The organism is Winogradskyella epiphytica, assembly GCF_003217215.1.
GTDB lineage: Bacteria > Bacteroidota > Bacteroidia > Flavobacteriales > Flavobacteriaceae > Winogradskyella > Winogradskyella epiphytica.
The window spans coordinates 1-57,671 of record NZ_QJTD01000004.1 but is presented as its reverse complement, the minus strand read 5'-3'; the positions used below and the strand labels follow the sequence as shown (position 1 = coordinate 57,671).

At 33.5% G+C, this 57,671-nt stretch carries 52 protein-coding genes and 2 tRNA genes (1 of these 54 running past the window's edge); 29 read left to right on the top strand and 25 right to left on the bottom strand.

Annotation, left to right across the window (positions count from 1 at the left end; all coding sequences use genetic code 11):
• Positions 1-1,746, top strand: partial view of a sodium-translocating pyrophosphatase gene (locus tag DFQ11_RS10400; RefSeq protein WP_110475826.1) — the 3' portion only. 675 nt of this gene lie to the left of the window's left edge; only the last 1,746 of its 2,421 coding nucleotides appear in the window; the start codon falls outside the window, past its left edge; it ends in the stop codon at positions 1,744-1,746.
• A gap of 133 nt (positions 1,747-1,879) precedes the next feature.
• Here DFQ11_RS10400 and DFQ11_RS10395 read toward each other — a convergent pair whose 3' ends face one another.
• The 4 genes from DFQ11_RS10395 to DFQ11_RS10380 form a co-directional block, all read right to left on the bottom strand.
• Positions 1,880-4,630, bottom strand: a complete 2,751-nt coding sequence (locus DFQ11_RS10395) for a TonB-dependent receptor (RefSeq protein ID WP_110475825.1) — start codon at positions 4,628-4,630, stop codon at positions 1,880-1,882.
• A 31-nt stretch (positions 4,631-4,661) separates the two neighbouring features.
• On the bottom strand, positions 4,662-5,564 hold the full coding sequence (locus DFQ11_RS10390) for a GLPGLI family protein (RefSeq protein WP_110475824.1): 903 nt from the start codon (positions 5,562-5,564) through the stop codon (positions 4,662-4,664).
• Positions 5,565-5,674: 110 nt separating this feature from the next.
• Positions 5,675-6,520, bottom strand: a complete 846-nt coding sequence (locus DFQ11_RS10385; protein ID WP_110475823.1) for a GLPGLI family protein — start codon at positions 6,518-6,520, stop codon at positions 5,675-5,677.
• Positions 6,520-6,885: a hypothetical protein gene (locus tag DFQ11_RS10380; RefSeq protein WP_110475822.1), complete on the bottom strand. Its 366-nt coding sequence runs from the start codon at positions 6,883-6,885 to the stop codon at positions 6,520-6,522. The genes DFQ11_RS10385 and DFQ11_RS10380 overlap by 1 nt, the downstream gene beginning before the upstream one ends.
• Positions 6,886-7,009: 124 nt before the next feature.
• Between DFQ11_RS10380 and DFQ11_RS10375 the strand changes: the two genes are divergently transcribed.
• The 5 genes from DFQ11_RS10375 (at position 7,010) to DFQ11_RS10355 (ending at position 11,170) form a co-directional block, all read left to right on the top strand.
• On the top strand, positions 7,010-8,527 hold the full coding sequence (locus DFQ11_RS10375; RefSeq protein ID WP_110475821.1) for a sensor histidine kinase: 1,518 nt from the start codon (positions 7,010-7,012) through the stop codon (positions 8,525-8,527).
• Positions 8,517-9,200: a response regulator transcription factor gene (locus DFQ11_RS10370; protein WP_110475820.1), complete on the top strand. Its 684-nt coding sequence runs from the start codon at positions 8,517-8,519 to the stop codon at positions 9,198-9,200. The genes DFQ11_RS10375 and DFQ11_RS10370 overlap by 11 nt, the downstream gene beginning before the upstream one ends.
• 107 nt (positions 9,201-9,307) lie before the next feature.
• Complete coding sequence (locus tag DFQ11_RS10365) at positions 9,308-10,090, top strand: hypothetical protein (RefSeq protein ID WP_110475819.1); 783 nt, start codon at positions 9,308-9,310, stop codon at positions 10,088-10,090.
• Positions 10,091-10,093: 3 nt separating this feature from the next.
• Entirely contained in the window at positions 10,094-10,708 is a 615-nt protein-coding gene (locus DFQ11_RS10360; protein ID WP_110475818.1) for a deoxynucleoside kinase, read from the top strand.
• Positions 10,709-11,170, top strand: a complete 462-nt coding sequence (locus DFQ11_RS10355) for a glycosyl-4,4'-diaponeurosporenoate acyltransferase CrtO family protein (RefSeq protein WP_110475817.1) — start codon at positions 10,709-10,711, stop codon at positions 11,168-11,170. It abuts the gene before it with no gap.
• On the opposite strand, the gene DFQ11_RS10350 is transcribed toward DFQ11_RS10355, so the two are convergent.
• Positions 11,160-12,158, bottom strand: coding sequence for an App1 family protein (locus DFQ11_RS10350; protein WP_110475816.1), 999 nt, complete (start codon positions 12,156-12,158; stop codon positions 11,160-11,162). The genes DFQ11_RS10355 and DFQ11_RS10350 overlap by 11 nt on opposite strands.
• 9 nt (positions 12,159-12,167) lie before the next feature.
• Positions 12,168-13,436 (bottom strand): MgtC/SapB family protein, encoded by a 1,269-nt coding sequence (locus DFQ11_RS10345; RefSeq protein ID WP_110475815.1) that lies wholly within the window; start codon positions 13,434-13,436, stop codon positions 12,168-12,170.
• Between the two features lie 172 nt (positions 13,437-13,608).
• On the opposite strand from DFQ11_RS10345, the gene DFQ11_RS10340 reads away from it, so the two are divergent.
• The 4 genes from DFQ11_RS10340 to lspA all read left to right on the top strand — a co-directional run bounded on the left by DFQ11_RS10340 (position 13,609) and on the right by lspA (position 19,290).
• The gene (locus tag DFQ11_RS10340) at positions 13,609-16,149 is read left to right on the top strand and encodes a S9 family peptidase (RefSeq protein ID WP_110475814.1); all 2,541 of its coding nucleotides are present in this window, start codon (positions 13,609-13,611) and stop codon (positions 16,147-16,149) included.
• A gap of 88 nt (positions 16,150-16,237) precedes the next feature.
• Positions 16,238-17,791, top strand: a complete 1,554-nt coding sequence (locus tag DFQ11_RS10335; RefSeq protein ID WP_110475813.1) for an NAD(P)/FAD-dependent oxidoreductase — start codon at positions 16,238-16,240, stop codon at positions 17,789-17,791.
• 99 nt (positions 17,792-17,890) lie between these two features.
• Entirely contained in the window at positions 17,891-18,784 is an 894-nt protein-coding gene (fabD, locus tag DFQ11_RS10330; protein WP_110475812.1) for an ACP S-malonyltransferase, read from the top strand.
• Between the two features lie 11 nt (positions 18,785-18,795).
• Positions 18,796-19,290 carry a signal peptidase II gene (lspA, locus tag DFQ11_RS10325; RefSeq protein WP_110475811.1) on the top strand — a complete coding sequence of 165 codons (495 nt, stop codon included), beginning with the start codon at positions 18,796-18,798 and terminating at the stop codon, positions 19,288-19,290.
• Here the strand turns inward: lspA and DFQ11_RS10320 are convergent.
• From DFQ11_RS10320 to DFQ11_RS10310, 3 genes are all read right to left on the bottom strand, one after another.
• Entirely contained in the window at positions 19,287-19,478 is a 192-nt protein-coding gene (locus DFQ11_RS10320; RefSeq protein WP_110475810.1) for a hypothetical protein, read from the bottom strand. The genes lspA and DFQ11_RS10320 overlap by 4 nt on opposite strands.
• A gap of 330 nt (positions 19,479-19,808) precedes the next feature.
• Positions 19,809-20,828: a UDP-glucose 4-epimerase GalE gene (gene galE / locus DFQ11_RS10315; protein ID WP_110475809.1), complete on the bottom strand. Its 1,020-nt coding sequence runs from the start codon at positions 20,826-20,828 to the stop codon at positions 19,809-19,811.
• A gap of 85 nt (positions 20,829-20,913) precedes the next feature.
• On the bottom strand, positions 20,914-22,059 hold the full coding sequence (locus DFQ11_RS10310) for a DegT/DnrJ/EryC1/StrS family aminotransferase (protein WP_110475808.1): 1,146 nt from the start codon (positions 22,057-22,059) through the stop codon (positions 20,914-20,916).
• Positions 22,060-22,184: 125 nt separating this feature from the next.
• Here DFQ11_RS10310 and DFQ11_RS10305 point away from each other — a divergent pair, with 125 nt between their 5' ends.
• The 3 genes from DFQ11_RS10305 to DFQ11_RS10295 all read left to right on the top strand — a co-directional run bounded on the left by DFQ11_RS10305 (position 22,185) and on the right by DFQ11_RS10295 (position 24,298).
• Entirely contained in the window at positions 22,185-23,429 is a 1,245-nt protein-coding gene (locus tag DFQ11_RS10305; protein WP_189343014.1) for a 3-deoxy-D-manno-octulosonic acid transferase, read from the top strand.
• Positions 23,430-23,586: 157 nt separating this feature from the next.
• Positions 23,587-23,811, top strand: coding sequence for a hypothetical protein (locus DFQ11_RS10300; protein WP_110475806.1), 225 nt, complete (start codon positions 23,587-23,589; stop codon positions 23,809-23,811).
• Positions 23,812-23,872: 61 nt separating this feature from the next.
• Positions 23,873-24,298 carry a hypothetical protein gene (locus DFQ11_RS10295; protein WP_110475805.1) on the top strand — a complete coding sequence of 142 codons (426 nt, stop codon included), beginning with the start codon at positions 23,873-23,875 and terminating at the stop codon, positions 24,296-24,298.
• A 133-nt stretch (positions 24,299-24,431) separates the two neighbouring features.
• Here the strand turns inward: DFQ11_RS10295 and DFQ11_RS10290 are convergent.
• The 3 genes from DFQ11_RS10290 to mutS all read right to left on the bottom strand — a co-directional run bounded on the left by DFQ11_RS10290 (position 24,432) and on the right by mutS (position 27,343).
• Positions 24,432-24,515, bottom strand: a tRNA-Leu gene (locus tag DFQ11_RS10290).
• A 49-nt stretch (positions 24,516-24,564) separates the two neighbouring features.
• Positions 24,565-24,636: transfer RNA gene (locus DFQ11_RS10285), tRNA-Gly, on the bottom strand.
• Between the two features lie 94 nt (positions 24,637-24,730).
• On the bottom strand, positions 24,731-27,343 hold the full coding sequence (gene mutS / locus DFQ11_RS10280) for a DNA mismatch repair protein MutS (RefSeq protein WP_110475804.1): 2,613 nt from the start codon (positions 27,341-27,343) through the stop codon (positions 24,731-24,733).
• Positions 27,344-27,582: 239 nt separating this feature from the next.
• Between mutS and DFQ11_RS10275 the strand changes: the two genes are divergently transcribed.
• Positions 27,583-28,119, top strand: a complete 537-nt coding sequence (locus DFQ11_RS10275; RefSeq protein WP_110475803.1) for an RNA methyltransferase — start codon at positions 27,583-27,585, stop codon at positions 28,117-28,119.
• 206 nt (positions 28,120-28,325) lie between these two features.
• Positions 28,326-28,970 (top strand): class I SAM-dependent methyltransferase, encoded by a 645-nt coding sequence (locus DFQ11_RS10270; protein ID WP_229791280.1) that lies wholly within the window; start codon positions 28,326-28,328, stop codon positions 28,968-28,970.
• Positions 28,971-28,989: 19 nt separating this feature from the next.
• Here the strand turns inward: DFQ11_RS10270 and folK are convergent, their stop codons facing one another.
• On the bottom strand, positions 28,990-30,138 hold the full coding sequence (gene folK / locus DFQ11_RS10265) for a 2-amino-4-hydroxy-6-hydroxymethyldihydropteridine diphosphokinase (RefSeq protein ID WP_110475802.1): 1,149 nt from the start codon (positions 30,136-30,138) through the stop codon (positions 28,990-28,992).
• Between the two features lie 71 nt (positions 30,139-30,209).
• Between folK and DFQ11_RS10260 the strand changes: the two genes are divergently transcribed.
• The 4 genes from DFQ11_RS10260 (at position 30,210) to rpsU (ending at position 35,125) form a co-directional block, all read left to right on the top strand.
• Complete coding sequence (locus DFQ11_RS10260) at positions 30,210-30,914, top strand: queuosine precursor transporter (protein ID WP_110475801.1); 705 nt, start codon at positions 30,210-30,212, stop codon at positions 30,912-30,914.
• 113 nt (positions 30,915-31,027) lie between these two features.
• Positions 31,028-33,733 carry an AsmA family protein gene (locus DFQ11_RS10255; RefSeq protein ID WP_110475800.1) on the top strand — a complete coding sequence of 902 codons (2,706 nt, stop codon included), beginning with the start codon at positions 31,028-31,030 and terminating at the stop codon, positions 33,731-33,733.
• A gap of 114 nt (positions 33,734-33,847) precedes the next feature.
• On the top strand, positions 33,848-34,711 hold the full coding sequence (locus DFQ11_RS10250; RefSeq protein WP_110475799.1) for a sigma-70 family RNA polymerase sigma factor: 864 nt from the start codon (positions 33,848-33,850) through the stop codon (positions 34,709-34,711).
• Positions 34,712-34,930: 219 nt separating this feature from the next.
• Positions 34,931-35,125: a 30S ribosomal protein S21 gene (gene rpsU / locus DFQ11_RS10245; RefSeq protein WP_110475798.1), complete on the top strand. Its 195-nt coding sequence runs from the start codon at positions 34,931-34,933 to the stop codon at positions 35,123-35,125.
• Between the two features lie 93 nt (positions 35,126-35,218).
• Here the strand turns inward: rpsU and DFQ11_RS10240 are convergent, their stop codons facing one another.
• Together DFQ11_RS10240 and DFQ11_RS10235 are read right to left on the bottom strand one after the other, a co-directional pair.
• Positions 35,219-35,446 (bottom strand): hypothetical protein, encoded by a 228-nt coding sequence (locus DFQ11_RS10240; RefSeq protein WP_110475797.1) that lies wholly within the window; start codon positions 35,444-35,446, stop codon positions 35,219-35,221.
• 72 nt (positions 35,447-35,518) lie between these two features.
• Positions 35,519-36,310: a DUF2797 domain-containing protein gene (locus DFQ11_RS10235; RefSeq protein WP_110475796.1), complete on the bottom strand. Its 792-nt coding sequence runs from the start codon at positions 36,308-36,310 to the stop codon at positions 35,519-35,521.
• Between the two features lie 53 nt (positions 36,311-36,363).
• Between DFQ11_RS10235 and DFQ11_RS10230 the strand changes: the two genes are divergently transcribed.
• Positions 36,364-37,881 carry a GH3 auxin-responsive promoter family protein gene (locus DFQ11_RS10230; RefSeq protein ID WP_110475795.1) on the top strand — a complete coding sequence of 506 codons (1,518 nt, stop codon included), beginning with the start codon at positions 36,364-36,366 and terminating at the stop codon, positions 37,879-37,881.
• Between the two features lie 293 nt (positions 37,882-38,174).
• Here the strand turns inward: DFQ11_RS10230 and clpX are convergent, their stop codons facing one another.
• The 6 genes from clpX to DFQ11_RS10200 all read right to left on the bottom strand — a co-directional run bounded on the left by clpX (position 38,175) and on the right by DFQ11_RS10200 (position 43,611).
• Positions 38,175-39,404: an ATP-dependent Clp protease ATP-binding subunit ClpX gene (clpX, locus tag DFQ11_RS10225; protein ID WP_110475794.1), complete on the bottom strand. Its 1,230-nt coding sequence runs from the start codon at positions 39,402-39,404 to the stop codon at positions 38,175-38,177.
• Between the two features lie 95 nt (positions 39,405-39,499).
• A complete protein-coding gene (gene clpP, locus DFQ11_RS10220) occupies positions 39,500-40,174 on the bottom strand; it encodes an ATP-dependent Clp endopeptidase proteolytic subunit ClpP (protein ID WP_110475793.1) in 675 nt (224 codons plus the stop codon).
• Positions 40,175-40,327: 153 nt separating this feature from the next.
• A complete protein-coding gene (tig, locus tag DFQ11_RS10215; RefSeq protein ID WP_110475792.1) occupies positions 40,328-41,650 on the bottom strand; it encodes a trigger factor in 1,323 nt (440 codons plus the stop codon).
• A gap of 82 nt (positions 41,651-41,732) precedes the next feature.
• Entirely contained in the window at positions 41,733-42,077 is a 345-nt protein-coding gene (locus tag DFQ11_RS10210; protein WP_110475791.1) for a phage holin family protein, read from the bottom strand.
• Between the two features lie 23 nt (positions 42,078-42,100).
• Positions 42,101-42,865 (bottom strand): alpha/beta fold hydrolase, encoded by a 765-nt coding sequence (locus DFQ11_RS10205; RefSeq protein WP_110475790.1) that lies wholly within the window; start codon positions 42,863-42,865, stop codon positions 42,101-42,103.
• Between the two features lie 32 nt (positions 42,866-42,897).
• A complete protein-coding gene (locus DFQ11_RS10200; protein WP_110475789.1) occupies positions 42,898-43,611 on the bottom strand; it encodes a pyridoxine 5'-phosphate synthase in 714 nt (237 codons plus the stop codon).
• A gap of 188 nt (positions 43,612-43,799) precedes the next feature.
• On the opposite strand from DFQ11_RS10200, the gene DFQ11_RS10195 reads away from it, so the two are divergent.
• The 9 genes from DFQ11_RS10195 to DFQ11_RS10155 all read left to right on the top strand — a co-directional run bounded on the left by DFQ11_RS10195 (position 43,800) and on the right by DFQ11_RS10155 (position 52,461).
• Entirely contained in the window at positions 43,800-44,456 is a 657-nt protein-coding gene (locus DFQ11_RS10195; RefSeq protein ID WP_110475788.1) for a CBS domain-containing protein, read from the top strand.
• Positions 44,456-45,337 (top strand): NAD kinase, encoded by an 882-nt coding sequence (locus DFQ11_RS10190; protein WP_110475787.1) that lies wholly within the window; start codon positions 44,456-44,458, stop codon positions 45,335-45,337. Before DFQ11_RS10195 ends, DFQ11_RS10190 begins: the two co-directional genes overlap by 1 nt.
• A 110-nt stretch (positions 45,338-45,447) precedes the next feature.
• The gene (porG, locus tag DFQ11_RS10185; RefSeq protein ID WP_110475786.1) at positions 45,448-46,137 is read left to right on the top strand and encodes a type IX secretion system protein PorG; all 690 of its coding nucleotides are present in this window, start codon (positions 45,448-45,450) and stop codon (positions 46,135-46,137) included.
• Entirely contained in the window at positions 46,138-46,878 is a 741-nt protein-coding gene (locus DFQ11_RS10180) for an isoprenyl transferase (RefSeq protein WP_110475785.1), read from the top strand. It abuts the gene before it with no gap.
• Positions 46,850-49,429: an outer membrane protein assembly factor BamA gene (bamA, locus tag DFQ11_RS10175; RefSeq protein ID WP_110475784.1), complete on the top strand. Its 2,580-nt coding sequence runs from the start codon at positions 46,850-46,852 to the stop codon at positions 49,427-49,429. The genes DFQ11_RS10180 and bamA overlap by 29 nt, the downstream gene beginning before the upstream one ends.
• Before the next feature lie 156 nt (positions 49,430-49,585).
• Positions 49,586-50,713: an OmpH family outer membrane protein gene (locus tag DFQ11_RS10170; protein WP_110475783.1), complete on the top strand. Its 1,128-nt coding sequence runs from the start codon at positions 49,586-49,588 to the stop codon at positions 50,711-50,713.
• A gap of 32 nt (positions 50,714-50,745) precedes the next feature.
• Positions 50,746-51,246 carry an OmpH family outer membrane protein gene (locus DFQ11_RS10165; RefSeq protein WP_110475782.1) on the top strand — a complete coding sequence of 167 codons (501 nt, stop codon included), beginning with the start codon at positions 50,746-50,748 and terminating at the stop codon, positions 51,244-51,246.
• A 67-nt stretch (positions 51,247-51,313) separates the two neighbouring features.
• Positions 51,314-52,093 carry a glutamate racemase gene (gene murI, locus DFQ11_RS10160; RefSeq protein WP_110475781.1) on the top strand — a complete coding sequence of 260 codons (780 nt, stop codon included), beginning with the start codon at positions 51,314-51,316 and terminating at the stop codon, positions 52,091-52,093.
• A gap of 20 nt (positions 52,094-52,113) precedes the next feature.
• Positions 52,114-52,461: a GTPase gene (locus DFQ11_RS10155; RefSeq protein ID WP_110475780.1), complete on the top strand. Its 348-nt coding sequence runs from the start codon at positions 52,114-52,116 to the stop codon at positions 52,459-52,461.
• Between the two features lie 6 nt (positions 52,462-52,467).
• Here the strand turns inward: DFQ11_RS10155 and DFQ11_RS10150 are convergent, their stop codons facing one another.
• The 4 genes from DFQ11_RS10150 to DFQ11_RS10135 form a co-directional block, all read right to left on the bottom strand.
• The gene (locus tag DFQ11_RS10150; protein WP_110475779.1) at positions 52,468-52,983 is read right to left on the bottom strand and encodes a gamma carbonic anhydrase family protein; all 516 of its coding nucleotides are present in this window, start codon (positions 52,981-52,983) and stop codon (positions 52,468-52,470) included.
• A 40-nt stretch (positions 52,984-53,023) separates the two neighbouring features.
• The gene (locus DFQ11_RS10145) at positions 53,024-53,758 is read right to left on the bottom strand and encodes a LytR/AlgR family response regulator transcription factor (RefSeq protein ID WP_110475778.1); all 735 of its coding nucleotides are present in this window, start codon (positions 53,756-53,758) and stop codon (positions 53,024-53,026) included.
• 226 nt (positions 53,759-53,984) lie between these two features.
• On the bottom strand, positions 53,985-56,027 hold the full coding sequence (locus DFQ11_RS10140; RefSeq protein ID WP_229791279.1) for a tetratricopeptide repeat-containing sensor histidine kinase: 2,043 nt from the start codon (positions 56,025-56,027) through the stop codon (positions 53,985-53,987).
• A gap of 531 nt (positions 56,028-56,558) precedes the next feature.
• On the bottom strand, positions 56,559-57,569 hold the full coding sequence (locus tag DFQ11_RS10135) for a PorP/SprF family type IX secretion system membrane protein (RefSeq protein ID WP_110475776.1): 1,011 nt from the start codon (positions 57,567-57,569) through the stop codon (positions 56,559-56,561).
• Positions 57,570-57,671 lie beyond the last annotated feature (102 nt).

Genomic DNA, 57,671 nt, shown 5'->3' with positions numbered 1-57,671 from the left:
ATTGCGGATAACGTTGGTGATAATGTTGGAGATGTTGCCGGAATGGGAGCGGATTTATTTGGCTCTTATGTCGCAACTGTCTTAGCTGCAATGGTTCTAGGAAACTATGTCATTAGAGACATGGGTGGATCGATTGACGATGTATTTGGAGGTATTGGCCCAATCTTATTACCTATAGCAATTGCAGGTGCAGGTATTATTATATCTGTAATAGGAACCATGCTTGTAAAAATAAAAAGCAACGATGCTAAAGAAGCTCAGGTTATGGGCGCTTTAAACGTAGGTAATTGGGTATCTATCGCTTTAGTAGCGCTTTCTTGTTTTGGCCTGGTGACTTGGATGTTACCAGAAACTATGCAAATGAACTTCTTTGGTGAAGGTCTGCAGGACATCTCTTCATTGCGCGTATTCTATGCGACATTGGTAGGCTTAGTTGTTGGAGCAGTGATTTCTTCAGTGACCGAATATTATACAGGATTGGGAAAAAAACCTATTTTAAAAATTGTCCAACAATCAAGTACAGGAGCAGGAACCAACATCATTGCTGGTTTAGCGACGGGTATGATTTCAACTTTCCCTTCAGTATTGTTATTTGCTGGTGCCATTTGGGCTTCTTATGCCTTTGCAGGATTCTATGGCGTAGCTTTAGCAGCATCTGCTATGATGGCTACAACAGCTATGCAATTAGCTATTGACGCATTCGGACCTATCGCTGATAATGCTGGTGGTATTGCTGAAATGAGTGAGCAAGACCCAATTGTTAGAGAACGTACAGACATTTTAGATTCCGTAGGAAACACAACAGCCGCCACAGGAAAAGGATTCGCTATTGCATCTGCAGCTTTAACTTCGTTGGCTTTATTTGCCGCTTACGTCACCTTCACCGGAATTGATGGAATTAACATTTTTAAAGCACCTGTGTTAGCCATGCTTTTTGTTGGTGGAATGGTGCCAGTGGTCTTTTCCGCTTTAGCAATGAATGCTGTAGGAAAAGCAGCTATGGAAATGGTACAAGAGGTACGTCGTCAGTTTAGAGATATTCCTGGAATCATGGAAGGAACAGGAAAACCAGAATACGATAAGTGTGTCGCCATTTCAACAGAAGCTTCTTTAAGAGAAATGATGTTACCAGGTTTATTAACTATTGGTTTCCCATTAGTGATTGCCTTTGTTCCTATGATTTTTGGAATGGATTATCTAGCTATTGCTGAAATGTTAGGTGGTTATATGGCCGGTGTTACCGTTTCTGGTGTCCTTTGGGCCATCTTTCAAAACAACGCTGGTGGCGCATGGGACAATGCGAAGAAGTCTTTTGAAGCTGGTGTGATGATTAATGGCGAAATGACCTATAAAGGTTCTGATGCTCATAAAGCAGCAGTAACTGGTGATACCGTTGGAGATCCTTTTAAAGATACTTCTGGCCCTTCAATGAACATCTTAATTAAATTAACCTGTTTAATTGGGTTGGTTATTGCTCCTATTTTAGGTGGTCATACTGTTGAAACAGCTTTAGTAAGTAGCGAAGAAGAAGTTTCTATTGAAATGACGGTAGATTCTCAAGATTTAGCTAAAGCAACGGTTGATTTTTATACCATAGAAGACGGTAAAAAAGTTTTTAAATCTTTAGTCTTTAAAGGCTCAAAAACGGAAGTTGAAAGAGAAATAAAGGCTTTTGAAGCTTCTCTAACAAATAATTCCGGAGAAGCCACTATGGTGATTGAAAATATAGATATTAAAAAGGGATAGCCTTTTATTATACATTAAAAAACCCTCAACACTTTGAAACATGTTGAGGGTTTTCTTTTGATAAAATTTAAAACAAAAAAAGCCTCGCATTCATGTTTTGAATATGAGGCTTTTCAATTTATAAAAATCTTTACTAAAGTGTATATGTTAATCTAAATGTTATGAATCTTGGTAGAACAAACGTTTCTGAGCTATAAACCGAAATGTTATTAGAACCATTATTCAAATTAGAATCTATATTCAATAAGTTAGAAGCTCTAAGCTCATATTCCCATTTCGCATCTTTATCTTTTCTATAGGATAAATTAGCATTCCAGGTTTGATAAGAATCTGAAGGTCCAACATTAGAGCTTTGCTTAGTGTACGAATAATCCGTTCTAAAGGTTAAGGCATCCCATATATAAGCATCAAATTCAATAGAAGGTGCATTAGTAATAAACTGTGTATCGTTAGCCCCTTGATTGGTATTAGATACTCTATACTGATACTTCAAACTTACGTTTGGCGCTTCTCTAAAGTTAGTTCTCAATTCTGGCGTATAGCTTTGTGAGAAACTTTCATTTACCGATCTTATATCTTGAATAAATTGATTGTTCTTACTGTAGTTATAGTTTACTCCAAGACTGGCTCTTAATTTCCCATAAGTACGTTGAACGCGTCCAAAGAAGTTGACACTTTCATCTGCGAAATTCGAGTTAAAATAAGTATTGGTTCTAATCACATTGTCAAAATTAGTCACCGATCTTATTTGGTCAATATTCTTGTTATAATTTAACATCGCAAACACGTTTGTATAATTAAACAAGTTGAAACTAAAATAACGTAAACTTAAATTATGTGATAGTGCATTTTGAAGTTCTGGTTCACCATATTGGATACTGTTATAATTATTCATCACTAAACCTTCAGCCAGACTCGTTACATCTGTAAACGAATTTTGCATATTATATCGGAAGGTTAGACTCTCACTCTTTTTGAATTGGATTTGAGTTTCAAAATCTGGTAGTATCTTGAAGAAATTATCTTCATAGGTTTCACCAAATTGCGTGTTCTTATTCCCATAAGCATGGACAGAGAATCCAGGTGTTATAGTGAATTTCCCAGTTTTCAATCTATAATGAACACCTAAATAAACATCACTAAAATTGTATTCAATATCATTTTCATTTCTCAATAGGTCTCCATCGGCATTAGTAAGATTTGCTGTAGGATCGTAGAACGTTCCATCATCTAAAAATTGAAAGATATTTGAATTAAATTTTTGAGTACTTAAAATAGTACCTAAAGTAAGATTGATGTTACTCTTCGAATTCAAAATATTGTAGTAATCTAATTTAGCATCAAGTTGATTCGACTTAATTCGTCTATCTTGATTTAAATCATAACCAAACTGAGTTCTATCTAAACCTAATCCTTCTGCGGTGTTGTCAAAAGCATCTCTATCAGCATCATCATTGTTTGTTGGGTCGTTTACTAGTAGTGCATTATAAAAAGGGTCTTCATCCTTAAATAAATGCTGCGCTTCAAAAGCAAAAATATTATTGTCGTTTAAAGTATAATAATAATTCACATTCTGATTAATACTAAACGGTTTTGCTTCATTTAGTTGATTTGTATTACCAATGACAGAAGAGTATTCATTATTGACTTCAGAATCATCGGAAATACGCCCTAAAATATCGTAATCTAATTGGTTATTGGCATTAGGTTTATAACGTGCGCTAAATTTTGCCAAACCTTGATTAGTTGCTTCTTTTCCTGTTTGTACCGTTTCTTCATCTGGAATACCCAATTCAGGATTTGTATATCGAACAAAACTTTCCTGTCTTGTATTTAAACGATTGCTATTATAAATTACAAATCCACTAAGATCTAGTGCTTTATTAGGTGAATAACTAAAGTTAAGTGCTCCTAATTTCGACTGGATACTTTGAGCGTCACTTAGACTTGTTAAACCTCGTAGGCCGTTATCTCCAAGATTAATACTTGTTCCACTGCTATTGCTAGGTCGTCTAAAACCACCACCGAAATTTCGGATATCACGACCTGTTAAAGCCACTTCTCCTGTATTATTTAGATCTCCAATCACATTGATACTATAGTCAGGACTATAATAAAACAATTTAGGTTGAACCAAGTACAATTCGTCATTTGGTGATGGTGCTACGCCTCCACCAGCCGTAACGTTTCCAAACCAAAAATTCTCTTTACCTTCTTTTAACCTAATGTTAATCGCTACATTATCCTGATTGTTTTGAACACCACTTAATTGTCCAACCTCAGCATAATTACGTAAAACCTGTACTTTATCTACTGCATTTGAAGGAATATTTTTTGTAGCTAATTTTGAATCACCATCAAAAAAATCCTTACCGTTAACCATTAACTTGTTAACTACCTTTCCTTCTACTTCAATTTGCCCATCGGCATTAATTTCTACTCCTGGTAATTTTTTTAGAACATCTTCTAATTTTCGTTCCGTGCCATTTTTAAAAGAATCCGCATTATAAATTAAGGTATCTCCTTTTATTGTTACCGGCATTTCATAAGTCAACTCAACAGCATCTAAGGAGTTATCTGATAGCAAACTGAAGTTTTTTGTAATATCCTCCTCTTTGGTTTCAATCGTTTCATCTACTGATTTCAATCCGATATAACTCACTTGAACATTATAGGTCCCATTTTTTCCTAACGACAGCATATATTTTCCATTAGCATCAGAAATAGCATAGGATTCTAAAGTGTTAGACTCTTTATTAATAGCAATAATATTTGCAAGTTCTAAAGGCGCGCCAATACTGTCTTTTACAATACCGTGCATTTTAATTTGGGCAAAAGAACTGCTTGCTATTATTAGACATAATAGTGTTAAAATATTTTTCATAAAATTTGGTTGTAGTTGTAGTTATTAGAATTTAGTGACCACGTCGTCCTCTGTTACGTCCACCATACATTTCACGCATTTCCTGCATTTTCTTTGTGATAATTTCAGTGTATTCGGCTTGAGTTACGACTTCTCCTTTTTTAGGTTGTTCTATAGTTTCCTTATCTGAAGGATTCAAAACTATCTTAGTGCAAAGAATGGTGGTACGATCTGCATTAACTTCTAAAATTAAACCTGGTAATCCCCAATAATTATCTGGACCTTGATTCACAGGAATTTGTGGTGTGTACCATGCGACAACATCAATTGTCTTTGGCACTTCTATTTCACTTAATGGATCATCAGATTTCGTGATGTCTGTATTAGTCGACTTCACACTATCTTTATCTGCTTTCTTTTTTTCCTTTTTTTCATCGTCAGAATTACTTCTTCTCATGCTTCTCCAATCGAATCGATCCACAGGAACGGTTGCAGTTGCCTTAAACGCTGTATACTGACCAATTAATTTGGTTTCCGTGCCCATTTTCCATTCAATCGTTTTTAGCTCATCCTTAATTAAAAATTGTTTTCCAAAAAACTCTTGATCTTGTATAACTTCTTTTGTCTTAACATTTTTATATTTTGGACCGCCAGTCATACTTCCACCCATTCTAAAACCTCTTCCTGCACCAGGCGCTTCTAACTTTTCATCTTCTTTGTAAATAGATTCAACTTGAGAAAAAGTTAAAACATACTCCTTTTCTAAAAAGCTTTTCATACGCTCCATCATCTGTTTTTTTCTCTCCGGACTCATGTCACGTCCTCCCCATTCATCCATATCCATAGTTGTTTTGGATACATAATAGGCTTTTCCTTGAAAATCCTGAGCAAACAGATTTGAACTGGCGAAAAGCACAGTAAACAGTAATACAATCTTAAGTGGTAATTTCTTCATTTTTAATAGTCTAGTTAATATCAGTAACGAATTTGATTCATCTTTCTTCTCATAAGACTACACAATCGAAGAAATGTAAACTCAAGTCTTGTTAAAGTTGTGTTAAGAAATTAGCCGCCCACATTTATTTCTATCGAATATCCATTTTTACTTCCTTTTCTTGGCGCATATCGCTCCATCATTTCTTTCGATTTTTTCTCCATGATATCATCATATTCCCCCTGACTCACTTCTGTACCTTTACGCGGAGCTTCAATGACCACTTTATCATGAGGATTAATAACAATCTTACTACAAATAATAGTTAGTTTTCCGTCATTAACTTCTAAAATTAAACCGGGTAAACCTTGATATTTCGCCGGACCATTGCTTACAGGAATTTGAGGTGTATACCAAGCTGAAACCACACGCTCTATCATTTCTGGCTCTTCATTTGAATCCTCATCTTTATCCGAATCATTTATGCCAAAGTTCCTTTTTGGAATCTGTTTAGTGTAAGTTGCTTTAAAACAAAGGTATTCACCTATATATTTAGTTTCGTTCACCAACTCCCATTTAATTGGCGATATAGAATCTTTAATTAGAAACCTTTTACCCAGAGTTTCTTTTTGGTCTATATAGTTTTGATCTCGTATGTTTTTATAAAGTACGTCGGAACCAGCATTGCCGCCAAATGAAACCTGAAAATCCCCTCCTCCAACTTGTGGTTTATCTAACTCTACTTCTTGCTGATACAATGAGGAAAACTTATCAAAGTTGAGATGATAGGTTTTCTGAAATTGCTTTTTCATCATTTCTATAATCTTCTTTTGCATATCATCATTCATCTTGGTGCTATCCAATTTAACATCAAACTTCTGATGCGTTCTATAGGTCGCAACACCTTGAAATTCTTGAGCGTTTGAAGTGGTCGTAAATATTGATAATACAATAAGAATTACTTTTAATACTTTCATTAGTCTTTGTTTTTCGAATTATAAAATTTTAATGCTGAAGACTTAGCTTTTTCTAAGTTTTTGATAAACTGCTCTTTATCATTCGTATTACCTGAAACGGTATAAGTCATGTTACTCTTAATTTTGTCGTGATTTTCAGATATTTTACATTGTAGTCTGAAAATAATCTCTTCATTAGGTTCTGTACTAGAAAATAAAAAATCGATGTCCTTTGTTGTAATTGCTTTCTCTATTTCTTCAGCTGAATCTACATTTATTTCAATTTCGTAAATTACAACTTTAGAGTCTTGTTCTTTCTGTACGGATTGACTATAACTATGAATTGATAGCAATACCATAATTATAAAAATTAACGGTTTAAACATTTCATTCTGGTTTTAACATTAATACTCTACAAATATCTATTCCTTATTTCACTTTATTAGTTAACGAGCGTTAACGAGTGTTAACCGATTAGTTTTAAATCAATTTTACCTCTACTTTTGAAATATGAATAGCACAAAATACAAATGGATTTTATACACCATCGTTGCTGTAATTATAGCTACGATAGGCATACAGGTATTTTGGAATTACAAGAACTATCAAAGCAATAAACGTCAACTCATCAATGAAGTACAAATTAGCTTAGACAAAGCGGTTGATGATTACTATGCTGACCTAGCCGAAAAAACAACCCTAAATATATTTTTTGAAGATGACAACGACTTTAGCTCTTTAAAAGACAACGATAAGTTTACTAATATCCTGAAAAATATTAACGAAACAGATAAGCAGTTTTCTAACCTTGATTCTATAGAAGCTAATTCTGTTGAAGGCGTTACCATTATTAGAGGTCTTAATGCCGACTCAATAATGGACCAACGGAAATTGAAAAAGAACACCGCTTCAATCTCATATTCTGAGAGAACTGATAGTATTATAACAGATTCAGATCTTAAGGTTTTAACCACAAAAGTGATGTTTTCTATAAGCAACGATAGTTTAGATTTAAAACAGGTTAATCAAAGACTAAGCGATGAATTGAATAGAAAACAATTAACTGTAGATTTTAATTTACTTTATGATAATGGGAAAACTAACGACCAACCTTCTAAAATAGAAAATGCCACAGTCAAAGATTCATTGATTTCTAAAAAAGAATTTTTAAGCACCACATCGAAATCTACTTTTCTACCAAAAGGAAGCACACTCGAGGTTCAATTCTCTAACGAGACTAAAGTAATTTTAAAACGTATTCTGGGCGGTATTTTAATTTCTTCACTATTAATCTTAGCGGTTATAAGTAGCTTGTTTTATTTACTGAAAATTATAAAACACCAGAAGCAATTAGCCGAAGTAAAAAACGACCTCATCAGCAATATTACACACGAGTTTAAAACACCAATTGCAACAATTAGTGCGGCATTAGAAAGCATTAGCAACTTTAACGCAATAGATGATAAAGCCAAGACGAAAAATTATATCGCAATGTCTTCACAGCAACTTGGTAAATTAAACACCATGGTTGAAAAACTATTAGAAACAGCCACTTTAGATAGTGATAGCTTAGAATTGAACAAAGAGGAATTCGACATAATTGCTTTACTTAAAGACTTAATTAATCGTTCTGAAATTCAGTTTCCGAATAAAGCTTTTCAGGTCAATTTTCAGTCTGAAAATCTAATTATTAATGCGGATGTTTTTCATATTGAAAATGCCTTAAACAACATTTTAGAGAATGCTGTAAAATATGGAGGAGATACCATTTCTGTTGAATTAATTTCAAAGAATTTCAATTTCGAAATTTTCATTTCAGATACTGGAAATCATTTAACTAAAGCCAATAAAGAGCGTATTTTTGAAAAATTCTATCGCGTACCAAAAGGCAACACTCACGACGTTAAAGGCTTTGGCATTGGTTTGTATTATACAAAAACCATAATTGCAAAACATCAAGGTTCAATAACTTTAGAATTAAGTAAAGGTTTAACTACTTTCAAAATATCACTTCCACATGGCAAATAAAATCAAACTTTTATTAGCTGAAGACGAAGCCGCTTTAGGACAAATTGTAAAAGAAAGCTTAGAAACTAGAGACTTTAACGTCATCCTTTGTGAAAATGGCGAAATAGCATTTCATAAATACCTATCTGAATCACCAGAAGTTTTAGTCCTTGATGTTATGATGCCACAAAAGGATGGTTTCACATTAGCCAAGGAAATCAGAGCTGTAGACGACAGCATTCCAATCATATTTTTAACCGCTAAATCCCAAACCGCTGATGTTGTTGAAGGGTTTTCAATAGGTGGAAATGATTACTTAAAAAAGCCCTTTAGTATTGAGGAGTTAATAGTTAGAGTTCACAACTTAATAGACCGAAGTAAAACACAAAAAACCTCTACAACCCTAGAAATAGGTGATTACAGTTTCGATTTTCCTAAACAACTTCTAAAGTTTAAAAATGAAGAAGCTATTCAACTCACACATAGAGAAGCGCATTTATTATTTCATCTTATAAAGAACAAGAATCAAGTTTTAGATCGTTCGTTAATTCTGAATAAACTTTGGGGAACTGAAGATTTTTTCACCGCAAGAAGTATGGATGTTTTTATCAGTAAGCTTCGGAAAAAATTAAAAAACGATGAGCGAATTCAAATTATAAACGTGCGTGGTTATGGCTATAAACTTACTGTGTAATATTGTGAAAAATACAATTAAAGCTTATACCTACCTTTAAATACTAAAATTTCCATTTAAATTTTCTAATACAATTTTCGTATTTTACCGAATCATTCTCCAATTCTATGCAAAAGCTCATGCCTTTGTTCTTTTTCTTCAGTTTAATTTGCTTTTCTCAAGAGCAAATCACTGCTACTTTAAAAGATTCAACTAAGGTTGAAGCTAAAACCATTTCTGGAGTTGATAGTTTTGGAACCCTTTACTACACAACCGAAAACAATTCGTTTCAAAAAAAAACTAAGGATACTATTATCACGTATTCCAACTTTCAACTTGGAGAAATTACTTCGGCCAACACATTTAATCCTTTAAGAATAAATCTTTTTTATCGCGATTTTAACACGGTAGTTATTTTAGATAATCGATTGGCTGAAATTTCCAAAATTGACTTTAATACTATTCAACCTTATAAAAATGTATCTTTTGTTTCATCAGGATATGATAATACACTTTGGGTATTTAATGAGGATTTTCAATATTTAGAATTATACAATTATAAAGCCAATAAAGTAAAATTAAAAACGGTTTCTGTTCAGTCTAAAGTATTAGATTTAAAAAGTGATTACAATTATTGCTACTTACTTACTGAAAACTACCTCTATGTTTATAGTTACTTTGGAAGCTTAATTCAAAAAATTAAAAACACAGGTTTTGATGCTTTGGCTTTCAGTAAAGCTCATTTGATTTTAAAAAAGGACGAATCGCTTTTCGCTCTAATGAAAAATAGCACTGAAATACAAGCTATTAAACACCCGAAGTTGTTAATAAAACAGTTTTTGGTAACCAACGAAACCTTGTATATTTACCACGAAAATTTACTACGTCATTACCAATTAAAAATAGAATAGATTATGCATGTTGCTGTTGCTGGAAATATAGGAGCTGGAAAAACAACGCTCACAAAATTACTCGCTAAACATTTTAAGTGGGAAGCTCAATTAGAAGACGTAGTTGACAATCCGTATTTAGACGATTTTTACAATCAGATGGAACGTTGGAGCTTTAATCTTCAAGTATATTTCTTAAATAGTAGATTTCGCCAAGTGAATCAAATTCATGATAGCGGAAAAGATATTATCCAGGACAGAACAATTTATGAAGATGCTCATATTTTCGCTCCGAACTTACATGCCATGGGTCTAATGACCAATCGTGATTTTGAAAACTATTCGTCTTTATTTGAATTGATGGAATCTTTTGTAAAAGGTCCCGATTTATTAATTTATCTACGCAGTTCTATTCCCAATTTAGTGTCACAAATTCATAAACGTGGGCGCGATTACGAGAACTCTATTAGTATTGATTATTTAAGCCGATTAAACGAACGTTACGAGGCTTGGATTTCAAAATACGATAAGGGTAACTTATTGATTATTGATGTAGACGATATTGATTTTGTGGCTAATCCTGAAGATTTAGGAGACATTATTAATAAAATTGATGCGCAAATAAATGGATTATTTTAGGTGAGTATTGTACTCTATTTCCTAAATGCCACTATTTACGTTTTTGTGTCTTGGATCATTGGATTAATTCTTAATAATCTGATAAAGAACCGCAGTTTCTATTCCAAAATTTCAAACCTCGAATTCATTAAAAATGATACGATTAGAAAATCACTTGCCTTAAATGGTTTTGGTTGGATGATAAAAAATACTGTCTTTAAAGTTTTTAATCAGAATCTTCAACTCAAAAAAGGAACAACTAATAAAAAAGATTTAAAGCTTATAAGAAACGAAATGACTTATGCGGAAATAGGTCATATTATAGGCTTTCTATTTATTCTGATCTTGATTGGTTATCAAACTTTGAATGGCCAATTTTTGTCTGCGATTATTCTATTGGTATTTAATATAATATTTAACCTCTACCCTACCTTATTACAGCAGCATAATAAAAAACGAATAGATCGAATACTTAAGCAATAAAACCATGTTTTCGGGCATGATCAATAGCCTCTTCACTCCTTTCTACCAATAAAATTTGAGTTGTTTTATAATCCTTAATAAGATTAGAAACACGCAACATCCGCTTTTTATGTTTGACGCTTCTCAAGTATATAGCTAAGATGCGATCTGGAAATTTCTCCGCAATTTCTATGTAAATATCAGGATCATGCTCTCCACTATCACCAATCAATATAAACGGTAGATTAGGATAAGTTTTAAGAAGGTTCAATATTTCTTTTTGCTTTTGAGGTTTTTCATCTAATGACTTTTTCTTCATTAAATCACCTAAAGTCCGAAGCAAAATAGGCCCTTTTGGAAAATTGTTTTGTTTTAAAAAGAATTCCAAATACCGATATAAATTCCATGGACTATGACTCACATAAAATATAGGATTGGCATTTTCTCCTGAAGCACCGCGATGTAATTTATGATAAAGTTCAGCTGCACCTTCAAGCGGTAATCTGCTTTTTGCGCTTTTAAAAATTGAATTGTAAATCAAGCGCCATTTTAATAAAGAAACTACGCCTGTGTGCAAAATGGTATCATCAATATCACTAGCCACTCCAAATTGAGCTGTTTGTGATGGAATTAATAATTCCCCTGGAAATCTATTTTGATTTTGAATATTGCGTTTTATATTAACGTCGTTATAAGACAATTCAAAAGACAACCAACCTTCATCATTGGCCATAGATTCAAGGTTTTCTAAAGTTTCTGCAACCTTATAATATCCGTGACCATCAGTTGTAGCCTTAAGAATTTTATTATTTGGCAATTTTATGTCTAAACCCACATGCTTTATTTCATCAGTTTCAAATCGCTTCCACGAATTGACGATAAGTTGCCAAATATTTTTCTTTTCTAGGTCGATTGATTCATCTTCCAAAGCTCTTCCTCTGGCATAAAAATGGGAATCTGTACCATAACTTTGGAAAGCAATTATCTGTAAAGGATCTTTTTTAAACATAGTCCAAGTTTAGAAATGCCATGATTCTGGCCACAGCCACATGATTAATAAACCCGAAATTATAATAATTCCAAAAGAAACAATGATCCATTTGGTAAGTTGTTTAGCTCCTAAGACTATAGCCATAATGCCTTTAAACATCATATTTGACAAGCCAGCAAGAAGTATAAGTTTCCAACCAAAATTAGCTTGTAAGGAGCCTTCCTTTATTAATTGTGATAAGGATAAGGTAATAGCATCGACATCTGTTAAACCACTTATAATAGCCACGATATATAAAGCATCATTACCAAAAGTTTTTTTCGTGAAAGCAACAGCCAATAAAATAAGTCCATAAAGCAAGCCAAAAATTAAAGCACTTTTAAACTGAGCAGGATTCTCTGGCTCTGGCATTTCTTCCCCTTGGGAATCGTCTTTATTAATTAAATAAAATAATACCAAACAGGTCAAAGCCATAATTAATATAACCGCACCGATAGGCACCGCAATAACATTTAAATGTTGTGGAATTACAATTCCAACTTCAAACAAAACTCTAATAAAAGAAACGGTTGAAGCCGTTGTGATTACAAAAACAGCCAACTTGCTAATATCGGCAGCATCAGCAGTTTTTCGAGCGTAACTCACTGTAGTTGCTGTACTACTAATTAAGCCACCTAAAATTCCATTTGATATAACCCCTACTTTCTTTCCGAATAATTTGTAAATAAAATAGCCAAAGACACTGATACCAACAATTAAAGTAATCATCAGCCAAATGTTTCTGGGATTAATGACCTCCAAGGAGCCAAAGTTTTTATCGGGAAGAATAGGAAGAATGACTAAAGCAATACCTGCCAATGTCATTATTGCCGATAAATCCTTCGGTTTTAGTTTTTCTATAAAACTATGAAGATGTTCTTTTATATAAAGTAATATAGCAATTGAAGCTCCAACAATCACCCCAATAATTTGATCTCCTTCAACAAGGTAAGCTCCAACAGCAAACATTAATAAGGCAGCAACTTCAGTTGTTTGACCAACATCTGGATTTGGACTTATTTTACTTTTAATCACATTAGCCATCATTAATAGAGCGGCAATTGATAATCCTAAAATGGGAAGTATGTATGGGTTATCATAAACTCTACTTAAGAAACCAGCCATTACACCCAAAATTGTGATAAGGGTAAATGTTCGAACACCTGCCATATCATTTTTTGGAGTTTCACGCTGCAGGCCTACGAGCAAGCCCAATCCAAAAGCTAATCCTAAAGTTGTTAAATCATCGTAATTCATAAGATTAAATATACTTAAATCTTTAAAACCATCAGATTTTAAAACCTCAAATAATCCTTAAAACGTTAAAATTTTGTTTAAATACTTAGCACATCATCTTAATACAAGTTGAGCTTCTAAAAGATTTACTAATTTAGGCGTTTGACCTAATTATTCTAACGCACACATCAACATGAAGAATTTATTATTTCTACTCATTTTTGGGTTAACTTTTAATTTCAGTTTCTCCCAAGATGACTCTAAGAAATCAACACCAACCCCAAACTACAGAGCGGCTGCGAAATATTCACCTACCAACTTAGCTAAGCTAGTGCACTCTACCTCTGTAAGACCTCATTGGCTAAAAAATGGCAATCGTTTTTGGTACCAGTACAAAACAACAGACGGTTCTAAATACTATATTGTAGACGCAGATAACCGTACAAAAAAAGAACTTTTTGATAATGAAAAAATGGCGAAGTGGTTAACTGAAATCACTAAAGATCCTTATGACGCGCAACACTTACCGAAATTCGATTTTGAATTTGTAAAAAATGAAACCGCGATTCGTTTTTATGTTACATCTACAGAAAAAGTAGATGAAGAGAATGATGAAGAGGATAATGTAGATGGTGAGAACATTAAGGAAAATGATTCTATAAAAACCGATACAAAGAAAAAGAAAAAAGCAAAAAAGGTTAATAAAGTTTACCACTTTGAATATCGCCTCGGAAGTAATGGCTTAACAGTTATTGATAACAAAAAGAAAGGCAAAGAAAAATGGAAAAAGTGGGCTAATATTGCTCCTGACAGCTCTGTAGTTTTATTTTCAAAAAACTACAATCTATATTGGATGGATAAAGAGAATTTCCTGAAGGCTGTAAAGAATGAAAAAGACACTACCATTGTAGAAAATAAATGGACCGAAGATGGTGAATTGTACTATTCTTATGGTGGAAGTAGCGGAAGAGGCGAAACCAATGAAACCATGAAGAAAAACAAGGACAAACGTCAATCCGTTCGTGGTATTTGGTCTCATGATTCTAAAAAATTTGTATTCCAAAGAACTGACTCAAGACATATTGATGAGCTATGGGTTATTAATACGACTTCAGGAAAACGCCCAACATTAGAGACCTATAAATACCATATGCCTGGTGAAGATGAATATTATAAAACCGAACTACATGTCTTTGACATCCCTTCAAAAACAAATATTCAAGTTCAGCTAGATACCGTAAAACAACAAAGTATTCAAGTTTATCGTGCACCGAGAAAAAAATCGACATACGATGATGACTTCTCGCCTTCACTACTTCTATCTAAACAGGGAAAAATCTATTTCAACACCATTAGTAGAGACCGTAAAAAATTAGATATCTGCGTCGCTGATATAAATACTGGCGAAGTAAAAGTATTAATTGAAGAACGCTTCAACACCTATATAGAATCACGTCCTTTAGTTTTATTTAATAACGAAACGGAGATGCTTCATTGGGCTGAACGTTCAGGATGGGCTCATTATTATTTATATGATACAGAAGGAAATTTAAAAAATCAAGTGACCTCTGGTTCATACCATGTAGAAGAAGCTATTGGAGTTGATGAAAAAACTAGAACGCTATACTTTACAGCTCATGGAGTGAATAAAGACATAGATCCTTATTACGAACAACTTCATAAGATAAATTTAAATGGTTCTGGTTTAAAAACATTAAACCCTGGTGATTACAATACTAGTACAAGTATGGCCGATTCTAATTCATATTTTGTGAGTAATTATTCTAGAGTGAATACAGTTCCTAAATCTGAATTAAGATCAAGTACAGGAAAATTGGTTATGGATTTAGAGGAAGCCGATTTGTCTCAATTAATGGCCACTGGTTATAAATTTCCTGAGCCATTTAAAATGAAAGCTGACGACGGTATCACAGATATCTATGGAGTTATGTATAAACCATTTGATTTTGATGAAAACAAATCATATCCTTTATTAGAATATGTATATCCTGGTCCACAAACAGAAGCAGTAAATAAATCATTTTCGGTTCGTATGGATCGCTTAGACCGAATGGCTCAAGTTGGATTTATAGTAGTCACTATGGGTAATAGAGGTGGACATCCAGATCGTTCTAAATGGTACCACAACTATGGTTACGGAAATCTTAGAGATTATGGTTTAGCAGACAAAAGACATGTAGCAGAACAACTTGCCGACCAATACGATTTTATTGATATTGAAAAAGTGGGAATCTATGGTCATTCTGGAGGTGGATTTATGTCAACTGCAGCTATGCTAGTTTATCCTGATTTCTTTAAAGCAGCTGTATCTTCTGCAGGAAATCATGATAATAATATTTACAATAGTTGGTGGAGTGAAACGCATCATGGTGTTGAAGAAGAAATGGACGATGATGGCAATGTCAAATACAAATACATGATTGACACCAACCAGGCCTTAGCAAACAACCTCAAAGGAAATCTAATGCTTATTACTGGTGATGTAGACAATAACGTTCATCCAGGCGGAACTATTAGAATGGCAAATGCCTTAATTAAAGCCAACAAACGTTTCGACTTTATGCTTATGCCAGGACAACGTCATAGTTTTGGAAACATGACTGAATATTCGTTCTGGTTAAGAGCAGATCATTTTAGTAAACATTTACTTGGTGTTGAAGCCACTGAAGTTGATATTACTGAAATCAATAGAGATCAGCCAAAAACGAAATAAATCTCACACCTATTAAAGAAACCACGTTATGAACGTGGTTTTTTTATGCTCAAGTAAATCTATTCATAATTATAACTAATTTTGCAGCATGATAAGAGCCTTACAAACACGCATTAATTTACAACAAGAGAAACAACCAGATAGCCTGCTAAACAAAGTGGCGTCTGATTTAGGTATGAAACCTTCTGAAATATCAGGAATTAAAGTACTGAGAAAGTCAATTGATGCACGTAAGCGAAATATCATGTTTAACTACAAGGTTGAAGTTTATATCAACGAACCCCTACCGGAGTCTTCAGATTATACCTTTAATTATAAAGATGTTTCTAACGCCAAACCTATTCATATTATTGGCTTTGGTCCTGCTGGAATGTGGGCAGCCTTACGTTGTATTGAGCTTGGTTTTAAACCTATTGTTTTAGAACGCGGTAAAAACGTTCAGGATCGTCGTAGAGATTTAAAAGCCATTAATCAAGACCACTATGTGAATGAAGATTCAAACTATTGCTTTGGAGAAGGTGGCGCTGGAACTTATAGTGATGGAAAACTTTATACTAGAAGTTTGAAACGTGGCGATGTTCGAAGAATCTTTGAAAACTTAGTGTATCACGGTGCAACCGATCAAATTTTAATTGACGCTCATCCTCATATTGGCACCAATAAATTGCCTAAAGTAGTTAAAAATGTTAGAGAGAATATCATCAAATACGGTGGTGAAGTTCATTTTGAAGCAAGAGTTACAGACTTTACCATAAAAGATAAAAAGATTGTAGCTATTCAACTTCAGAATGGCGAGGAAATGGATGTTGAAAAAGTCATTTTAGCCACAGGGCATTCGGCACGTGACATATTTTATTTATTAAACGATAAAGAAATAAAACTCGAAGCTAAATCTTTTGCTATGGGCGTTCGTGTTGAACATCCTCAAGAACTTATCGATGGCATTCAATATCATTGTTTAGGTGAACCAAGAGACGAGGTTTTACCAGCCGCTTCTTATAGTTTAGTTGAACAAGTAAACAACAGAGGTGTATATTCTTTTTGTATGTGTCCAGGTGGATTTATAGTTCCGGCTGCCACTGCAAACGGAGAAGTCGTTGTTAATGGTATGTCACCTTCAAAACGAAATAATAAATTCGCTAATTCAGGAATAATTACTGAAATCAATGCCGAAAGAGACTTATATAAATACGAGCATTTTGGTGCTTTAAAAGCCTTAGAATACCAAAAAGACTTAGAACGATTGGCCTTTACCGCTGGAGGAAGAACTCAGTCGGCACCTGCACAACGACTCACAGATTTTGTGGAAGGTAAATTATCATCAACTTTAAATGATACCTCTTATCAACCCGGCTTAAAGTCGGCTCCATTACATTCCTTATTACCAAAAATTATTGGTGGTTCTTTAAGGAAAGGTTTTAAAGCCTTTGGTGACAAAATGAAAGGCTATTATACTGAAGAAGCCAATATCATAGGTGTAGAATCAAGAACGTCTTCACCTGTAAACATTCCAAGAACAGAAACTTTAGAACATCCTGAAATCACAAATTTATTTCCCTGCGGAGAAGGTGGCGGTTATGCAGGAGGTATTATTTCGGCAGCTATGGATGGTGAACGATGTGCTGAAGCAGCATGCAGTTAAACTAAAATAATCCCATTAATAGCGGAAGAAAGCCATTAAAAATATTCATCAAACCGATAAATAATTAATTGTTATTTTTGCAACTTAAATTTTAAATAAATGAACGCATATATATTTCCAGGTCAAGGAGCTCAATTCTCAGGAATGGGATTAGATCTTTACGAAAACTCACCTATAGCACAAGAATTATTTGAAAAAGCTAATAGTATTTTAGGCTTTCATATCACTGATATCATGTTTGAAGGTTCTGCAGAAGACTTAAAAGAAACCAAGGTAACTCAGCCGGCTATCTTTTTACATTCTGTCATTTTAGCAAAAACACTTGGAGATAGTTTTAAACCAGATATGGTTGCGGGTCATTCACTTGGTGAATTTTCAGCATTAGTTGCTGCTGGAGCCTTAACTTTTGAAGACGGACTTAAATTAGTTTCACAACGCGCTCAAGCAATGCAAAAAGCATGTGAACTACAACCTAGCACTATGGCTGCTGTTTTAGGTTTAGAAGATGAAGTGGTTGAAAAAGTATGTGCATCAACGGAAGGCGTTGTAGTCGCAGCAAATTATAACTGTCCTGGCCAATTAGTAATTTCAGGAGAAGTTGAAGCCATTAATAAAGCTTGTGAAGCATTAAAAGAAGCTGGAGCGAGACGTGCCTTAGTTTTACCTGTTGGTGGCGCATTTCACTCGCCATTAATGGAACCAGCTCGTGAAGAACTTGCAGCTGCTATAGAAAACACAACGTTCAGCAAACCATTTTGTCCAATATATCAAAACGTAACGGCATCAGCTATTACCGATGAAAACGAGATTAAAGCGAATTTAATTTCACAATTAACGGCTCCTGTGCGTTGGACACAGTCAGTACAGCAAATGGTTGCCGATGGCGCCAAACATTTTACAGAAGTTGGACCTGGTAAAGTTTTACAAGGCTTAGTAAAGAAAATACATCGTGAAGCAGAGACAGCCTCAGCTACACTTACAACTAACGCCTAAATTCAGCTACTTTGAACAGGACATTATTTATAACTTTACTTATAGTTTTCAATATTGCCATTGACCAAATCTCTAAAGTAATTGTTCGTAACACCTTAAATTTTAGAGAAGAAATTGATGTTATTGGCAAATACTTTCAACTCATTTGGGTAGAGAATAAAGGTGCCTTTTTAGGAATGGGAAGTGATATGAACCCAACATTAAGATTTATTTTCTTGTTGGTTTTACCCACTGTTGTTTTAGCTTATGTGATTTATTATATCCTTAAAACTAAAGAATTAGACCGATTAAGTCTAATTGCCTTTTGCTGTATTGCAGGAGGAGGTATTGCCAATGTCTTTGACCGAATAGTTTTCGGTCAAGTCACTGACTTCTTCTTTATAAATTTAGGAGGTGTTTTTAAAACAGGTATCTTTAATATTGCAGATATGTCTGTTACCGCTGGAATGATAATGTTATTATTCAGTGGTATTTTTAACAGCAATAAAAAGGAAGAAATTGCCTAACGAGCTAGTTGGCAATCATCACAATCTTTTACCTCTCCATAATACGTATCACGATATTTATGAAGTGTTTTGTAAGGAATACTTAAAAATTGCTTTTTGATATAGGTGACATTAGTCATTAATACACCCATTTTTTTCGTGAAGCGACCTTCAACTTTGGTCTCTCTTTTAATACTAATCAGTTTCATGTTATTCAATTATCATTGGGTACAAAGTAACGAAGAATGATTAGCAATCCCAAGAAATAGACGTTAAAACCTAGTTAACTGCCTTTTTCATTATCAAATCAAACAACAGACAATCAAATCTTTAAGAATTCTTTAAATCTTTTAACTATTCCTTATAGAATTCCTAATTAAAAGTTTGAAGAAATGAGTTGATTTCTGATCAAAACAAGTTGTTTTCATTAAATTATAAGATATATAATCCTGAAAAAGAAGATTTTATAAAATCTTATTGGTATTAAATTGAATAAAAAATTATCAGAATTTCAATAAACAATTCATCAAAATAAGGACTTACTTATTTCGAATTTTTTGCTCCCATTTCCAAGCTGAAGCCATAGCATCATCTAAGGTTAATTCTGTTTTCCATCCCAAAACGGTATTAGCTTTATTGGTTTCAGCATAAGCGGCTGTAATATCACCTTCTCTTCTATCTACTATTTTATAATTTATCGCAACACCTGAAACACGTTCAAATGCTTGAATCGCTTCCAGAACTGTACTGCCTGTTCCTGTACCTAAATTATAGTATTCGTAATTGGAATCATTGTCTCCATTTAAAAGTCGCTTTAAGGCCACGACATGGGCTTTAGCTAAATCTACCACATGAATATAGTCTCTAATACAAGTCCCATCAGAGGTTGGATAATCTCCTCCAAAAACTGAAAGTTGCTCTCGCATTCCAATAGCTGTTTGTGTGATAAAAGGCACAAGATTTTGCGGAACACCAATTGGCAACTCTCCTATTTCTGCAGAGGGATGCGCGCCAACAGGATTAAAGTAACGCAATGCTATTGCTTTAATATCGCCATTTACTCTACAAGTGTCACTGATTATTTCTTCACCTATTTGCTTCGTATTACCATAAGGAGATTCAGCAGGTTTCACAGGAGCACTTTCTGTAATTGGCAATTCATCAGCCTGTCCATAAACCGTACAAGAAGAACTGAAGATAAAATTCTTTTTATCTAATTTTTTCAATTCCTGAAGAACATAGACCAAAGTGGTAATATTATTTTCATAATACATTAATGGTTCAGCAACACTCTCTCCTACCGCTTTACTTGCAGCAAAATGGATAACACCAACAATATCATTGTGACGCATAAAGAAATCTTGAACATCGGTCTTTACTTTCAAGTCAAGCTCTTCAAAAAGTGGTTTTTTCTTTGTAATTGCAGTAATACCATCTAAAACCTCAATTGAGGAATTCGACAAATTATCTATAATCACTACTTCATAGCCTTCATTTTGTAATTCTACAACCGTATGAGAACCGATAAAACCTAAACCTCCTGTAACTAAAATCTTCATATGTATTTGTTTTTGTGTGCTGACTACTTCACATAGAATATCCGCAATAATAAAAAAATGATATCATTGCGGATGTCTTATATTATTATTTAGATGCTATAAAATCTAAAACTGTGCTTGTAATAAAATCGATTTGATCGTCTTCCAACTCAGTATGCATTGGGAGGGAAATTACAGACTTTACTAATTCGTTTGTCACAGGGAAATCTGCTTCGTTATAACGTGGATCAGTATAAGCCTTCTGTTTGTGCAGTGGAATTGGATAATATACACCACATGGGATATTTTTTGACTGTAAATGCGCTACCAAAGCATCTCTATCCACACCTTTTAAGTTAAGCGTGTATTGATGAAAGACGTGAGAATCATCAGCATCATTAGGATCTAAACCAGTTGGTGTTATAATATTTGGATGATTCTTAAATGCCTCACTATATTTTCTAGCGGCAGCTCTTCTTGCTTTATTATAAGTGTCTAAATGCGGTAGTTTTGCATCTAAAACAGCAGCTTGGATAGAATCTAATCTTGAATTTACACCTACCACATCATGATGATAACGCTCGTACATTCCATGATTTACGATACCTCTAATTTTATGAGCTAGATCATCGTCATTCGTAAATATAGCACCACCATCTCCGTAACAACCTAGGTTCTTTGAAGGAAAGAAAGACGTTGAAGCCACATGACCTATTGCACCTACTTTAGTTTTACTTCCATCTTTATGCTTATAACTTGCACCTATTGCTTGTGCATTATCTTCTATGACATAAAGATTATGTTCTTTAGCCAAGGCCATAATCTCATCCATTTCTGCCGGTAAACCAAATAAATGAACAGGAACTATAGCTTTTGTTTTTGGTGTAATCGCTTTTTTAATGGCGTTTACATCGATATTAAAAGTAACAGGATCTACATCAACTAAAACAGGAGTTAATTGTAAAAGTGCAATAACCTCTACTGTTGCAGCGAATGTAAAATCTGCAGTAATCACCTCATCACCTGGCTTTAAACCCAAGCCCATCATAGCAATCTGCAAGGCATCTGTACCATTCGCACATGGAATGACGTGCTTTACACCTAAATAATTTTCAAGATTTTTCTGAAATTGATGTACAATAGGTCCATTGATATAAGCAGCACTATCCATAACTTCAGTTATCGAAGCATCTACAACATTTTTTATTTTCGCATATTGACTCTGAAGGTCAACCATTTGTATTTTTTTCATCTTAATGCCCATGAAAATGGGAGTCTATTTAATTAAACATTTTGCCTTAGCGAAAATACGAAATTGTAAGCGCTATGGCAATGCAATTAATTGAAAGTAGTGTATTTTAGCATAAATTTTTGTTTTTGAGAGCACTCTATTCTATAGGAATTTACATAGCAGGTTTTATTATAAAGAGCCTCGCTTTATTCAATTCGAAATTGAAAAAAGGCGTTGAAGGCAGAAAAACAACCTTTGCTAAACTTGAAGGCACTATTCAACCTACAGACAAAACATTTTGGTTTCACTGTGCCTCTCTCGGTGAATACGAACAAGGCTTACCAGTTTTTGAAGCGCTAAAAACGAAGCATCCCGATTATAAAGTCGTTCTATCATTTTTTTCACCCTCAGGATATGAAGTTAGAAAAAACGCGACTATCGCCGATGTTGTGGTTTACCTTCCTTTAGATTCTAAGTCCAATGCTAAAAAATTTCTAGATCTAGTAAACCCTGATTATACACTTTTTGTTAAATATGAAATCTGGCCTAATTTTTTACATGAAATTAAAAAACGTGACTTAAAAGCGATTTTAATTTCAGCGGTATTTAGAAAAGACCAAGCCTTTTTTAAATGGTATGGTGCTTATACAAAATCTGCTCTATTCGCTTTCAACCATATTTTTACACAAGACGAAAATTCTAAAACTCTACTTGAGCGCATAAATTACAATAATGTAACTGTTTCTGGCGACACACGATTTGATCGGGTTTCAAACCAATTAAAAGTTGACAATACAGTTTCATTTATTGAAGAATTTAAAGACGACAAATTATGTGTGGTTTTTGGAAGCTCTTGGCCAGAAGATGACAAACTGTACATGGATGACATTAATACTAACAAAAATGCTGATGTAAAATTTGTAATTGCTCCACATAATATAAAACCAAATTATATAGCTTCTCTTAAAACACAATTAAAAGTAAAAACTATTTGCTATTCAGAACTAACTGAACATCAAAATTTAGCCGATTACAAGGTCTTTATTTTAGACACCATTGGCTATTTAAGCAAAGTCTACAGTTATGCAGACATTGCATATGTTGGTGGAGGTGCGGGCTCAACAGGACTTCACAATATTTTAGAACCTGCTGTTTTTAGTGTGCCCATTCTAATTGGAAAAAATTACAACAAATTCCCAGAAGCCAAATCATTAATTACCTTGGGAGGGGTTACTAGTGTTGGAAGCTCATTAGCTTTTGAATCAACCTTAGCCGCTTTAATAACGGACGATAAGCTTCGAAACAAACAAGGATCAATTACTAAATCTTATATTGATTCTAACAGAGGTGCGGTTATTGAGATCATGAATTATTTAGATAACAAGATCTAAATTTTTCAGAAAATATCGCCTTAATATAGTCCAATTCCTTCAATAGAAACGTATATAGCAGAAAGTGGACGATTATAATTTTCAAAAAATTATGTTAAAATTTCATTGAATTGTGTATTTTCGTACACTAATAAACATAAAAACAAAAACTATTAAAATGAAAAAAGTTGTATTAAGTATAGCATTAGTTGCTTTTGTAGGGTTATCATTCACATCTTGTAGAGAAACCGAAAGTAAAACAGAAGAAGCAGTTGAAACTGTTGAAAAAGAAACAGAAGGTGCTTTAGAAAAAATTGGTAAATCTGTAGATAATGCAGTTAACGAAACAAAAGAAGCTGGAAAAGCTGTAGAAGATGCTGTTGACGATATCGACAATAACTAATTTTTACACAATTACATTATTACTTATTCACACAAATTAAATTAACACTAAAACTATTAAAATGAAAAAAGTTGTATTAAGTCTAGCACTAGTTGCTTTTATAGGATTATCCTTTACTTCTTGTAGAGATACAAAGGAAAAATCAGAGGACAAAATTGAAGACGCAATGAATGAAGCAGGTGACGCTTTAGAAGATGCAGGAGATGCTATTGAAGACGCTGTAGAAGATGCGGCTGACGCTTCTGGTGAAGCTTTAGAAGATGCTAAAGATGCGGCAAATGACGCTGCAAATAGTATTGAAGAAGGCGCTAAAGAAATGGCCGATGAGGTTAAAGACGCTACTAACGAAGCTGTTGAAGGTGCTAAAAAAGCAGGAAGTGACGCAGTTGAAAACGTAAAGAAAGCAGGTGCCGACGCTGTAGAATCAGCTAAGAAAGCTGGTAATGACGCTGTGGACAAAGCAGCAGATAAAGTAAAAATTGACTAATTATCTTTAATTATTTAATTAGAAGCCTGATGAAAATCAGGCTTTTTTTTGTGTTAAATTCTTAAAGTCTCTTTCAGAGATTACTTAAATTTTGTCAATAAAAAAAGCCTCTATCTTTCGATAAAGGCTTTAGTACTGAAGACGGGACTTGAACCCGTACGTCCTAATGGACATTGGATTTTAAGTCCAACGTGTCTACCAATTCCACCACTTCAGCATCTTAATTACAAATCTTGTAATCAAATTGGTATATTTTAAAAGAATAGAGCGAAAGACGGGATTTGAACCCGCGACCCTCACCTTGGCAAGGTGATGCTCTACCCCTGAGCTACTTTCGCAGTTTTTAAAGAACTATTTCGCTTTCAAAGCGGTTGCAAATTTATAATATTTATTAGAATTACAAAGCCTTTTTTAAAAATAAATTAAAAAAATTTACGCTTGCTTTTTCTTTACCAGCATTCGCTTGATTTCATTAAGCTTCATTAAGGCCTCAACAGGCGTTAAAGTATCAATGTCTGTGTGCAAAATCTCATCTTTTATCTCAACCAACAAAGGATCATCTAAATTAAAGAAACTTAATTGTAAGTCGTCTTTAAATGTCTTTACCTTATCCGTTAACTCTTCACTCGAATGTGATTTTTCTAATTTAGAAAGAATTTTATTTGCTCGGCTTATCACCTGTTGTGGCATTCCAGCCATTTTAGCTACATGAATACCAAAACTATGCTCTGAGCCACCTTCAACTAATTTTCTAACAAAAAGCACATTATCCTTTAACTCCTTTACGGCAACATTAAAATTCTTAATACGCTCAAATGTTTCGCTCATTTCATTTAGCTCGTGATAGTGCGTCGCAAATAATGTTTTAGGCTTGGCTGGATGCTCATGTAAATACTCACTAATCGCCCAAGCGATAGAAATCCCATCGTAAGTACTGGTGCCTCTTCCTATTTCATCTAATAACACCAAACTGCGATCAGAGATGTTATTAAGAATAGAAGCCGTCTCATTCATTTCTACCATGAATGTCGATTCTCCCATTGAAATATTATCACTTGCTCCAACTCTAGTAAATATTTTATCTACTAAACCTATTCTCGCTTCGCCTGCAGGCACAAAACTTCCTATTTGAGCTAATAGTACAATTAATGCTGTTTGTCTCAAAATAGCCGACTTACCCGACATATTTGGACCGGTAATCATAATAATTTGCTGGGATGCTCTATCTAAAAATAAATCATTAGCAATATATGGTTCACCTATTGGTAATTGTTGTTCTATTACAGGATGACGCCCATCTTTGATTTCCAAATCATAACTGTCGTCAATCTGTGGATACACATATTTATTAGCCTTTGCTAAACTTGCAAAACCACATAAACAATCTAATTGACCTATTAACTGTGCATTTTGCTGTACCGAAACAATAAACTGATGCATCCATGTAACTAGCTCAGCAAACAATTTTTGCTCAATGGTTAAGATACGCTCTTCGGCACCTAAAATTTTCGCTTCATATTCCTTGAGCTCCTCAGTAATATAACGTTCTGCATTTACCAAGGTCTGTTTGCGAATCCATTCTTCTGGAACTTTATCCTTATGTGAGTTTCTTACTTCTATATAATAGCCGAAAACATTATTTGACGCAATCTTTAAAGAGGTTATTCCTGTACGTTCAGTTTCACGCTTCAACATATTATCCAAGTAGGTCTTTCCTGATTGAGACAAGCCTCTTAACTCGTCTAATTCTTCAGAAAAGCCTTCCGCTATTGTATTTCCTTTTAAGACATTTACTGGCGCTTCCTCGTTTAAAGTTTCCTTTATTTTTTCACGTAATAAATCACAGCGATGCAAATTATCTCCTAATACTTTTAAAGCCTCATTGTCACAATTTTCAGCGACGGACTTGATAGGTACAATCGCTTCTAATGAGTTTTTAAGTTGAATGACTTCTCGTGGACTAACTTTAGTCGTTGCAATCTTTGAAATGAGACGTTCAATATCACCAATATGTTTTATTTGCCCTTGAATCTTTTGAAGCACAGTCTCGTTTTCCAACAAATATTTGACAACTTCATGACGTTGTTTTATTTTTTCAGCATGTTTTAAGGGTAAGGCCAACCAACGTTTAAGCATTCTTCCACCCATTGCCGAAATTGTCTTGTCTATAACATTAATCAAGGTCACGGCATTAGCATTGGTAGAATTGTATAATTCTAAATTTCTAATGGTGAATTTATCCATCCACACATAATCATCAGTAGCAATTCTAGAAATCGTAGCGATATGCTCTAACTTATTATGGCGCGTTTCACTCAAATAGTGAAGCGCAACACCCGAAGCGATAATCCCCTCGTATAAATCTTCAATCCCAAATCCTTTTAGTGTCTTAGTATTAAAATGTTTGGTTAAGGTTTCATGAGCATAATCGGCTTGAAACACCCAATCTTCCAAATAAAACGTATGAAAATCTTTGCCAAAAGTTTCAGAAAATAACTTTCTGCTTTTTTTGGAAACTAACACTTCACTAGGACTAAAATTCTGAAGCAGCTTATCAATATATTCGGCATCCCCTTGTGAGGTTAAAAATTCACCTGTAGAAATATCTAAAAACGAAATACCAATTCGTTGTTTTTCAAAATAAACCGCACATAAAAAATTGTTAGACTTAGAGTGAAGGATATCATCATTAAAAGCTACACCTGGTGTTACCAATTCTGTAACTCCACGTTTTACAATAGTCTTCGTTTGCTTAGGATCTTCTAATTGGTCGCAGATAGCAACGCGCTCACCTGCTCTAACTAATTTTGGCAAATAAGTATTTAAAGAATGATGTGGAAAACCTGCTAATTCCGTTTCACTATCACTTCCCGCTCCACGTTTGGTTAAAATGATATCCAGAATTTTTGAGGCCTTAACGGCATCGCTACCAAAGGTTTCGTAAAAATCGCCAACTCGAAACAACAAGAGTGCATCAGGGTATTTAGCCTTGATTGCATTATACTGTTTCATTAATGGTGTCTCTTTTTTTGCTGATTTAGCCAATGGTAATCTGGTTTTAAGTTATATTTTTGCCTTGAAAATTTACAAAATTGTAAGTTTGCTAAATTACTTATATTTTGAGGTTTATAGAAGCCTACAAGCCATAAGTTATTTACAGGTGTTGACAATTCTATTAGTGATTTCGAGCAAAATGCGATGAAGGAAGGTAATCTACTGAAATTTAGAGAATTTTGTAAGGTTGTTAAGTCCTTCGTCTACGCTATGACACAAACAGGTAAATAATGAGAAAACTAAAAAACGAAGAATTAGAGCGATTAGAAGTTGCCGAGTTTAAAGCTGCTGAAAAATCTCCAATTATTATAGTACTAGATAATATTAGAAGTTTAAACAATATTGGTTCGGTTTTTAGAACAAGTGATGCCTTTTTAATTAAAAAAATATATCTCTGTGGAATTACGGCACAACCACCTCATAATGATATTAGAAAAACTGCATTAGGAAGTACAGAAACTGTAGATTGGGAATATGCCGAAAACACATTAGATGTTATCGAAAAATTAAAGTCTGAAAACGTACAAATCTGCGCCATTGAACAAGCCGAAAACGCTACTATGCTCAATGAATTTAAACCGCAACCAAACACAAAATACGCCTTTGTTTTTGGCAACGAAGTGAAAGGTGTCGCTCAAAATGTAGTTAGCAACAGTGATGTGGTGATTGAGATTCCACAATACGGCACAAAACATTCCCTAAATATTTCGGTAAGTTGTGGTGTGGTGATTTGGGATGTTTTTGCTAAACTAAGCTATAGAAAATAAATACTAACAAGTAACTATGTTTTGACATTTCTACAAAGCGAAGTATAAGCTACGAGAAGCCTTTAAGTTCAGCGAATCTAAATCTTATAACTTGCTTAAATTAAATCTATAATTTAGAGATTCCTTAATCCTATCTAATTTCGGAAAGCTAACATAGTGGTTCGACACTGTGAATAACATAAAGGACAAATTGCAATTCAAATTCAATGAAAAAACCTTGGCCAACAAAAGATGCGATGACTCAGATTTACGAATTGAATCTCTGGGGAGGAAAGGAATTTGATTTTTATTCAGGTGAAGGTTCTCATGACTCCAAAATTGTTGCGCCATATTTAGAATCTGTCATTGAATTTTTAAATGCGCATAACAATAGTTTATCTGTATGCGATCTAGGTTGTGGCGATTTTAATATCGGAAGACAACTCCTTAAATATACGAGTCGTTATATAGCTATAGACATTGTAGAAGATCTTATTGAACGAAATAAATCTAAATTTCAAGAAAACCACTTAGAATTTCATTGTTTAGATATAGCAAAAGACGAGCTTCCAGCAGCAGATTGCATCATTATAAGACAAGTGCTTCAACATTTATCAAATGCTGAAATTCACGACATCGTTCAAAAACTGCAATATTATAAATACGTGATTCTTACAGAGCATCTTCCAATCGGAACTTTCGCTCCTAATAAGGATATAATCTCTGGTCAAGGTATTAGATTGAAACAAAATAGTGGTGTAGATTTATTGGAACCACCGTTCAACTTGAAAATTAAAAAAGAGAAAACCCTGATTGATACGGTTTTAGACAACAATAAAGGTCGAATTCACACCTCGCTTTATATGATCTAAATCTTCAGTTTAAAGAAGCTTAATCAATATTCTCTTCACAAGCTTTATCAATCTCTCCCAATACCCACAAATAATCTTCGCGATTCTTTACAAAATCCTTTTCCGAAATATCAATAATGATAACATTCATTTCGGTTTGACTTCTTAAGAAATCGAGATATCCTGCATTAATTTTTTCGAGATAATCATCCTTGATGTCCTTTTCGTAATTACGTCCTCGTTTTTTAATATTAGCTTGAAGTCGCTCCGTATTTTGATAAAGATAAACGTACAAATCTGGCTTTGCTATATCTTTATAAACCTGATAGAATAATTTTCGATACAATCTAAATTCGTCTTCAGGTAAGGTGATTTTTGAGAATATTAACGACTTAAACACATCATAATCACTCACCATAAAGTCCTTAAACAAATCAAATTGTGATAAATCGTCACTGATTTGTTGGTAACGATCGGCCAAAAACGACATCTCTAATGTAAAGGCGTAACGCTCTGGTTCTTTGTAAAATTTTGGCAAGAATGGGTTATCTGCAAAACGCTCTAAGATCAGTTTCGCATTAAACTCGTGGGCAATTTTATTAGCCAAACTTGTTTTTCCTGCTCCGATATTGCCTTCAATGGCGATATAATTATAGTCGGTAAAATCGTAAGCTTTTTGCGGATTCTTTAGCCAAATATTCTTCGGTTCTATTTCTGAATCGTCATTACACTCATTCAATAATACCTCAACCGTTTTGTTCAAAACAGGATGTTCCACATCTTTTGCGATATCATAAAGAGGTTGAAGCACAAATTTTCGCTTATGCAATTCGGCATGAGGAATGATTAACTTTTTCTCTTCGACAATTTCGTCTCCAAAAAACAAAATATCTAAATCAATTTCTCGGGATTCGTAAGATTCAGTAGATTTTTTTGTGCGTCCTAATTCAATTTCAATGTCTTGAAGTTCTTTAAGAACTTTTTTCGGTTTCAATTCGGTATCTACCGCAATACATGCATTATAAAAATCATCACCCTCAAACCCAAAAGCCGGAGTTTCATAAATTTTAGACATTATCCTCACCACACCAATTCGCTCAAAAATAGCATTAACAGCCGATTGTAAATACTCCAACTTATGGCCTTTATTACTTCCTAATGCGATATGGATGGTTTTGCTTGGTTTCATAGAAAGGGCAAAATAACTAAAAGAAATATTAATAGATTATCTTTACAGAAACTATTTATCGACAATTTTTAATGCAATTAAAAGACAAGCTTTTCGCACATCGCATTTATCTCTTACTTGGTGCTCTTTTCATTACATCCTTAGTTGTTTCAAATCTTATTTTTCAAAAATTCTTTTATTGGTATCCGCTGAACATGGAAATTTTAGGATTTAAATTATTTGAAATTTCTGTTGGCATTTTACCTTACCCCATCACCTTTTTAATTACCGATTTAATCAGTGAGATTTATGGTAAAAAACGCGCAAATGACGTTGTGGTCGTTGGAATTTTTGCTTCATTGTTCTCTTTACTCATAGTTTATGTAAGCGCACAGATACCAGCAACGGAATGGTCTTATGTAAATGACGATATGTTTTCTAAAGTTTTTGGGAACACGTCTTTGGCTGTATTCGCAAGTATGATCACTTACCTTTTTGCACAATTTGTGGATATTCAGATATATCACTTTTGGAAACGTGTCACTAAAGGAAAACACTTATGGTTGCGAAATAATTTTTCAACATGGTTTTCTCAATTTATAGATACATTCACTGTGGTGTTCTTACTGTGTACCTTTGGAATTATTGATTGGGAAAACTTTTACGGCCTGCTATTAAGTGGCTTCCTATTCAAATTTTTAATCGCCATAATGGACACTCCATTTTTATACCTTGGTGTTTATTTATTTAGAAAGCGATTTAAACTAAAAGTAAATGAGGAAATAAATTTATTGTAAACGTCAAATGAAACACTAAAATCTTCTTAAACTTAGGCCTTAAAGTAACTTTTATGCTGAATTTTGCGTATATAACTAAGAAGTTGTTTTAAATAAAGCACAAATACACCTTTATGAAAAAGTTTTTAAAAATTATAGGAATTGTTTTACTGGTATTCATTGCGATTCTTGTTGCCATACCATTTGTTTTAGAATCGAAAATAGACACAATTTTTCAAAATTATGCTGACAATAATTTGGATGCCGATTTAACTTTTGACGATGTCAGCCTTAGTCTTATTAGCAGCTTCCCTAAAGCCGAAGTGAGTGTTAAGAATTTAAAAATCACTAATCGCGCACCTTTTAAAGGAGAAAACTTAGCCATTGCTAAGTCTATTTCTTTTGAAATGGCCATCTCCGAATTATTTAAAGGTACCGATGAACCTCTTGAAGTCAATGAAGTCATTGCCGATGAACTGCTACTCGTATTAAAAACTAATAAAACAGGAGCGGTTAACTACGATATTGTAAAAACCAGTGAGCCTAACCCAACTAAACCGGCCGACAGCTCAAGTTCCTTCAGCTTCGATATTGACAATTATAAAATAAACAATAGTGCTTTCACTTATATTGATGAAGGTTCAGATATAAAGTTTTATCTAACTGAAATTAATCATAGTGGTAAAGGAATTTTTTCAGGTGATATTTCGGAATTAGACACAAAAACTGAGGCAAATATCAGCTTAGCGATGGACAGCACAGAATATCTAAGCAATAACAGAATTAAATTAGACGCCTTAATTGATATCGATCTTGATCAGGATAAATATTCTTTCAAAGAAAACAAAGGATATATTAACGAACTTCCTTTAGAATTTGAAGGTTTTGTTCAATTAGTGGAAGCGGGACAACAAATAGATATTAGTTTCAAAAATCCTGAATCATCTTTTAAGGATTTAATGGCTGTAATTCCAAAAGCCTACGCTAAGAATCTTGAACAAGTTGCCACTTCAGGTCAATTTACCATGAATGGTATAATAAAAGGATTGAATTCGGATGACACTATTCCAGGTTTCGATATTAATCTTAATTCAGATAATGCTTCTTTTAAATTCCCAGACCTTCCTAAGAGTGTTAGAAACATAATTATTGATGCTACTGTTAAGAACACCACAGGAAATATTGATGATACATTCGTAGACCTAAATAAATTAAATTTTCAGATTGATGAAGACGTATTTAAATCCGAAATTCATTTAAAAAACTTGACCAAAAACATGTTGGTGGATGCCAACTTAGATGGTGTTTTAAACTTAGCAAATATTACAAAAGCGTATCCTGTTGAATTAGAAAATGAGCTTAAAGGTATTTTGAAAGGAAAGATTCATACCGCTTTTGATATGAATGCTATTGAAACTAATGCCTATCAACGTATCAAAAATGACGGAAGTGTATCCATTAGTGATTTTGTATTTTCTTCTGAAGACCTAATTAATCCACTTCAAATTAATAAGGCCGACTTAACCTTCAAACCAGGCACAGTCAGTCTAAATAGGTTTGATGCCTTAACCGGAAAGAGTGATTTATCGGCAACAGGAACCATTACTAATCTGCTCGGTTTTCTATTGAGTGACAAAAAGTTACAAGGACATTTTAACGTAAACTCCAACACATTCGCTATTTCCGATTTTATGTCTGAAGATGACGCTGAAGCTAAAAGTAACACGTCAAGCACAACTACGACAACTTCTGAATCTCTTAAAATTCCAGCCTTCTTAGATTGTTCTATTACTGCAAATGCTAAAACAGTAATTTATGATAATTTAAATTTGAAGAACGTTAAGGGACGATTAAACATAAAAGATCAAAACGCGAATCTCCAAGATATGACCACCGATATTTTTAATGGTCAATTGGGACTTTCTGGAAATGTATCCACCAAAGATGTGAAGCCAAGCTTCGACATGAAACTGGCCATGCAGAATTTTGATATTTCAGAGTCGTTTGCAGGATTAGAAATGTTAGAAGCCTTAGCACCTATTGCTAAAGTTTTAAAAGGTAAATTGAATTCAACTATTGATGTTAGTGGCTTCTTAGATTCAACTTTTTCACCGGATTTAAGTTCAATATCAGGATACGCATTAGCTTCTATAATCACAGAAAAAATTAATAGTGAAAACAGTCCGCTACTTACTTCCTTAGATAGCAAGTTGGATTTTATCAATTTCGATGATTTTATTTTGAAAGATCTTGTAACCAATTTAAGTTTTAAAGATGGTCAGGTATCCGTTAAACCTTTCACTATAAATTATAAAGATATTCCAATTGAGGTATCTGGAACGCACAGTTTTGCAAATGTCATGAACTATAGTGCCGTATTACAAGTACCTGCTAAATATTTAGGCAGCGAGGTAAATAGACTCATTGGAAAAATCAATGATAATGAAGTCAATAAAATTTCAATTCCGATCACTGCGAATATAGGTGGCACCTTCTCCAGTCCAAATGTAAAAACTGATTTAACTACGGGTATTTCTAATTTAACGCAACAGTTAATTGAGATTGAAAAACAAAAATTAATAGGTCAAGGAAAAGACAAAATCAAGGATTTATTAGGTGGCATTATGAATGGACAACAAAATCCTACCAAAACTGATTCGACGTCTACAACTGACACAACAGTTCCTACTAAACCCGTAGATAGCATTCCTACTAAGCCAGTAGATAGCACTCAATCTACAGAAGACAAAGTTAAAGAGGGTGTGGGGAATATATTGGAAGGAATTTTAGGAGGAAGAAAGAAATCCAATAAAAAAGTTCAGGATTCGACCAAAAATTAAGGCGCAAACGTTAAATATAGTTAATAAATCTTAATTTCTATTAATAATTAACCTTTTTCTTGCTTTTATGGATTATTAAGTTATATTGAAGGTTCACTAAATTTTAAAGGATACATGAGGCAATTAAAAATCACCAAGCAGGTTACTAATAGAGAAGACAAATCTTTAGATAAGTATTTACAAGATATTAGTAAGATTCCATTAATTACGGCAGATGAAGAAGTGGAATTAGCACAGCGCATCAGAAAAGGTGATCAGGCGGCACTAGATAAGTTAACAACGGCCAACTTAAGATTTGTTGTTTCAGTTGCTAAGCAGTATCAAAATCAAGGATTAAAACTTCCTGACTTAATTAATGAAGGTAACGCTGGTTTAGTCAAAGCTGCAAAACGTTTTGATGAAACTAGAGGTTTTAAATTCATTTCATACGCGGTATGGTGGATTAGACAAGCTATTTTACAAGCTTTAGCAGAGCAGTCGCGTATAGTTCGTTTACCTTTAAATAAGATTGGTACTATTAATAAAATTAATAAAGCCTTTTCTCATTTAGAACAAATTAACCAGAGACCTCCAAATGCTGAAGAGATTGCTCGCGAGCTTGACATTAGTGTTCGTGAGGTAAAACAGTCTATGAAGAATTCTGGTCGTCATCTATCCATGGATGCACCATTAAAGGACGGAGAGACATTTAGTTTGTACGATGTGGTAAGTTCTGGAGAGTCACCGAGACCTGATGGCGAGTTAATGAGAGAATCATTAAACACAGAAGTTGAGCGTGCTCTTGAAACTTTAACTCAAAAGGAAAGCGACGTTATTCGTTTGAATTTTGGTATTGGCGATCAGCCACCAATGACTCTTGAAGAAATTGGAAGCATTTACGATTTAACTCGTGAACGTGTAAGACAGATTAGAGAGAAAGGGATTAGGCGATTAAGACACGCTAGTAAGAGTAAGATTTTAAAAACTTATTTAGGTTAAAAAATCTATTTTAGAACGCTTAATTATTGTAAGTTAAATTTTCACCTTAAGCCTATTACTTTTAAGGTTTTATGTTAAAATTTAATAACCAAAAGAGCCACTAAAGTTAATGACCAAAAAATAAATGTTTAAAACTTTCATATTATTTTTTATTTTCAAATAGTTAGCATATATTTGCCGACCATTTGCAAGAATTAGATAACAAAAATATATCGATACATGATTAAAATCGAAATCAAAGAAGGAGAGAATATAGAACGTGCACTTAAGCGTTATAAGCGTAAACACAGAAATGTACAGATTATGCAAAACCTTAGAGAGTCTCGTTATTTCACGAAGCCGTCTGTTAAGAACAGAAGACAACTTCAAAAAGCTCAATACATTCAGAGTTTAAGAGACGCTGAAGATATATAGATATTTTTTTATATAAAATATATAAAAGAGTAGCACTTGTGCTGCTCTTTTTTTATGTTCTCTACTCTATTGGTAGAATGGGAAAGATTGTATTTAGTACATAAAAGTATCCATAGGATGATCCTCGTAAAAATCATCAAAGGTTTTAGTGGTAGTGTATTTATCATGTAGAATTTTATAGACCATAAACACCACAGCAATCTGCCCGATAACGGTTAGATAAAACACCCATGGAAACGCAAAGTTTACAGCACTCATAATAGTTACTGCTAGCAGTAGTACAGTTGTTATGGTTACAAGAAGAAAGGCTGACGGTTTCATAAGATAAGCTTTGCCTTAAATTAATACATTTTCTACAAAGAAGAAAGTGTTTTAACAGAAGCTTACCCTATTCTAAACTTGTAATTCAACAACAGCACCTTCGTTAGATCTCACATTAAAAACGGTATTATCTTCAAAAATGAGGTATTGCCCTTTAATACCAACTAACTTTCCAGAGTAATGAGGTGTTTTAGTTAAATTTAAACTTTTCAGTTTTTCTGGATATTTTTCCACAGGAAAATGTAAATGTGTCTCTTTATTATTTTCTATAAAATAAGGTAGTGCTTCTTCTGGAATATACTTCTTTAAGCTTTGCTTCCACTCAAGCAAATCTTCATCTTTTATTTCATTCTTAAGCATTGTGCGCCAATTCGTTTTATCAGCGACATGGTCTTTTAAGGCGACTTCGGTAATACCAGCTAAATAACGGTTAGGAACCTCAACAATTTCAAGAGCCTCATGCGCGCCCTGATCAATCCAACGTGTTGGCACCTGACTTTTCCTCGTAACACCAACTTTAACGTTACTGGAGTTAGCTAAATACACAATATGAGGTTGTAACTGTACTTTCTTTTCGTATTCTAAATCACGATCTTCTTTACCTAAATGTGCTGTACTTAATTCCGGACGCATAATCCAATCTCCAGCCAATGGCTTTTCAAAAAAACAAGTTTTACAAAAGCCTTGTCGAAAAATCGGACGATCTAACCCACAACTTAAACATTGGTAACCAACACGCTTAATATCAATGGATTTATTCAACAATTGATTGATATGAATAAAATCATTTTCAAAGACCAGATAATATTGAATGGGTTCTAAAAATTCGGTTTGCATTTTAGTGAGGACTCCAGTGTAAACCATAAAAGAAATTTAGTATTTTTAGCGTTAATTAATAGTGTAAAGATAGCCAATCCATGCCAATTCCAATTGTAAATTCTATTGCTTCTTGGTTTTTGAAAAAGCGGTTCCATCAAATTGAACTCTTTATAAAATACCCTAACGAAGTACAGAATGAGTTACTCTTCAACCTTTTGAAACTTGCAAAAGACACGGAGATAGGTAGGACATATGATTTTACATCCATCAATAGTTATAGAGAGTTTAACAATAGAGTTCCCATTGTTAATTACGAAGATTTTCAACCTTTAATAGAACGTGCACGTAATGGCGAACAAAATATATTTTGGCCTAAACCTATAAAATGGTTTGCCAAATCTAGTGGAACCACCAATGCTAAAAGTAAATTTATTCCAGTAAGTTACGAATCTCTAGAAGATTGCCACTATGCTGCAAGTAAGGATTTGCTATGTATGTATCTTAACAATAATGAGAACGCTCAGTTGTTTACAGGTAAAAGTTTACGGTTAGGCGGAAGTAAAGAGTTATATAAAGAAAACGGAACCGTATTTGGTGATTTAAGCGCCATACTCATTGATAATATGCCTTTTTGGGCGGAATATAGTAGTACGCCTAGCAACAAAGTATCTTTAATGAGCGACTGGGAAACCAAGATGCAAGCCATTGTAGACGAAACCATTCAGGAAAATGTGACTAGCCTAGCGGGAGTTCCGTCATGGATGTTAGTTCTCTTAAATAATGTAATAGACACCACTGGCAAGGGTAATATCTTTGACATCTGGCCCAACCTAGAAGTTTACTTTCATGGAGGTGTAAGTTTCAATCCCTATCAGGAACAATATCGTGCTATTTTACCTTCAGATAAATTCAGGTATTATGAGATATACAATGCTTCTGAAGGCTTTTTCGCTATCCAAGACCAGAATAATTCTAGTGATTTATTACTAATGCTTGACTATGGGATTTTCTATGAATTTATTCCCATGGATACCTATGGGACAACTGAGCAAACCGTAATTCCATTAAGCGAGGTTCAGCTCAACACCAATTATGCGGTTGTTATAACTACAAATGCTGGATTATGGCGTTATAAAATTGGTGACACTATAAAGTTTGTAAGCCTAAGTCCACATAGAATAAAGGTCACAGGTAGAACAAAACATCATATCAATGTTTTTGGAGAAGAGTTAATTATCGATAATGCAGAAGAGGCTTTAAAAAGTGTTTGTAAAACGACCTCTGCCGAAATCGTCGATTATACGGCAGCGCCAATTTTTATGGAAGGCAAAGAAAAAGGCGCTCACGAGTGGATTATAGAATTTAAAAAGCAACCTGAAAACATGGCGCACTTTGAAGAGTTATTCGATAATGCTTTAAAATCTCTTAATTCGGATTACGAGGCCAAGCGTTTTAATAATATGACTTTAAATAAACCGACTATTCATAAGGCAAAACCAAACTTATTCTACGAGTGGCTAAAAGAAAATGATAAACTTGGTGGTCAGCATAAAGTTCCTCGATTATCGAATTCTAGAGTCTACCTTGAAGAACTTTTAAAAATGAATCATCGCTAAGTTTTTTAACACCTTTTATGAACAATACTTTTAAACATTAAAAAACGCATTAAACATCAACAGAACGATATTTATGGAGATTTCAGCCAAAAATTAAATTAAAAATGGCTTCGCATAAACTTAAGTATTTATATTAGCAAAGAACAAAATTAAATAGTTCTTATCCCTCCCTTGAATTATAAAATATATTGCGTGCAATATTATTTAAATTAATCCCTAATAACTAAGTACAAAAAAAACCACAATTTCAAAATTCGAAATTGTGGTTTTTCATTACTATATAATTTGAGAGCTTAGGACACCGCTTTCAACTTTTTTAAAGTCGTTTTAGATAAACGATCTTCCGCATATTCTTTTGTAACGTTTAACTTCGTTTCGTCTGAACTCGGTAAGTCGAACATGGCTTCGGTTAAAATCTCTTCACATAGCGATCTTAAACCACGAGCTCCAAGTTTATATTCAATAGCCTTTTCAACGATATAGTCTAAAGCACCATCTGTTATTGTAAGCTCAACATCATCCATTTCAAACAACTTTTTATATTGTTTGATAATTGCGTTTTTAGGTTCCGTCAATATGGCTCTTAGTGTTTTTGCATCTAATGGGTCCATATGAGTCAATACTGGTAAACGACCAATAATTTCTGGGATTAACCCGAAGTCTTTTAAATCTTTTGGTATTATGTACTGTAAAATATTGTCTTTATCAATAGCATCGGTATTCATAGAACTATAACCAATAGCCTGCATATTTAATCGTTTAGTGATAACGCGTTCGATACCATCAAAAGCACCACCTGCAATAAACAAGATATTTTCAGTATTAACTTCTATAAATTTTTGATCTGGATGTTTACGACCACCTTTTGGCGGCACATTTACAACAGTTCCTTCAAGGAGCTTTAACAAAGCTTGCTGCACGCCTTCTCCCGATACATCTCTAGTTATAGATGGATTATCACTCTTACGAGCAATCTTATCAATTTCATCAATAAAAACGATACCACGTTCAGCTTTTTCTAAATTGTAATCGGCAGCTTGTAATAAACGTGTCAAAATGCTTTCTACATCTTCACCTACATAACCAGCTTCTGTTAAAACAGTAGCATCTACAATAGCCAAAGGCACATTAAGCATTTTCGCAATTGTCTTAGCCATTAATGTTTTACCAGTACCTGTTTGACCAACCATAATGATATTACTCTTTTGAATTTCAATATCATCATCTGTAGCTGGTTGTAATAAACGTTTATAATGATTATAAACCGCAACAGACATTACACGTTTTGTATAATCCTGTCCTATAATATATTCATCCAAAAACCCTTTAATTTCTTTAGGTTTTTTAAGCATTAATTCAGCACTCAAATCTGAGTTTCCTAATTGTTTCGATTCTTCAACTACAATTCCGTGAGCTTGCTCTATACAACGATCACAAATATGTGCATCTAAACCTGCTATAAGCAAGTTAGTTTCTGGCTTTTTCCTACCACAAAATGAACATTCTAATTCTTCTTTTGCCATTTTAAATTCTTTTTTAATTCCTAAAACTTCCTATTCACGAATAGGAAGTTTGGAACTATTTTTCACTTAAACTAATTAGTCGAAAATAATTGGGATTACTTTCGTTCTAATACCTCGTCAATCATTCCGTATTCTAAGGCTTCACTAGATCTCATCCAATAATCTCTATCCGAATCTTTCTCTACCTCATCATAAGATTTTCCAGAATGATTAGCGATAATTGTATATAATTCTTCTTTCACCTTAATAGTTTCACGTACTGCAATTTCCATGTCTGATACTTGACCTTGAGTACCACTCATTGGTTGATGAATCATAACACGAGAATGCTTTAAAGCTGAGCGCTTTCCTTTTTCACCTGCACATAACAATACAGCAGCCATTGATGCTGCAATACCTGTACAAATTGTTGCTACATCTGGTTTTACAAATTGCATAGTATCGTAAATACCTAGACCGGCATAAACGCTACCTCCTGGTGAATTGATATATATTTGAATGTCTTTAGAAGAATCCGTACTTTGTAAAAACAATAACTGAGCTTGAATAATATTCGCTACTTGATCGTTCACACCTGTTCCTAAAAATATGATACGATCCATCATTAAACGTGAAAACACATCCATGGCTACCGCATTCATTTGTCGCTCTTCAATAATATTAGGCGTTAAATTAGTTGGATACATACTTGTGATAATCTTATCATAGTAGTTACTATTAATGCCTTGATCTTTTATCGCGAATTTTTCAAATTCTTTTCCGTAATTCATATATGTCTAAATTCTTTTAATTAATATGTTGTTTTATAGAACCATTGGTCTCACATGATGTAAAAATAATTTTCAACGAAAAAAGCTACATCAAAAAAAAGCGCAAAACCAATCAGTTTTACGCCTTAAAGATACTAATATTTTTAGAGACTATTAACTATAAAACTCTTTAACGAAATCATCATAAGTGATTTCTTTCGTCTTTATGTTTGCTTCCTCTTTATATAATTTTAATAATTTCTGACTCATTAATTGTTCAGAGATACGCTTAACTTCATCTTGATTAGATAAAATACGTGCTGCGATATCTTCTAGTTCTTTTTCAGAAGGGTTCATTTGACCAAACTGTGCCATCTGAGTTTTAATCATATCCATTGAGAATGACTTTAACTCTTCAAACTGAACCTGAAGCTTATGCTCTTGAATTAACTTACCTTCTATAAGTTGGTAACGCATGCTTTTTTCAGACTTTTCATATTCTTCTTTAGCTTGCTCTTCAGTCATTTCTTCTTCACCTGCTGTTTGCATCCACTTTTGTAAAAATGCTGCTGGTAAATCAAACTTCGTATTTTCAACTAAGTACTCAGTTACATCATTCAATAACTTTTGATCACCTTGTTGTGCAAATTGCTTTTCTGAATCTTCTTTGATTTTATCTTTCAACTCTGTTACAGAAGTTACAACTCCTTTACCAAATAACTTATCGAACAGCTCTTGATCTAAATCTGCTAATTCACGTTCGTTGATTTCAGTAATTTCAAATTTCACTTCAATATCTAAACCATGAGCATCATCATGAGATACTTTTAAAAAGTTCATTAAATCGTGATCGTCGCTAAACAATCCTTTTGTCTTTAATGTGATAACATCTCCAACTTTCGCTCCGATAAATTTCTTAGGATTTGTTTTCCCTTTCAATTTATCTAAAGTAATCATTGTTGAGTTATTAATCTCCTTCTCCTCGTTAGTAAACGTACCTGTAATTTCTGAAGATTCTGTTACTTCATTTTGAGATACGATTTTACCATATTGTTTTTGAATATGCTCAACTTGCTCGTTGATCATTTTATCATCAGCTACAATATTGTAATGAGTTATTGCTTTTTTACTTTTTAGATTCACATCGAATTCTGGCGCTAAACCTAATTCAAATTCAAACGTAAATGCTTCTGCATCCCAATCTAAATCGTCTTGTGCTTTTGGCAACGGGTTACCTAAAACATCTAGTTTTTCTTCAACTAAATACTTACTAAGAGCATCTTGTAATAATTTGTTTACCTCATCTACCAATACAGCTTTACCATATTGCTTTTTTACCATTCCCATTGGTACGTGACCTTTTCTAAAACCAGGAATGTTAGCAGACTTACGGTAATCTGTTAAGATTTTCTCTACTTTATCGCTATAATCTTCTTTCGCGATATCCACTTTTACAACGGCATTTAATGCGTCGATATTTTCTCTTGTAATGTTCATTTTTATTGAAACTAAAATTGGGCTGCAAAAATACAATATTTTTTGCAACCCAACAATATTTTAATAGTTTGGCTCTATACTATTATTTATCGTCTTTAATGAACGATTGTAATAGCGACTGTAAAATAGATAAGAGTACACTAAACAGTAGTGCTATCCAAAAGTTATCTACGGAAAATCCATCTACTAACTTATCTGCTAGTAAAATAATTAAGGCATTAATTACAAGTAAGAAAAGCCCTAAAGTGAACACCGTTATTGGTAATGTAAGTAGTACTAAAAAAGGCTTGACTAATAAATTTAAAAGCGCTAAAACAACTGCGACTATAATAGCCCCAACATAGCCATCTACATGTACACCATTTAAAATATGCGCCAATACAAATACTGCTAAAGCGTTGAGTAAAAGTCTAATGATTAGATTCATTTTTTATGTTTTTTGAGTTGCCTCTAAGATACGAAATTAACTACAGCATCATAAAAATCTTTAGGATTTTCAGCATGCAACCAATGACCTGCCTTCGAAATAGTTATAATTTTAGAATTTGGAAAATGACGATTGATTATAGCTTCATCCGATTCGCCAATATATTCTGATCGGTCTCCACGCAAAAACAAAGTGTCTTTGTTAAAAGTAGCGTGCGTAGGAAGCGCCTCTCCTACTTCAGATACATTATTTTTTAAAACTTCTAAATTCATTCGCAATCCCAATTGCCCTTTTTCAACCCAATAAAGATTCTTAAGTAAAAACATGCGAACACCTGCTTCAGACACGTATTTACTCAAAGCCTCGTCTGCTTCCGTTCTGCTTTCAATTTGAGAAAAATCTAAACTACTCAATCCTTCTAGAATAGCATCGTGATGTACTGGGTAATAACGTGGTGAAATATCGGCTACAATCAGTTTATTAACCAAATCAGGATATTTAGAAGCTAATAACATAGCTGTTTTCCCTCCCATAGAATGACCTAACAAAACAATATCATTGAGATTATGATCTTCACAATATTGTTTTACATCATCGGCCATTGCGTCATAATTAAATTCTTCCGAATGAAAACTACGACCATGATTTCGTTGATCTACAAGGTGAACTTCGAAATTAGATTCAGAAAACTGTCTGGCTAAAGTTTTCCAATTATCTCCCATTCCCAAAAATCCGTGTAAAATTACAAACGGCTTTCCTTCTCCTATTATATTTGAATGTAAATTCATTTTAAAATTCTTTTTATCACTACCTATTAAAATTATTTCAACCCTTCCAAATACCTTCCAATAACAGTCTCTACACCTAAATATAAACTTTCTGCAATTAAAGCATGGCCAATTGAAACCTCAAGTAAACCAGGAATATTTTCCTTAAAGAATTTAATATTATCTAAAGACAAATCATGACCTGCATTAATCCCTAAATTAATAGAGTTCGCCAATTCAGCACAACTGACATAAGGATCAATTCCATTCTTATTTCCTAAATGATATTGATGTGCATAGGCTTCAGTATATAATTCAATACGATCCGTTCCTGTTTCCTTTGCTCCTTCTATTTGATGTAAATCGGGATCTACGAAAATAGAGGTTCTGATTCCGTTGTTTTTAAACTCCTGAATGACTTCAACTAAAAAATCCTTATGTTTCAACGTATCCCAACCAGCATTAGAAGTTAAGGCATCTACAGAGTCAGGCACTAAAGTTACTTGGGTTGGTTTAATCTTTAAAACCATATCCATAAACTTTGGAATTGGATTTCCTTCGATATTATACTCTGTATACACCTCTGCTTTTAAATCATAAGCATCTTGATATCTAATATGTCTTTCATCTGGTCTCGGATGAATAGTCACCCCTTCTGCTCCAAATCGTTGAACATCTTTAGCAAATTGAACTACATTTGGTACGTCTCCTCCTCGGCTATTTCTTAAGGTGGCAATCTTATTTATGTTAACACTTAATTTAGTCATCTTTATAAAATTTGAATTACAAAAATACAGAACTCCACTTTACTTTTTAATTTAATACTGAAAGATTCAATTTAACCTCTCAAGGCAGATTAAGGCTTATAAATACAAACCGATCATAAGTTCTATATCAAATTGCAGCCATTTTATGCTAATTTTTGATTAATTTGCGACATATTAATTGCAATTAAATGGATCTACAAAATTATATAATTAACGATGTAAAACCGGTAAGTATAACAGGTAAAGTGAGTGATTTAAAATTACTTTTTAACCAGTTAACCTATTCACATATTCCTATTGAGAAAGACGGTGTTTATATGGGATGTATTTCTGAAACAGATGCCCATTGCTTTGAAGGTGCAAAAATTATAAATGATTGTGATTACGCTATTGAAGGTTTCTACGTTAGGCCAACTACCATTTGGTTAGATGTCCTTGAAGCTTTTGCTCATAATGATTCTAATATAATGCCTGTATTAGATGAGAACAACAAATATCTTGGCTACTACGAATTAAATGATATTATTCACCTTTTTAATGAAACACCATTCTTTTCAGAACCGGGTGGGATTTTAGTGGTCGAAAAAGGTATCCACGATTATTCTTTCAGCGAAATTAGTCAGATTGTAGAATCTAATGATGCGCGACTTTTAGGAGCATTCGTATCTAAAATGGATGGCGATTTAATTAGAATTACTTTAAAAATTAACAATACTAGTTTAAACGAAATTATTCAAACGTTTAGACGCTATAGTTATAATATTATATCTGGACACGAAGATGATTCTTATTTAGAAAGCCTGAAAGAGCGATCTCAGTATCTTGCTAAATACTTAAATATATAATGAGGAAAGTAGCAATTTACGGTCAGAATTATATAAAAGAAACGACTCAAAAAGCGGTTGAAAAATTAGTAGAGGTTCTCATTGAGAAACAAGCCGACATTTATATTCATAGAGAATTCTTAGATACGCAATTCACTCAGGTTAAAACCAACTCCAAAGTAGATACTTTTACTAGCTTAGATTCTAGTTTTGATTTATTAATAAGTGTAGGCGGAGACGGAACTATTTTAAGAGCCACCTCTTATGTTGGCGATTTGGGGATTCCCGTTGTGGGCATTAACACAGGTCGTTTGGGTTTTTTAGCTACGATTCAAATAACCGATATTCATAGAGCATTAACTGAGATTTTTAATGGAAAATGTAAGATCTCTGAGCGATCACTGTTGAGCGTTACTACAACGCCAATGCACAATGACCTTCTTGAAACGAACTTTGCTTTAAATGAAATAGCTATAAGTAGAAAAAACACCACATCGATGATTACTGTAGAAACACATCTGAATGGTGAATTTTTAACTTCATATTGGGCCGATGGACTTATTCTTTCCACTCCAACCGGATCTACCGGGTACTCATTAAGCTGTGGTGGTCCTGTCATTGCCCCTGATGCAAAGAATTTTGCTTTAACACCAATCGCTCCACATAATCTAAGTGCACGTCCTTTAATTATTCCAGATAGCACCACCGTAACATTAAAAGTTAGTGGTAGAGAAGAACAATTTTTAATGTCATTAGACTCTAGAATTGTCACTTTATCCAACTCAACTACCGTAACGATTAAAAAGGCCGGATTCGTCATAAAGATGGTTGAATTGCTTGACGAAACCTTTTTAGCTACTCTTCGAAAAAAATTATTATGGGGCGAAGATCGTCGTAACTAAAGGCTTGTAACACAATAAATATCTTCAAATGAAGTTTATCTGTAAGACAATCTGTGTCAAATTATTTCACACAAATCTTAATTGTTATATTTGCAAACTTTAAAAAATTTATGAAGTATATTTTCGCGATTCTATTTAGTGCTTTATTAGCCAATAACCTTGATGCTCAAATCTATGAGATAGGTGTATTTGCCGGTGGAAGTAATTTTATTGGCGATGTAGGTGCAACTAAATATATTTCGCCTAATCAATTAGCAATAGGTGGAATTGCGAAATGGAATCGCAGTCCAAGACACTCATACAGACTTTCGGTTATTTTTTCAGAATTAGAGGGAATTGACGCCAAATCTGATGACCCTAGAAGAAAGCAAAGAGATTATCAGTTTAATAATAGTATTTTAGAAATATCTTTAGGGATGGAGTTTACATTTTTTGATTTCGACCTTCACTCTTTAGATACAAAAGGAACACCTTATTTATATTCAGGTTTAACACTAACTAACTACGATAATTATTATTTTTCTGATGCTGGGGTATTTACTTCAGAAAACAAATTCAGTTGGGCTATGGGAATACCTATTGTATTAGGCTATAAAACCAGAATAGCCGATCAATTTATTTTAGCTGCAGAAGTTGGAGCTCGCTACACTTTCACGGATGAAATTGACGGTAGCGTACCTAGTTCGGAAGACACAGAACGATACAGTTTTGGAAACACCAATAATAACGATTGGTATATGTTTTCAGGAATAACATTAACTTACACCTTCGGTAGAAAACCTTGCTATTGCAATTTTTAAATGAGTCTAAAAAAACAAATTAATATAGATAAACTCCCTAACCACCTCGCCATTATAATGGATGGTAATGGTCGTTGGGCAAAACAACAAGGCTTACTTCGGGTCATAGGACATGAAAATGGTACAAAATCCGTAAGAGAAACCGTTGAAGCAAGTGCGGAGTTAGGTATAAAAAATCTAACACTTTATGCTTTTTCAACTGAAAATTGGAATAGGCCAAAAATAGAGGTTCAAACCTTAATGAAGCTTTTAGTTAAGTCTTTAAAGAAGGAAATAAAAACATTACAAGAAAATAACATAAAGCTTAATGCTATAGGATGTCTACATGACTTGCCTAAAAAAGCGCATCAAGAACTCTTAGATGTTATTGAAAAAACAAAGAATAACACTCAGATGACATTGACCTTAGCCCTTAGCTATGGTTCTCGAGAAGAAATAATTAGTGTTATTAAAGAATTATCAACTAAAGTTAAAAATAATATAATTTCTGCCGAAAGTATTGACGAATCAATTATAAATAAGCATCTTTACACGCAAAATTTACCTGACGTTGACCTACTTATTCGCACAAGTGGCGAACAACGGATTAGTAATTTTTTGCTTTGGCAAATAGCCTATGCAGAATTATATTTTACAGATATTTTATGGCCAGACTTCAAAAAAGAAGATCTGTACGAAGCTATCATAAATTATCAAAATAGAGAACGAAGATTTGGAAAAACAAGCGAACAACTCACCTAATTACGCAATATTGAATTCATTTATTAAACTTTTTTGTATTGCCATTGCCTTTACAATTTCATTTACCGGTAATGCTCAAGTTGAAGGTGGCGAAACTTACACCATAAAAGAAATTACCGTTACTGGTAACACTAACTTTAGTGCACAAACTATCATTGCCTATTCTAAACTTAGAAAGAACGAAGAGATTCAAGTGGGTGGTGAAAAAATTGCAAATGCCGTAAAAACCTTATGGAAATCAAATCTTTTCAGCAGTATTGATATTTATATTACAAATATTGAAGGTAATACAGCTGACTTAGAAATTAATCTTAGCGACCTACCTGAATTAAAAGACCTTACCATTGAAGGTGTTAAAAAAGGTAAGAAAGACGAGATTATTAGCGAAAACAAGTTGCAGTCTGGGCAGAAAGTAACTGAAAACCTGATTGCTACTACTAGAAATTATTTAACTAATAAGTATAAGAAAAAAGGCTTTTTAAATACGAAAGTTAGAATTAGTACTTCTAAGGTTATTGACTCAGTGGAAAAAGAACGAGTTAATATGCACTTAGTGATTGATAAAGGTGAAAAGGTTAAAATCAAAGATATCAACTTTGAAGGCAACGAAAAAATCGCCGATAAAAAGCTTCGTAAGGCAATGAGAAATACGAAGAGAAAGAGTTTAAACCCTTTACGAATATTAAAACGTTCAAAATATATAGAGGACGATTTCCGAACAGATTTAGTAAGCGTTGTTGATTATTATAAAGAAAACGGTTATAGAGATGCAAGGATTATTTCTGATTCTATTACATACTTAGATGACAAAACTATAAGTTTAGACATTAAAGTTGAGGAGGGTGAAAAATACACATTTGGCAAAATCTCATTCGTAGGTAACACTGTATATACAGATCGCCAATTATCTAACGTTCTTCAAATAAAAGAAGGCGATACTTATAACGGTGTAGAATTAAGAGAACGAATTGCAGATGATACGAATCCAGATGCAGACGACTTAACTAACTTATACCAAAACTTTGGTTATATGTTCTCAACTATCAACCCGGTTGAAGTTAGTGCTGAAGGAAATGTCATTGATATGGAAATTCGTATTTCTGAAGGTAAACCTGCTTACTTTAACAACGTAACTATAACAGGTAATGATGTAACGAATGACCATGTTATTTATAGAGAAATAAGAACGCGTCCAGGAGAACTCTATAGAAAAACTAATATTATTAGAACCATTAGAGAACTCGGTCAGTTAGGTTATTTTGATGCGCAACAAATCACTCCAAATATTTTAAACCCGAATCCGGTAGATGGAACACTAGACGTAGAGTATTCGGTTGTAGAGCAAGGTTCTAGTCAAATACAACTACAAGGTGGTTATGGTGGAGGTGGTTTTATTGGTACCTTAGGATTATCATTTAATAACTTCGCTATTAAAGATATCTTTAAAAAAGATGCATATAAGCCAGTACCTAGAGGTGATGGTCAAAGTTTAGCATTAAGACTTCAAGCCAGTCAATTTTTCCAAACTTATAGCTTTTCTTTCAGTGAGCCTTGGTTAGGTGGTAAGAAGCCATTCCAATTATCGACGTCATTATCACACTCTAGACAATTCTTATATAGCCCTCAAACAAGAAGAGCAGATAAAAGTAAGAGTTTTAATATTACAGGTTTAACCTTTGGTGTATCTACTAGATTAGCTAAGCCAGATGATTACTTCTTATTATCACAAGCTATTAGTTACCAACATTACGACCTTCAAAATTATAATACGGGCTTATTTACATTCGGAAACGGAACTTCGAATAACTTATCCTATACAATAGGTTTAAGTAGAAATAGCCTTACGGCAGACCCTATTTATCCTACAGGTGGATCTAGTTTTAATGTTTCTGCTAAATTATCATTTCCTTACTCATTAGTAAATGGTGTAGATTATAAAGCTTTAAAAGAGGAAAGAGAAAATTTAGACCCAACCGTACCTGCAGATTATGCAAGAATTGGCGAAATAGATCAAGAGCGTTTTAATTGGTTAGAATTCTATAAGATTAAATTTAAAGCCGACTGGTACCAAGCACTTACTAAAAAATTAGTTCTACGTCCAAGTTTAGAATTTGGTTTCTTAGGCGCTTATAATAACGATAGAGGTGTTATTCCTTTTGAACGTTTCTTCGTAGGTGGTGACGGTTTAGGTAACTTCTCATTAGACGGAAGAGAGGTTGTACAACTTCGTGGATATCCTAACCAATCTTTATCATCTCAAGATGGGGCATCTATCTACAATAAATTCTCATTAGAGTTACGATACCCAATTACATTAGGCGCGCAAGCTAAAATCTTCGCCTTAACATTTTTAGAAGCCGGTTCATCGGTTAATGACTTTAAAGATTTTGATCCATTCAAACTGAAGAGATCAGCAGGTTTTGGTTTAAGAATCTTTATGCCAGCATTTGGACTCCTTGGTATAGACTTTGGTCATGCATTTGACAACTTGCCAGATGGTACAGCTCCGAAAAAATGGGAAACTCACTTTATTATTGGTCAGCAATTTTAAGTTTGGCACGGTATTTTCTAATAGTAAATCAAGGATTTCATCGTGACCTTAAAATTTTTAAGAATATATTTCGTTAAATTTGAAGATTAGTAATACTAAAAAAAAGTACATTTAGTTTTACATCTAAAATGTCTCAGAATATAAAAACAAAAATCGATGAAATTTAAAGTTCTTATTTTATTAACAATACTAGGTCTAATAAGCTTTAGTGCAGAAGCACAACGAGGTGTTAGAATAGGTTATATAGATACGGAGTACATTTTACAAAATGTACCAGAGTATTCTGAAGCCTCTTCTCAATTAGATAAAAAGGTTCAGCAGTGGAAAACAGAAATTGAAACTAAACTGAATGCCATTGAACAAAAGAAAAAGGAACTTGAAAATGAACGTGTTCTTTTAACTAAAGAATTGTACGATGAGCGTTATGAAGATATTTCTTTTGAAGAAGCTGAAATTTTAGATTATCAACAAAAGCGTTTTGGACCAGAAGGCGATTTAATGATTCAGAAGCGTCAGTTAATCGAACCTATTCAAGATCAAATTTTTGCAGCAGTACAAGAAATTGCTGAAACTAAAAAATATGATTTCGTTTTTGATAAGTCGGCAGATGTTGTGATGTTATATTCAGCAGAACGCTATGATGTGAGCGAACAGGTTCTTAGAACAATTACAAGAACGTCGAAAAGAACTCAAGCCAAGAACAAACAAGAGCGAAAAGAATTAGAAGAGGAAGAGGTTGTTCCTGAAGTAAGAGGAGATAGAGACGAGCGCCAACAAGCTTTAGAAGATAGAAAAGCACAAAGAGAGGCTCAATTGGAAGCCAGACGTGCAGAGCGTGAAAAGGCTGCAGAGGAAAGAAGAAAAGCACAGCAAGAATTAAGAGATGCTAAAATCAAGGAAGCTGAAGAACGTAGACAAAATGCAATTGAAGCTAGAAATAAAGGTACTGAGTCTAATGAAGAGAAAAAAATAGAAACAGAAACTGTTAAAACTGATAGTACAAATGCACGACCAGCAACTGTTAAAAAGGATAGTTTAAAAGTTGAGAATACCGTTAAGAAAGATTCTACTAGTTCTGCAAAACCTAAAACAGCCGCAGAAATTGCAAGAGAAGAACGCTTGCAAAAACTGAAAGACAGAGAAGCTCGTCAAAAAGCTTTAGAGGACAGAAAGAAAAAAATTATAGAACAAAGAAAAAAAGCACGCGAAGAACGAGAAAAACAAATAGAAAAACTCGATTCTATCGCGAAGGCAAAAAAAGAAAAAGAAGGAAATAACAATTAATAATTTATAACACGTAATACAATTAAAAACAAATGAAACATTTAAAAACTTTATTATTTGCAACGGCACTTTTTATTGGAGCTACTAGTTTTACATCTGCACAAAGTAAAATTGCACATATAAATACTCAAGAGCTTATAAAATCTATGCCAGAGTACAAAGCAGCTGAAGCTGAGATGGAAAAGCTTGGAAAGACTTATGAAGCTCAAATCAAAGATTCATACAAAGAGTTTGAAACTAAAACTAAGCAATACGATGCTGAGGCAGCAACTAAGACTGACGAAGAGAACATGAAACGTATGCAAGAAGTTGAAGGTATGAAACAAAGTATTGCTCAGTACCAACAACAAGCTCAGAAGGATTTACAAGAAAAAGAATTTAACTTGTTAAAGCCAATTACTGAAAAAGCTAAAGCTGCTATTGAAAAAGTAGCCGCTGACCAAGGTATTGACTACGTATTAGAAGCAGCAGGCTTAATCGTAGCTAAAGGAAAAAACCTTATGCCAGACGTAAAAAAGCAATTAGGTTTATAAAATCTAATTCAGAAAATAAACAATTAGAAAGTCGCTTATTATTAAGCGACTTTTTATTTTTGTAGTAATGAGCAAGAGACCTATTGGCATATTCGATTCCGGTATTGGAGGTACTTCTATCTTCAAGGAAATTCATGCTCTTTTACCAAATGAAAGTTATATCTATCTTGCCGATAGTAAAAACGCACCCTATGGTAATAGACCAAAAGAAGATATCGTCAGGCTGAGCATTAAAAACACGGAATATCTCATCAATAAAGGATGTAAGCTTATCGTTGTTGCTTGTAATACGGCCACCACTAATGCTATTTCATATTTAAGAGCTCATTATGATATTCCTTTCATTGGAATTGAACCTGCTATCAAACCGGCTGCTCTAAACTCACAGACAAAGGCTATCGGAATTTTAGCAACTAAAGGGACTCTTAGCAGTCAGCTGTTTCATAAAACCACAGATTTATATTCTAATGGCGTTAAGATTGTAGAACAAGTGGGTGAAGGCATCGTTCCTCTCATTGAAACAGGGCAATTAGAATCTAAGGAAATGTATTCTCTGTTAGAAACCTATTTAGAGCCAATGATCCTTCAAAACATTGATCACTTAGTTTTAGGTTGTACACATTATCCATACCTGATTCCCCTACTCAACAAAATGTTACCTAAAGAAGTTAAGATTATTGATTCTGGTTTAGCTGTCGCCAAGCAAACACAATCGATTCTCAAGACTCATAACATCCTTAATAAATCAACAGCAAGGCCTACTGTTGAATTTTACTCAAATGGCGATATAGACGTATTAAAATCCATTTTAGATCATAATTTTTCCGTATCTTATTTAGACTTCTAGAAATAACACTTTAAATGATCATGAAATTATTATTTATTTATAATGCCAATTCAGGATCATTAAACGCATTATTAGACGCAAGTCATAAATTAATAAGCCCTTCGACTTATATATGTAGTTTGTGTGCTCTTACTCACGATGTTTTTTCGGAAAATATCATTTGGAAGAATTTCAGAACCGAAAGTCATTTAGACATGGAATTTTATCATAAAGATGAGTTTGAAAAGCTATTCCCTAGTATCAATTTAATTTATCCAACAGTTTTGAAATTAGAAGAGTCTCAAGTTACAACTATTTTAAGTCCAGATGTTTTAAATGAATTGTCAACTGTTGAAGAGTTAATTGATCGAATAAAACAGAGCATCTAATCTTTTTTATTCTTTAAACCAACTCGAATATTCTACGTAGTTATTAGCTATGCGATCTATTTCACCTGAAATTAATTCCTTACTAATATCCTTAACTTTTTTAGCAGGAATACCAGCATAAATACTACCAGACTCTACAATAGTATTCTTAGTAAGAACAGCTCCAGCAGCGATGATACTATTACTTTCAACAACACAGTCGTCCATAATTATACTGCCCATTCCAATTAGGACATTATCTTTTATAGTACAACCGTGTACTATTGCATTATGACCAATCGAAACATTATTTCCAATTGTTGTTGGCGACTTTAGATAGGTCGCATGAATGACTGCACCATCTTGAACGTTCACTTTATTTCCCATTTTTATATAGTGAACATCACCACGAACCACAGCATTGAACCAAATACTACATTCTTTACCCATAGTGACATCTCCAACTATAGTTGCATTTTCAGCAATAAAACAATCTTTTGGAATTTGTGGAGACTTTCCTTTTACTGGTTTAATTATTGGCATACTTTATATCTGATAATATCTCAGTTGAGATTTATGGTTATTAATTAAAATAAGATAGTAAATCTGATTTTTTAGAAGCTGAAACCATTATTTCCTTTCCATTACTTAAAATAACACTTCCACCTTTTCCTTTTACATATTTCACAATCTCATTCACATTTACTAAATAACTCTTATGAACTCTAGCAAAGTTAGCATCTTTCAAGCTTTCTTCAATATATTTTAATGTTTTACTAACTACCTTTTTCTTATTATTATTTAAATAGATTTCTGTGTAATTATCATCAGCTTTACAATACATAATATTGGATGTTTCTATAACTTCAAATCCATCCTGTTGTGGAATCGTAATTTTCCCATTAACTGAATTTGTTCGTGGCACTAAAACTTGATCCTGAAGCGCGTCCTCTTTCATTCTAATTTCAGTGACATAATCTACAGCCTTAATTAATTCGTCTATTGAAATGGGTTTCATTAAATAATAAGACGCATGGGCATTTAAAGCTTCAATCGCATAATTATTATAAGCAGTTACAAATATAGTTTCAAAATTAATATCGCCAACTTTGTCTAATAAATCGAAGGCATTTCCATATGGCATTTCAACATCCAAAAACACGACATCTAATTCATTATTCCTAATTAAGATTAGAGCTTCATCTACATAAGCTGCCTCACCTAAAATCGAAATATTAGGACAATATTTGCTCAGATAGTTTCTTAATATTAATCTACTATTTTCCTCGTCTTCTACTATTATGGCTCTTAATTTCATAATATTACCTGCGCAGGCAGCTATCTTTTTAATTAAATTTCTATTAAAATCTTCTTTATTCCTTGTATTTTAAAACCTTTAATCATCAACACCTAAAGGCTAAACTTTTTATCCCATTGGAAGAGTTTCTCTTTTTTTGATAATTAGACACCACTAAAATCCGCTCAAATGGACAGCACTCATAGCTGATTACTCAATTCTCAAAACTTCATTAATCTTGTTATTATTAATCTTTCTTTAAGGTTACCACTACTTTCGTTCCTGCATCTTCTAAATCCTGAAAATCACTTATGGAAACATCCACCTTATCTTTATACATTTCGTTCAAGATAGCTACTCGTTTCTTAATATTATTCATGCCCTTGGAGTTCTGCTTTTTTTGATGTTCGGTTTTTAAAGCTTTAGACCGCTCTCTTCCAATGCCATCATCCGTTATAGTTATCGTAATTTCGTCTTTAGATTTAGGTTGAATTTTTATATTTAAATGTCCTTTATCTTTTTTGTAACGTAAGCCGTGCCATACCGCATTTTCGATATAAGGTTGTAATAACATTGGTGGAATCTGAAATTCTTCAACATCTATAGATTCGTCAACATCAATCCCATAATCAAACTTATCTTGGAATCTAAAATGTTCCAATTTTGTGTATAAATTTAATAATTCAATTTCCTTCTTTAATGGAATAAAATCCTCTTCACTATTCTCTAATACGGCCCGCATTAACTGGGAAAAATCAGAAAGGTATTTATTAGCTGTTCTTTCGTCATTGGTAGCTATAAAACTATTCACCGAATTTAAAGCATTAAAAATAAAATGCGGATTCATTTGACTTCTTAAAGATTTTAAAGCCAATAGATTATTTGCAAAACGCTGCTGTTTGATATACTTAAACATCATGTATCCGGTAATAAGTAAAAGAACTAATCCTCCTATTAGGGAATATATTATGAGCTGCTGTCTTTTATTTCGCTCTTGGGTTAATTCATATTTACTTCTAGATAACGCGCGATCACTTTCTAAGGAGGTTATTCGATTTTGTTGTTCAGCAATGCTTTTACTAAATCGTGCGGCTCTGGAAATTTTTTGCAATCTGAGGGCGTAAACTTCATCTACAATATTCTTATAATCGTTATTTATTTCAATGCCTTTTTCCGTATTACCAGATCTAAAATGTGCTTCAGACAGCTTTCGAGTGGCATCTAATTTCACGTCTAGGTCATTCTTTTTATCGGCTTCTTCAATACTTTTTTCAAAATAAGGAATAGCACTTCCTATGTCATTCTTCAATAAATAGGCGGTTCCTATTTTATAGTTTTGTTTTTGTGAGGTAATTGGACTTTCATTTGCAATAACAGAGTCTATCTCAATATCTTTTATACCTTCTACAGCTTGTTTTCTTAGAACAATCTCACTCTCATAATCTTCGTTTACACTATTAAACTCAGCCACTTTAATTTGTTCCTCGACGGCTCTTTTTTTATTCTCCTTTTCGGCGAGGTTCAACGAATTACTAAAATAGTCTTTGGCTTTACTAATTTGACCTTGCTCACTATATACTTGTGCTAGTTTCGAGTTTAAATCTGTAACCTTAGGTGCTATTAGATGATTCTTAGCTACTTCTAAGCCATCTTCATAAGCCTTGATAGCCTTAGTATATTCCTTTATTTTTTTATAACTATCACCTATACCTTCAAACCATATTGATTTATTATAGTTTGACAAGACTTTTACATCTATATTTTTATACGTTTCAATGCTCTTTTTAAATTCATCATTGTGACTATAAGCCTTTGCCAACTTTAGTTTAGCCGATGATGTTTTAGAATTTTGAAGACTTGTTTTATAGGCTGAGATTGCTAAATCATATTGTTGCCAATAAACATAAATATCACCCAATAGTTCATGTGCTTCTGCACTCTGACTTGTACTTATATCTGCATTTAGAGCATCTCCAATGAATTTTATACTTTTCCGCGCATCTTTCCTTAGATAGACATCTGCAGAATCAATCATGTCGTTAAAACGCCGGTTGATCTTATTATCGCGAGTTTGAGTTTGATTTCTTCTATTACCAGTCGCTACTTCAATGGAGATTCTTTCATTACTTTTAATCGTATAATTAATAGTTTCAAACTCCTGATGTCGAATGACTAATTTATCTCCAACTTTTGCTTTGATAGTGAATTTCCCATCATGATTAGTGGTTGTGTAAACACCATTATTTAGCTCAATGGATACATTCTCAATTGGAGATCGAGAATCCTGCATATAAACCGATCCTCTAATCGAGAAAAGGTCGTCATTCTTATTTATTTCTCCTTTCGTATTTTGACTAAATATGAAGAAACTTATCAGGCAAAAAAGGAGTGTTGTATAATTTGTTTTAAAAGTTCTCACACACAAATTTAATTTATTGGAATAAACTTACACTCTTTATTTGGTTTCAAAAAGCGGTCTAACACTAATGGCTGACAAATTTTACTCTAAATAGCTTACTCTACTCAATGAATTGAAGAGTTCACTCAACCATAACCACATTTAACTCATTGTCGTTTTTTATAAATACTATTTAGACATAGCATTATATTATAATAATATAAGACCGAGAAAAGTAAAAAATGAAATGTAATCTGTCCATTTAAAGTGAGGACTATCTAAATAAATTATAGATTCTTTAAACAAATTTGAATAGATGCCAGGCTTCAGGCTTTAAAAAATCAAGCTCCGATTAAAGGTCTTAATGGGAATTGAATTCATATAAATAAAAAAGGCTCAAATTAATTTGAGCCTTTTTTATTATTAGTTTACTGCTGGACATTTACAATCGTAATGTTCTTTTCTACAATTAAAGTTAAATCCAAGAGTTAACTGATGAAACCCTCCAGTATTAAAATTAACTGTATTCGATTGATAAGAATAAGTATATGCAAACACAAAGTTGTTATAATCAATTCCTATGAATGGTGTTATATATTGTAGTTTTTGACTACGCACGCCGCCTCCATCAAGATACTCTGCGCCATCAAGACTACGTCTATAAGATAATCCACCCCAAAGCTTACCAAAGTCCATATCTCTATACACCTTAGCGTTAATATCTATTGACGACTCTTCAGTAGCATCTCTATACATATACATTATAGATGGCTCAAAACTCCAATCGCTTCCAAGTCTATTGAAAGTATAACCTGTAGATAATAGGTAGGTTCTTAAATTTTCAAATTCAAATCCTTGATCATTAAAATTGATTCCTTCATTCTTTAAAATATTCTTTGCCGTAAAATGAGCATAAAAATCTAAGAAGTGGTAAGAAAAACCAAAATCGATATTGAAGTTTGTTGCACTTTGCTCAATACCTGCAATCAATTGATCATATTCACCAGGAGCTAAGAAGTCAGTTTCATCCAATTTATATTGAAGAAAACCAGCACTAAGACCAAATGACAACATATTTAAATCAACTTCATTTCTTGAAAACATAAGGTGATAAGCAAATGTAGCATAACCTCCAACTGTGGAATGATAACCGTTAGAATCATTAAATACGACACCTCCAATTGCTACTGGAGAATCGCCAATACGGCTATTTACACTTAATGTTTGTAAACTCGGTGCATCATCAACACCAAACCATTGTTGCCTTGCTGTTAATCTAACCTTAGCACAATTAGCAACACCAGCCATGGAAGGGTGAATTAAATAATAATTATCCGTCAAATAATCCGAATAAGTGGGAATGCCTTCTTGCGCCAAACTAAAATTTGCCGCAAAAGCTATAAATGCTACTAAACAAAACTTTTTTAATTTCATAATTTATTATCGTTTCAAGGTAAAATGGGCTTTAAATTCTTTGCGTTCACCGGTTAGAGGTTCGTCGTATTCTACTGTAAACCAGTAATCACTCGTTGGCAT

Bases quoted from the DNA above. Each gene is read 5' to 3' on its own strand.
- DFQ11_RS10395 (WP_110475825.1), bottom strand. From the start codon at position 4,630: ATGAAAAATATTTTAACACTATTATGTCTAATAATAGCAAGCAGTTCT.
- DFQ11_RS10390 (WP_110475824.1), bottom strand. From the start codon at position 5,564: ATGAAGAAATTACCACTTAAGATTGTATTACTGTTTACTGTGCTTTTC.
- DFQ11_RS10385 (WP_110475823.1), bottom strand. From the start codon at position 6,520: ATGAAAGTATTAAAAGTAATTCTTATTGTATTATCAATATTTACGACC.
- DFQ11_RS10380 (WP_110475822.1), bottom strand. From the start codon at position 6,885: ATGTTTAAACCGTTAATTTTTATAATTATGGTATTGCTATCAATTCAT.
- DFQ11_RS10375 (WP_110475821.1), top strand. From the start codon at position 7,010: ATGAATAGCACAAAATACAAATGGATTTTATACACCATCGTTGCTGTA.
- DFQ11_RS10370 (WP_110475820.1), top strand. From the start codon at position 8,517: ATGGCAAATAAAATCAAACTTTTATTAGCTGAAGACGAAGCCGCTTTA.
- DFQ11_RS10365 (WP_110475819.1), top strand. From the start codon at position 9,308: ATGCAAAAGCTCATGCCTTTGTTCTTTTTCTTCAGTTTAATTTGCTTT.
- DFQ11_RS10360 (WP_110475818.1), top strand. From the start codon at position 10,094: ATGCATGTTGCTGTTGCTGGAAATATAGGAGCTGGAAAAACAACGCTC.
- DFQ11_RS10350 (WP_110475816.1), bottom strand. From the start codon at position 12,158: ATGTTTAAAAAAGATCCTTTACAGATAATTGCTTTCCAAAGTTATGGT.
- DFQ11_RS10345 (WP_110475815.1), bottom strand. From the start codon at position 13,436: ATGAATTACGATGATTTAACAACTTTAGGATTAGCTTTTGGATTGGGC.
- DFQ11_RS10340 (WP_110475814.1), top strand. From the start codon at position 13,609: ATGAAGAATTTATTATTTCTACTCATTTTTGGGTTAACTTTTAATTTC.
- DFQ11_RS10335 (WP_110475813.1), top strand. From the start codon at position 16,238: ATGATAAGAGCCTTACAAACACGCATTAATTTACAACAAGAGAAACAA.
- fabD (WP_110475812.1), top strand. From the start codon at position 17,891: ATGAACGCATATATATTTCCAGGTCAAGGAGCTCAATTCTCAGGAATG.
- DFQ11_RS10320 (WP_110475810.1), bottom strand. From the start codon at position 19,478: ATGAAACTGATTAGTATTAAAAGAGAGACCAAAGTTGAAGGTCGCTTC.
- galE (WP_110475809.1), bottom strand. From the start codon at position 20,828: ATGAAGATTTTAGTTACAGGAGGTTTAGGTTTTATCGGTTCTCATACG.
- DFQ11_RS10310 (WP_110475808.1), bottom strand. From the start codon at position 22,059: ATGAAAAAAATACAAATGGTTGACCTTCAGAGTCAATATGCGAAAATA.
- DFQ11_RS10300 (WP_110475806.1), top strand. From the start codon at position 23,587: ATGAAAAAAGTTGTATTAAGTATAGCATTAGTTGCTTTTGTAGGGTTA.
- DFQ11_RS10295 (WP_110475805.1), top strand. From the start codon at position 23,873: ATGAAAAAAGTTGTATTAAGTCTAGCACTAGTTGCTTTTATAGGATTA.
- DFQ11_RS10275 (WP_110475803.1), top strand. From the start codon at position 27,583: ATGAGAAAACTAAAAAACGAAGAATTAGAGCGATTAGAAGTTGCCGAG.
- DFQ11_RS10270 (WP_229791280.1), top strand. From the start codon at position 28,326: ATGAAAAAACCTTGGCCAACAAAAGATGCGATGACTCAGATTTACGAA.
- folK (WP_110475802.1), bottom strand. From the start codon at position 30,138: ATGAAACCAAGCAAAACCATCCATATCGCATTAGGAAGTAATAAAGGC.
- DFQ11_RS10260 (WP_110475801.1), top strand. From the start codon at position 30,210: ATGCAATTAAAAGACAAGCTTTTCGCACATCGCATTTATCTCTTACTT.
- DFQ11_RS10255 (WP_110475800.1), top strand. From the start codon at position 31,028: ATGAAAAAGTTTTTAAAAATTATAGGAATTGTTTTACTGGTATTCATT.
- DFQ11_RS10250 (WP_110475799.1), top strand. From the start codon at position 33,848: ATGAGGCAATTAAAAATCACCAAGCAGGTTACTAATAGAGAAGACAAA.
- rpsU (WP_110475798.1), top strand. From the start codon at position 34,931: ATGATTAAAATCGAAATCAAAGAAGGAGAGAATATAGAACGTGCACTT.
- DFQ11_RS10240 (WP_110475797.1), bottom strand. From the start codon at position 35,446: ATGAAACCGTCAGCCTTTCTTCTTGTAACCATAACAACTGTACTACTG.
- DFQ11_RS10235 (WP_110475796.1), bottom strand. From the start codon at position 36,310: ATGGTTTACACTGGAGTCCTCACTAAAATGCAAACCGAATTTTTAGAA.
- DFQ11_RS10230 (WP_110475795.1), top strand. From the start codon at position 36,364: ATGCCAATTCCAATTGTAAATTCTATTGCTTCTTGGTTTTTGAAAAAG.
- clpX (WP_110475794.1), bottom strand. From the start codon at position 39,404: ATGGCAAAAGAAGAATTAGAATGTTCATTTTGTGGTAGGAAAAAGCCA.
- clpP (WP_110475793.1), bottom strand. From the start codon at position 40,174: ATGAATTACGGAAAAGAATTTGAAAAATTCGCGATAAAAGATCAAGGC.
- tig (WP_110475792.1), bottom strand. From the start codon at position 41,650: ATGAACATTACAAGAGAAAATATCGACGCATTAAATGCCGTTGTAAAA.
- DFQ11_RS10210 (WP_110475791.1), bottom strand. From the start codon at position 42,077: ATGAATCTAATCATTAGACTTTTACTCAACGCTTTAGCAGTATTTGTA.
- DFQ11_RS10205 (WP_110475790.1), bottom strand. From the start codon at position 42,865: ATGAATTTACATTCAAATATAATAGGAGAAGGAAAGCCGTTTGTAATT.
- DFQ11_RS10200 (WP_110475789.1), bottom strand. From the start codon at position 43,611: ATGACTAAATTAAGTGTTAACATAAATAAGATTGCCACCTTAAGAAAT.
- DFQ11_RS10195 (WP_110475788.1), top strand. From the start codon at position 43,800: ATGGATCTACAAAATTATATAATTAACGATGTAAAACCGGTAAGTATA.
- DFQ11_RS10190 (WP_110475787.1), top strand. From the start codon at position 44,456: ATGAGGAAAGTAGCAATTTACGGTCAGAATTATATAAAAGAAACGACT.
- porG (WP_110475786.1), top strand. From the start codon at position 45,448: ATGAAGTATATTTTCGCGATTCTATTTAGTGCTTTATTAGCCAATAAC.
- DFQ11_RS10180 (WP_110475785.1), top strand. From the start codon at position 46,138: ATGAGTCTAAAAAAACAAATTAATATAGATAAACTCCCTAACCACCTC.
- DFQ11_RS10170 (WP_110475783.1), top strand. From the start codon at position 49,586: ATGAAATTTAAAGTTCTTATTTTATTAACAATACTAGGTCTAATAAGC.
- DFQ11_RS10165 (WP_110475782.1), top strand. From the start codon at position 50,746: ATGAAACATTTAAAAACTTTATTATTTGCAACGGCACTTTTTATTGGA.
- murI (WP_110475781.1), top strand. From the start codon at position 51,314: ATGAGCAAGAGACCTATTGGCATATTCGATTCCGGTATTGGAGGTACT.
- DFQ11_RS10155 (WP_110475780.1), top strand. From the start codon at position 52,114: ATGAAATTATTATTTATTTATAATGCCAATTCAGGATCATTAAACGCA.
- DFQ11_RS10150 (WP_110475779.1), bottom strand. From the start codon at position 52,983: ATGCCAATAATTAAACCAGTAAAAGGAAAGTCTCCACAAATTCCAAAA.
- DFQ11_RS10145 (WP_110475778.1), bottom strand. From the start codon at position 53,758: ATGAAATTAAGAGCCATAATAGTAGAAGACGAGGAAAATAGTAGATTA.
- DFQ11_RS10140 (WP_229791279.1), bottom strand. From the start codon at position 56,027: ATGCAGGATTCTCGATCTCCAATTGAGAATGTATCCATTGAGCTAAAT.
- DFQ11_RS10135 (WP_110475776.1), bottom strand. From the start codon at position 57,569: ATGAAATTAAAAAAGTTTTGTTTAGTAGCATTTATAGCTTTTGCGGCA.